Raw genomic sequence first — 55,425 nt, forward strand, 5'->3', positions numbered from 1 at the left:
ACAAGGGGTCCTGGACGGAAATCGTCTATTACCGGCTGCTGGCCTCGGAATTGCTGCCCGACTGCGACAAGGCGATCTATTCCGACGTGGACGTGCTGTTCCTGAAGGACATGGGCGAGGTCTTCGCGACGGATCTAAGCCAGCATGAACTGGCCGCGGTCGAGGCCGAGGGCAATAGTCCCGACAACATCATGCACCGGCATTTCCCGGAAAACCCCAAGGACCGGATCTGGTTTTCCGGGTTCCTGGTGATGAACCTTGACCTGATGCGCCGCAACAATGCGGTGGCGCGTTATTTCGAGGTGATCGAGACCTGCCGCGACCGGCTGAAGTTCTTCGATCTGGATGTGCTGAACATCGCGACGCCGTCCATCGCCTCGGTGCCGTTCGACTATGTCGTGCTGGAGGACATCTACGAGATGCCCGAGGTGACGGAGTCCAAGGACTACGCCTATCTCCGCTCGGTCTACACGGCAAAGGCGCTGGACGCCGCGCGGCAGGATCCGGCGATCCTGCATTACGCGGGGCGGCGGGGGAAGCCCTGGCACCGGCGGAAGATCCCGGGGTATTATGCGGATGTGATGGCGCGTCTGCCTGCCCGGTTGCGGCGTCCGACCCTGCGGGATCTGCGCAAGCGCTGGCTGTCGCGGAAGGGACGCCGGCAATTTCCGTCACGGTTTGCCGACGTCTGAAGGGCGGCGTTACTTTCCGCGGTAGCGGAAGACGCCGGTCGAGCGCGCGGCGACGTTGCCCAGCTCGTCTCGGATCACCGCCTCGGAGAAGTAGGTCTTGCGACCGCCGCCGGTGCGGCGGCCTTCGGCGATGATCATCTTGCCTTTCAGCGGCCCGACGTAGTTCACGTTCAGGTTCAGCGTCATGGCCAGCTGGCGGTTTTCCGGGTCGCCGGTATAGCAGCCCGCAAAGCCCATTACCGTATCGGCCAGGACCGCATGCACCCCGCCGTGCGGAATGCCGTAGCGGTTCATCAGGAAGTCTTCCAACGGCATCTCGAAACGGGCGTGGCCGTCGCTCCACTGGGTCAGGTAGAAGCCCAGGTGCTTCTGCAGGGCATAGGGTTCTTCCACCAGCAGGGGATCGATCGTCGTCTCGTCTTGCATTTCGTCTTTCATCTTCCTCAGACCGTCTTGGCTGCGTTCAGGCCGGCTTCGGCGAATTTCGGCACCGCCGCGCCCATCTGCTTGGCGCGCTCCGGGTTCGAGGCATTGCCGTCCAGCGCCCGTTTGTAGACGCCCTGGATGATGCCTGCCATGCGGAAGAAGGTGAAGGCCAGGTAGAAGCCAAAGCGGTCGATGCCGGGGATTCCGGCACGGCGGCAGTAGCTTTCGAGGAATTCTTCATCGGTCATCAGCCCTTCGGCCTTTCGGTCGATCCCGGCCAGCCCACGGCTGTTGGCATCGCCCGGCATGGACCACTGCATGATCACGGCGGCCACGTCGGCATAGGGGTGCCCGGTGGTCGACAGTTCCCAGTCCAGCACGGCGGCAACGCGGGGGGCGTCCTTTTCGAACAGCATGTTGTCGATGCGGTAATCGCCGTGGGCCAGGGTGCGCAGCCCGTCGTCTTCGGGGATGCTGTTCGCCAGCCAGTCGATCAGCTCATCCATGGCGGGGATCTTGTCGGTCTCGGACGCGCGGTATTGCTTGGTCCAGCGGCCGATCTGGCGTTCATAGTAATTGCCCGTGGGGCCGTAGTCCGACAGGCCCGTCGCCTCCAGGTCGACGCCGTGGATGGCGGCCAGCACGCGCGACATCTCGTCATGGATGGCGTATCTGTCCTCTTTCGCCAGCTCCGGCAGCGCGGGCAGGTTGAAGTGACGGCCCTGAACCTCGTCCATGATGTAGAACATGGATCCGATGACATCGTCATCTTCGCACAGAAGATGCACCTTGGTCACCGGGACGTCGGTTTCATACAGCGCCTTCTGCACGCGGAATTCCCGGTCGACCGCATGGGCGGACTTCAGAAGCACGCCCGGCGGCTTGCGGCGCAGGACATAGTTCTGGCGCGGCGTGATCAGCCGGAAGGTGGGGTTGGACTGGCCAACATTGAACTTCTCGGCGCGAAGGGGGCCTTCGAAGCCGGGAAGGTTGGCGGCGAGGTATGCCTCGACCGCTTGGGTGTCCAGTTTGGTCGGATCCTGCTTGCTCATCGTTACCCTCCCTCAAGCGTAGGTCAGCAGACGGTCGGCATTGGCCGCCGTGATATGCGGGGTTTCGTTGAACCCGTGGAAATAGGTGGCACGCGGCGTCCAGATGAACCGCGTGACGGCAGTGTTCTTCATCTGAAGCTGCATCTTGGTCTGGTGCACGCCGGGCGTTTCCAGCAGCGCCGAGACGGCCTGCGAAATCGCCCCGCCCGAGGACACGGCAAAGACCGTATCGACCCCGTCGCGCATCAGCGCGCGGCATGCGGTGTCGACGCGGTCTGCGAAGGCCCCCCAGGTTTCGGGCGGGTTCGGGATCTCGTCCCGCTGCCATTCGGCGACCGTGGTGCGCAGCGTGCGAAAGTGGCTTTTGTGATCGGTCATCATGCCTTCGGGTTCACCGCCGGCGGCGTATTTCGCCTGCAGCAGGGCGCCGAAGTCGTATTCGTCCAGGCCGGGATGCTCCTCGGGCTGGCGGTCGATTTTCATACCGTCGAGAATGCCCGCCAGCGTTTCCTTCTGCCGCCGCAGGGTGCCGTGGGCGACAAGATCGGGGGTGATGCCCTCTTGGGCGAACCATGCGCCAAGTGCGCGGGCCTGTTCATGTCCGATCGGAGAGAGAACGTCGTAGTCGTCGGCCCCGAAAGAGGCCTGACCGTGGCGGATAAGATAGAGTGTGGGCATTCTGAACCGTATGGTGGGCCCCCGCGCGGTGGGGTTTGATGCGCGGGGGCCGGGTCGTGGAAGGGTGGGGTGGCTTACAGCACTTCAAAGAGGCCGGCGGCCCCCATGCCACCGCCCACACACATGGTGCAGACGACGTATTTCGCGCCGCGGCGTTTGCCTTCGATCAGGGCGTGGCCGACCATGCGGGCCCCGGACATGCCATAGGGGTGACCGATCGAGATCGCGCCGCCGTTGACGTTCAGGATCTCGTCCGGGATGCCCAGCACGCGCTGCGACTGAAGGACCTGGGAAGCGAAGGCTTCGTTCAGTTCCCACAGGCCGATGTCATCCATCTTCAGTCCATGGGCTTCCAGCAGCTTCGGCACGGCGTAGATCGGGCCGATGCCCATCTCTTCCGGGCCAAGACCTGCGGCCATCACGCCGACGTAGCGGCCAAGCGGCTGCAGGCCGCGCTGTTCGGCAACCTTGGCTTCCATGATGACCGAGGCAGAGGCACCGTCGGACAGCTGGGATGCGTTGCCGGCGGTGATGTACTTGCCTTCCTTGATCTGCTGGCCATCCTTGAAGACCGGGGACAGGCCTTGCAGGTTTTCCAGCGTGGTCGAGGGGCGGTTGCCTTCGTCCTTCTCAAGGGTGACTTCCTTGAAGGAAATTTCCTTGGTCTCCTTGTCCATGACGCCCATGGTCGAGGTCAGCGGCACGATTTCGTCGTCGAACTTGCCGGCCTGCTGGGCGGCGGCGGTGCGCTGTTGCGACCGCAGGGCGTATTCGTCCTGGTCTTCGCGCGACACGTTGTACCGCTCGGCCACGATTTCCGCGGTTTCCAGCATGGACATGTAAAGCTCGGGCTTGTGTTCCTTGATCCAGGGATCGCCCGCGCGGTCGGTGCGCATGTTCTGGTTCTGAACCAGCGAGATGGATTCCACGCCGCCGCCGATGCAGATGTCCATGCCGTCATGGATGACCTGCTTGGCGGCGGTGGCGATGGCCATCATGCCGGACGCACACTGGCGGTCCATCGACATGCCGGCGATGGTCACGGGCAGACCCGCGCGGATCACGGCCTGGCGGCCGATGTTGCCCCCGGTCGAACCCTGCTGAAGCGCGGCACCAACAAGGCAGTCCGAGATCTCGGAGCCGTCGAGGCCGGCGCGATCCACGGCGTGCTTCACGGCGTGGCCGATCAGTTCCTGGGCTTGTGTGTTGTTGAATGCACCGCGAAAGGCCTTGCCGATCGGGGTACGGGCGGTTGAGACGATGACTGCGTCACGCATTGGATTTCCTCCCTAGGGGTCTCAGGTTTTGGGCAGTTCGATGCCGCGCTTCTCGGCGGCCATCGAGGCGTACTTGCGGGTCTGGGCGAAGGCGCCGGGCATGATCTGCTGGTTGTCCTCGGACCGGATGTCGTCCATGCGGGCGGCAATCGTGTCGGGGTCCAGTTCATCATCGCCAAAGGCCACGCCTTCGGTTTCATAGATGCGGCATTCGGCGAAACAGCCGCCGCCTGCGCCCATGATCATCCGGTTCGGCGCATCCTCGGCCACCAGCGTCAGCATGCCGGGGGTGATCGTTTCGGGCTTGAGCAGGTCCAGGACCTGTTCCGGCAGCAGGCCTTCGGTCATCCGGGTGGCCGCCGTGGGGGCCAGGATGTTGGCCTTGATGTTGTACTTCTGCCCTTCCTGGACCAGCACGTTCATCAGGCCGACCATGGCGGCCTTGGCGGCACCATAGTTCGACTGGCCGAAGTTGCCGTAAAGACCCGAGGCCGAAGTCGTATAGACGATGCGGCCATATTCGTTCTCGCGGAAGTGGTCCCACAGCGCCTTGGTCGGCACGACGGACCCCATCAGGTGCACGTCGACGACCTTGGCGAAATCCTCCAGCTCCATCTTGGCGAAGGTCTTGTCGCGCAGGATGCCGGCGTTGCAGACAAGGATGTCGACCTTGCCCCACTTGGCGATGGCCTGGTCGACCATGTCCTTGACCTGGGCCGCATCGGTGACGTTGGCACCATGGGCCATGGCTTCGCCGCCCATGGCCTCGATCTCTTTCACGACGGCCTCGGCCTGTGCGCTGGACGATCCGGTGCCGTCGGTGGCGACGCCCAGGTCGTTGACCACGACCTTCGCGCCCAGTTTCGCCAGGCCCAGGGCGTGGGACCGGCCCAGGCCGACGCCCGCGCCGGTTACGATGGCCACACGGCCGTCAAAACGAATGCTCATTTATTCTCCTCCTCAGAATTCGGGGCAAAATATCTGCGGCCCAGCCACTCGGCCACGAGCGCGGGCTTGTCCTTGCCTTCGATCTCGACCGTGACGGTCGTGGTGGTCTGGATTTCGCCGGGGCGGATTTCGTCGACCGCGTCCAGCACGAAGCGGCCGCGGATCTTCGACCCCACGGGCACCGGCGAGACGAAGCGCATCTTGTTCATGCCGTAGTTGACGCCCATCACGACGCCTTCGACCGAGGGCATCTGGTAGACCATGGCCGACAGCATCGAGAGGGTCAGGAACCCATGCGCGATGGTCGTGCCAAAGGGGGTCTTGGCCGCCGCTTCGGGATCGACGTGGATGAACTGCCAGTCCTCGGTGCAATCGGCGAAGGTGTTGATCCTTTCTTGCGTGATCTCGAACCAGTCCGAGACACCGATTTCGGTGCCCACCATGGCCTCGTATTCTTCGCGGGTGACGGTCTTGGTCATCCTCAATCCTCTTGTGCTGATGCTGATTTTGCGGCGACGGCGGCGTTCAGGCCGCCCGCCACGGGAATGGTGTGCCCCGAGACATAGGCCCCGGCGCGCGAACACAGGTACAGGACCACACCTGCGATATCCTCGGGCGTGCCCACGCGGCCCAGGGGGATGTTCTTGCCCGCCTCGTCGCGCTGTTCCTCGGTTCCGATGGCAAAGGCCATCATCTTGGACAGGAAGGGGCCGGGGGCCATGGCGTTGACGGTGATGTGCTGCGGGGCCAGTTCCGACGACAGAAGCGTCGTCATGTGGTGCACCGCGCCCTTGGACACGCCATAGGAATAGGCGGTGCCGCCGCGCGGCTGGATGCCCACGATCGACCCGGTATTCAGAACCCGTGCCGGATCCTCGGGGGTGGCGGCGCGGCGCAGCAGGGGCAGCAGTTTCTGGGTCAGAAAGAACATGCCCGTGACGTTCACATCCAGAACGCGGGACCAGGCTTCATAGGGGAACTCCTCGATCGAGGGGGCCCCCCAGGTCTTGCCCGCGTTGTTCAGCAGGATGGGCAGGGCGTCGGTGCGTTTTTCCACTCCGGACACCAGGTCCAGCACGCCCTGTTCGCTGCCGACGTCGCCGGCAAAGCCCTCGGCCCGGCCCCGAAGGCCCATGGCGTTCAGCTGATCCGCCGCCGCTTCGCAGGCATGCGCCTTGCGCGAGGCGATCATGACATCGCACCCGGCCCCCATCAGCGCCTCGGCGGCCATCAGGCCGATGCCTGACGCGCCGCCGGTGATCAGCGCCGTCTTGCCCGTCAGGTCAAAGAGTTTCGAGGCCAGGAGATCCGACATCAAAAGCCCCGGGCGGCGGCGACGCGGGCGGCGTGGAAGCCATAGTCGCCCAGCCATTCCGCCCCGACGCGGGCGCGCTTCATGAAGAAGCCCATGTCGAATTCGTCGGTCATGCCGATCCCGCCGTGCATCTGCACGCCTTCGCTGACCGCCAGTTTCGCGGTCTTGGTGGCGCGGGCCTTGGCGATGGACACGGCGATGTCGGCGTTATCGGGGTCTTCGTCCAGCACGCGGCCCGCGTTGGCGATGGCGCTTGCCGTGATCTCGATTTCCGCAAACAGGTGCGCGGCGCGGTGCTGCAGGGCCTGGAAGGACCCGATGGTGCGGCCGAACTGTTTGCGTTCCTTCAGGTAGGCGGTGGTCATGCCGAAGGCCCCCGCCGACACGCCCAGAAGTTCGGCCGAAAGCGCGGCGCGACCGGCGTTCAGCGCGGTGGCGACGGCGGCCAGGCCATTGTCGACCTCGCCCACCACGTCGTCCCCGGTGGCTTCGACGGCGTCAAAGTCCAGCTGCGCGTGGTCACGTTCGTCGACGGTGCGCTTGGCGCTGCGGGTCAGACCGGCGCGGGCGGCGTCGATATCGAACAGGGTCAGGCCCTGGGCCTCACCTTCGGTGCCGGCGGTGCGGGCCAAGACCAGCACGCGGTTGGCGGCAGACCCGTCGGCCACAAAGACCTTGCGGCCCGTCAGGCGGAAGGCATTGCCGGATTTCTCGGCCTGCATGCCGGTGCGGGCGGGGTTGTGTTTCGACCCTTCGTCCAGCGCCAGCGCATAGATCGCGTCGCCGCTGGCGATGCCGGCCAGCCGGTCGTTTGCCGCGCCCTTCAGCGCGGTTGCGGCCATGACGGCGGTCGAGATGAAGGGCGATGCGGCCAGCACCTCGCCCATTTCCTCGGCCAGGATCCCGGCGGCACGGTGGCCCATGTCGGACCCGCCCGCCTCTTCGGGCAGCAGGACACCGGTCCAGCCCATCTGCGCCATTTCCTTCCACAGCGCCGGATCATGGGTCCGGCCTGCGTCGCGGTTGGCCCGGAAGGCGGTGACAGGAGAGGATTCCGACAGGAACCCGCGGGCTGCATCGCGCAGCATGACTTCGTCCTCGGTCGGGACAAGAGAAGCAACCATAGTCTTATTCCTTTACGAGGCTTATGCGGACGGCAGTTCGAGGACGCGCTTGGACAGGATGTCGAGCATCACTTCGCTCGTCCCGCCCTCGATCGAGTTCGCCTTGGTGCGCAGCCATTCGGGCGCAAGCGTCCCGTGTTCGCCGTCCCATTCGACGCCTTCCGACCCGGTGATGGACATCAGGATCTCGTACCGGCGCTTGTTCAGCTCGGTTCCGGAATACTTCAGCATGGCCGAGGCGTGGCCGACGCCACCCTGTTTCGCCATGTCCTTGTAGCGTTCCATCGTCATGCCCATGGCAAGCGTGTCGATTTCAAGCTCCATGGTTTCGGCCCGGATGACCGGATCTTCCATCAGCGTATCGTCCAGCGTGTCGATGAAGGCGCCCAGGCTGCGACCGCCCAGGATGCCGCCTGCGGCACCGGACCCGCCGCCGCCGATCATTTCGCGTTCGTGGGTCAGCAGGTGCTTGGCCACGTCCCAGCCGCGGTTCAGCTCGCCCACGATGCGGGAATTGCCCTCATCGTCGGTCTTGGGAACGGTGACATCGTCAAAGAAGGTTTCGCAGAAGGGCGAAGAGCCCGAGATCAGCTTGATCGGCTTGGTCGATACGCCGTCGGCCTCCATGTCGATGAGCATGAAGGAAATGCCCTTGTGCTTGGGCGCGTCGCGGTCGGTGCGGATCAGGGCAAAGATCCAGTCGGCCTTGTCGGCATAAGAGGTCCAGATCTTCTGGCCGTTGACGATCCAATGATCGCCCTTGTCATCGGCCTTGGTCTGCACGTTCGCCAGATCCGATCCCGCACCGGGTTCGGAATAGCCCTGGCACCAGCGAATCCGTCCGTTGGTGATGTCGGGCAAGTATTTCAGCTTCTGTTCATGGGTGCCAAAGGCCAGCAAAGCGGGCCCGAGCATCCACAATCCGAAACTTTCGAGAGGTGACGGTGCGTCACTTTTTGCCATTTCTTCCCGGAAGACCTTTTCCTGGGCCCGGGAAAGCCCCGCTCCGCCGTATTCGACGGGCCATCTGGGGGCCGTCAGACCGACTTTTGCGGCCTCTTCCATCCAGATTCGCTGCTCGTCGCAAGAAAAGTTGAAACGCTTGCCGCCCCAACATATCGTACGGTCACTGGCCGGCATATCTTTCAGTTTTTGCGGGCATTTTTCGGCGATAAAGCCTGCGACCTCGACCCTGAATTGGTCCAGGTCGTCCGAAAAAAACGACATATCCGCTCCTCCCAAACGCGTCATGTTTTGCAGTGCAGAATAGAATTTCACACTTTGCTTGACAAGCGGGGTCGGAAACCTTTTGATCGTTCTCAGAAACGTACCGGAAGCATACCGGACTTTCTTAACGGGAGGAAATCAATGTCCATTAAAACTGCCGCTTTTGCGGCTGCTGTTTCTGTTGTCGCGGTGACCGCCGCGCAGGCTGACATCAAAATGGCCTTTATCGATCCGCTGTCGGGCCCCTTCGGTCCCTCGGGCGAGGCGGCCTATACCAGCTTCATCCTGGAAGCCGAGAAGATCAACGCGGCTGGCGGTGTGAACGGCGAGATGATCGAAGTCACCGGCTACGACAACAAGATCAACCCGAAGGAATCGCTGGTGCAGTTCCAGAAGGCGATCGACGACGGCGCGCGCTACATCTTCCAGGGCAACGGCTCTTCGGTGGCAGCGGCCCTGATCGAAGCCGTGAACAAGCACAACAAGCGTAACCCGGGCGATGAAGTTGTCTTCTTCAACTACGCTGCGGTGACGCCGGCCTTCACCAACGAGGCCTGCTCGTTCTACCACTTCCGTTTCGACGCCCACGTCGACATGAAGATGGCGGCCATCACCGACTACATCAAAGGCCAGGAAGGCATCAAAAAGGTCTACCTGATCGGCCAGGACTACGTCTTTGGTCAGGCCGTTGCGGCCGCAGCCGAGTCGATGATCAAGGAAAAGCGTCCCGACATCGAAATCGTTGGCAACGAACTGCACCCGCTGGGCAAGGTGAAGGACTTCACCCCCTACATTCAGAAGATCATTTCTTCGGGCGCAGATGCCGTGATCACCGGCAACTGGGGTGCGGACATGCAGCTGCTGATGAAGGCGGCCGCGGAATCCGGCTCTGACATTCCGTACCTGACCTTCTACGGCGGGTCCAAAGGTGCGGTTGCCGCGCTGGCCGACGGGGCCATCGATCGCCTGTACCAGGTGACCGAAGCGATCACCAACCTCGAGACCTCGGACGAGCAGAACGCCCTGGTTGAAGAGTACAAGGAGCGCTTCCCGGACTACGACTACTACTACCACCGTGCGTTCAACGCGATGCGCATGTTCAAGGCTGCCGCCGAGAAGGCCGGTTCGGTTGACCCGATCCCGGTTGCCAAGGCGCTGGAAGGTCTGACGATCGACGAAGCCTATGGTGGCCAGGTCACCATGCGCGCCGAAGACCACCAGGCACAGCAGAACCTGTACATCTCGACCGTTGCCAAGGTCGGTGACGGCGTCACCTACGGCGTGGACAACGTGGACTACGGCTGGAAGCTGGTTGAAGGCGGTTCGATCGACGCAGCAAGCGCCGAGCAGCCCACCACCTGCGAGATGGAACGCCCGGAATAATCCCCAGGCGTTGAAATCTTGATGCATCGGGGCGCCGTGCGGTCGCGCGCGGCGCCCTTTTTACACCTAACGAGGTCATCATGGAAACGATCGTATTCGCGCTGCTGAATGGCGTGATCTACGGGCTTCTGCTATTCATGCTGTCGTCCGGCCTGACCCTCATCTTCTCGATGATGGGCGTGCTGAACTTTGCGCATGCCAGCTTCTACATGCTGGGCGCTTATTTCGCTTATACTATCATGGGGGCCACCAGTTTCTGGCTAGCCCTGTTCATCGCACCGATCCTTGTCGGTCTGGTCGGCGCGGTGGTTGAACGCTACGGGCTCCGCAAGGTCCATGCCAATGGACACGTCGCCGAGCTGCTGTTCACCTTTGGCCTCGCCTATCTGATCGAAGAGATCGTCAAGATCGTCTACGGTAAGACCGCCGTGGATTACAAAATTCCCTCGCTGCTGGATTTCCCGGCCTTCACGATCTACGGCGCGTCCTTCCCGGCCTACCGGATGTTCATGCTGTTCATCGCCATCGGGATGCTGGTCGGTCTGTGGTTCCTGCTGAAGAAGACCCGCGCGGGTCTGATCATCCAGGCCGCGCTGACCCATCCGCACATGGTGGGTCACCTGGGCCACAACGTGCCGCTGATCTTCATGACCGTCTTCGGCATCGGCTGTGCGCTGGCCGGTCTGGCGGGCGTGATCGCCGGCAACATCTTCGTGACGGACCCGGCCATGGCCGTTCTCATGGGGCCGATCGTCTTCGTGGTGGTCGTCGTCGGCGGCATCGGATCGCTGGAGGGGGCCTTCCTGGCGTCTATCCTGATCGGGCTGCTGCAGAACTTCGCCGTGGGTATCAGTGCGTCCTTCGCGGACATCTTCTGGTTCACCGGCCTCAGCCCGACGTCTGAGATCGGCGATATCACCGTGTCCTCGCTGGCACCGGTGCTGCCGTTCCTGCTGCTGGTTCTGATGCTGATCTTCCGGCCCCGCGGCCTGATGGGGGAGCAAGAGCTATGAGCGACGTTTCGCAAACTCACGCAAGCCTGGCCCCGTCCAGTGCTCAGAAGTTCCGTCAGCGGTTCCTGCCGTTCCTGGTCTTCGGTGCGATCCTGCTGCTGATCCCGATGACGGATCCGTCGCGGACCATGTATGCGCTGATGCACCAGATGGCGATCTACATCGTCTTCGCGCTGGCCTATAACATGCTGCTGGGCAAGGGGGGCATGCTGTCCTTCGGTCACGCGGTCTACTTCGGCTTCGGCGGCTATCTGTGCATGCACGCAATGAACTGGATCGACGACGGTGGCGTCTGGGGGGCTTTCCCGACCTTCTTCCTGCCGGTTCTGGGCTTTGTCGGTGGCGCGGTTTCGGCCGTGGTGATCGGGTCCTTCTCGACCAAGCGGTCGGGCACGACCTTCGCCATGATCTCGCTTGGCGTGGCCGAGCTGATCTTTGCCGGTGCCTTCATGTTCGACAGCCTCTTTGGCGGGGAACAGGGCATTTCCGGTGACCGGATGAACGGCCCCGAGGTCTTCGGCCTGTCGATGGGTCCGCAGTCGGACATCTATTGGTTCATGGCCTTCTGGACGATCCTGTCGGTCATCGCGATGTACGCTTTCACCCGCACGCCGCTTGGCCGTCTGTCCGAAGCGGTGCGCGACAACCCGCAGCGGGTCGAGTTCATCGGTTACAACCCGCAGCGCGTGCGCTGGCTGGTGTTCTCGATCTCGGGCGGTTTTGCCGGGCTGGCGGGCGGCATGTCCGCGGTCAACTACGAGATCTTCACACCGGAAGCGCTGTCGCTGATCCCGTCGGGCTTTGTCCTGATCATGGCCTACGTGGGTGGCATCACCTATTTCGCCGGCCCGATCATGGGCGCGGTCCTGCTGACCTACATGTCCTCGATGATGTCGGACTTCACCGAAGCCTGGCTGCTGTATCTGGGCCTGATGTTCGTGCTGATCGTGATGTATGCCCCGCGTGGCATCGCCGGGATCGTGTTCGGCTTCTGGGACGGTATCCGGGGGGCAAACTCGGCCGAGCTGCTGCGCAAGTGGTCGGTTCAGCTTCTGGGCTGCCTGCTGATGCTGATCGGTCTGATCATCCTGGTCGAAGTCTCGGTGCGCTGGTCCAATGGCTGGGGTGAGGCGTTCGAACCCTTCGGGCTGCACTTTACCCATGCCGATATCGTGACCTGGATTGCCATCTTCGTGCCGATCGTGGCGGGGGGCTATGTCCTCCGCCTGGCGACCCGCGAGAAAGAGGAGATGCCGGCATGACGACGCCTGCCCTTTCGCTCAAGAACCTGTGCAAAAGCTTCGGACCCGCGAAGATCATCAACGACGTGACCCTGGATGTTGCCAAGGGTGAACGTCACGCGATCATCGGCCCGAACGGTGCAGGCAAGTCGACGCTGTTCAACCTGATCTCGGGGCTCTACACCCCGACATCCGGCACGGTGTCGCTGAATGGCACGCTGATCTCGGGGGTTGCCCCGTACGAGATCAACCGGATGGGCCTGTCGCGGTCCTTCCAGGTGTCGAACATCTTCTCCAACATGACCGTGCGGGAAAACGTGCGCTGTGGCGTGCTGCATTCGCTTGGTCAGGGCTATTCCTTCTGGAAAAGCGTCACCTCGTCCAAAGAGGTGCAGGAGAAGACCTGGGAAGTGCTGGAACATTGTTCGCTTCTGGACAAGGCCAACACCCCCGCGGCGCTTCTGCCTTATGCCGACCAGCGTGCGCTGGAGATCGCGATCACCATCGCGGGCGGCGCCGAGGTCATCCTGCTGGACGAACCGACCGCCGGGATGAGCCATTCGGAAACCGACCGCGCGGTAGAGCTGATCCGCAAGTCGACCGAAGGCAAGACGCTGCTGATCGTGGAACACGACATGGGCGTGATCTTCGACCTGGCCGACCGGATTTCGGTGCTGGTCTACGGCGAAATCATCGCCTCGGCCCCGCCGTCGGAAATCCGCGGCGATCCGAAGGTCCGTGAAGCTTACCTTGGCGACGAAGCCCTGCCGGAGGAAACCGCATGACCCAGCCAATGCTCGAAGTCAAAGACCTCAACGCGTTCTACGGGAAATCCCACGTGCTGCGCGGCGTGAACATGGAGATCATGCCGGGCGAGGTGATCGCGCTTCTGGGGCGGAACGGCGTTGGCCGGTCCACCACCGCGAAGGCGATCATGGGAGAGGTCGCGCCCAAGGGCGAGATCATCTTCAAGGGCAAGCCGATCGCGGGGCTGGAAAGCCACAAGATCAGCCGCCTGGGCCTGGGATACGTGCCGGAAAGCCGGGACATCTTTCCCACGATGACCGTGCGCCAGAACCTGGTGCTGGGCATCAAGGACATGAAGAACCCCGGCAAGTACACGGTCGATGACATGCTCGACATGTTCCCCAACCTGCGCAACCGGGCAGACAATGCCGCGGGCGTGCTGTCGGGCGGGGAAAAGCAGATGCTGACAATGTGCCGGACGCTGATGGGCGATCCCGAACTGATCATCATCGACGAGCCGACCGAAGGCCTTGCCCCGAAGATCGTGCAGCAGATCGGTGACACCATCGCCGAGATCGCCAAGACCGGCGTGTCGATCCTTTTGGTCGAACAGAAGCTGTCGATCGCCCTGCGCATCGCCAACCGGGTCTATGTGATGGGCCATGGGGAAATCGTCTATGGCGGCACCCCGGCCGACTTCGCGACCCGCGACGATGTTCGCAAGGAATGGCTCGAGGTGTGATGCCCGGCGTCAGGACCCTTCGGGGGGCGGCACAGATCAGACAGTGAAGAAAGGGGCCCGCGCGGGCCCCTTTTTGCGTGGGCGCTATCGGCCCCGCTGTGCCAGGCGCAGCCCGGCCAGCCCCGAGGTCAGGATGACTGCGAGGCCCAGAAGCGCCAGGCCGTCGGGCCATTCGCCAAAGATGAACAGCCCCATCAGCATCGCCCAGAGGATCTGGCTGTAGACCAGCGGGGCGACGATATTCGCCGGCAGATGGCGGCTGGCGATCAGCAGCAGGTAGTTTCCGACCGCCGATCCCAGGGCCGACAGAAGGAAGGCGATAGTGAAACCGCCCGACCAGGTCTCGGGCCAGTTCAGAAGCGCCAGGGGCGTCAGCACCAGCGCGCCCAGGACCAGCTGCGACAGCAGAAGAAGGCGGGGGCGGTAGTCACCGGCGATCATGCGGGTGGCCACCAGATAGCTGCCGTAGAACAGGCCCGCCAGAAGGGCAAAACCCATGCCGGGCGACATGCCGAAGCCGGGTTTCACCACCAGAAGTACGCCCGCGAAGCCGATCAGAAGCAGCAGGGCACGCAGGGCGGTGATCCGTTCCCGCAGCAGCAGGGCCGAGCCAAAGTAGGCCACGACCGGACCGACAAAGAAGGCCCCGAAGACATTGGCGATCGGTTCGGTGCGCAGCGCGGTCAGAATGGCGCTGATACCGCAGACGATCAGCGCGGCCCGGACCAGCACGCGGCGGTCGGCAAAGACCGGCAGCTCTGCCCGCCGCAATCCGGCAAAGGGAAACAGCGCAAGCGCGGCAATGGCAAAGCGGCCCCAGGCGGTGAAATAGGGGCTGATGCCGCCGCTGGTCAGGATCTTGCCCGCGGTGTCACCCAGGACGATGCAGGCCATCGCGGCCAGCACCATCAGCGCAAAGGGAAGGGTCTGGCCGGGCATGCAACCTCCTGTCGTGCAGGGCGATTATGTCATGCGCCCCCGCGGGGGTCCATGCCCGCGGGGGTCGCCTCCGACGCTCAGGTCGGAGTGACGGCACTGCGCAAACGGGAGTGGCGCAGCGCCAAGGCCAGAAGGATGCCAAGCAGGGCGACGCCCATGCCGGCGGTGCTGACGAAGGGAAGGCCCATGGCCCCCAGCATCATCCCGCCCAGCATCACGCCAACGCCCTGGCCCAGGTAGACCATGGATCCGTTCAGCGCGAAGGCCAGTGTCGCGGCGGGGCCGGCGGCATCGGCCATGCGGGACTGCACGATCGGAGCCGTCCCGAACAGCGAGGTCGAGCCAACCAGCATGCCGATCACCACGGCGGTCAGCCCGGCACTGCCGCTCCACCCCTGGATAAGAGCGATGGCGAAGATCCCCTGGGACAGCAGGATCGTGGCAAAGAGAATGACCAGCGGCCCCTGCGCCTGGCGTTCGACCAGCCGCGCGCCAAGGGTCAGGCCCAGGAAGCTGCCGACACCGGACAGCATCTGGATCACGCCGACGCCATGGCCGGTCAGACCGGTCAGCGAGGTGACCACCGGCCCGATATAGCCGATCGAGGCAAAGATCGCGGCAAAGGCGCATAGCGTCACCAGAAGGTAGCCCGTCGTCGGCCAGCGCATCACGGCGGCAAAGGCCCCCTTGGGCGGGGCGGGCGGCGTGGCGACCCGGGGCACGAAGGCCAGCACCATGACAAAGCTCAGCGCCGAAAGACCCGCCGCCAGCCAGAAGCTGGCCTGCCATCCAAAGGCCGCCCCCACGGTCGAGCCAAGCGGGACGCCCGTCAGGAAGGCCAGCGACACCCCGGCATAGACCAGCGCCAGGGCGCGGGCGCGCCGTTCCGGGCCGACCAGCATGATCGCGATGGTCGAGGCCATGGGCAGCGCCAGCGACCCGGCCGCCCCGGTCAGGAACCGCAGCACGGCCAGCGCGGGAAAGGCGGTCATCATCGCGGTGGCGGCGTTCAGCAGGGCCAGCGCGCCCAGGGTCGTGGCCAGGATCGCCTTGCGGTCCAGCCGCTGCGTCGCCACCGCCAGAACCGGGCCGAACAGGGCGCAGGCGACGGTGAAGATGGATTGCAGCTGACCGGCCACGCCGACGCTGACGCCCAGATCCTCGGCCATCGGGCCAAGCACCCCGGCGAAGACGAAGACGCAGGTGGTCATGCACAGCGGGGCCAGCATCAGGGCAAAGAACTTCATGGCTTTCAGGTCCCTTTACGATCCGGCGTCCGGGGACATCGGCTGAATGAAGCACGAAGAGGTGCCAGAGGCGAGGATGCGGCCCTTCTGATCCTCGATCACCGCTTCGGCGGTGGCGATGCGACGTCCGCGCGATTGCACCCTTCCGATACAGCGGACCTGGCCGGTTTCGGCCGTGATCGCGCGGATGAACCGGACCGAGGTGTCGAGAGAGACATACATCTCTCCCTTCGCCATGGTGGTGTGCACCGCGCAGCCAAGCGCGCTGTCCAGAAGGGTCATGGCCCAGCCGCCGTGCACGATCCCCATGGGGTTCAGCACCGCCGCCGAGGGTTCGCCGCGAAACTCGGCCTCGCCTTCAGCGACGCGTTCGATCCACTGGGTCATGGTCTGGGCCATCGAGGGCGCGGGGAAGTCGCCCGAGAGAATCGCCTGCATCTGTTCCAGCCCGGTGCGGGCCGCAACCTGCGGAATGTCAGCGATTCCAACGTTGTATTCGGGGATTGGCGCGGCATCGAACATCGGGTACTCCTGAGATATATGCATATGCAGCTAAATCCATGCATATGCATAGGTCAAGTGTGTTGTGAACGGAGACGCAAGATGGAGAGAGTGCCGGCGGAAACACCCGCCCTTGCAGAATTGCTGACCGGGTCCTGCTATTGCCTGGCGACGCGGCGGGCCTCGCGGCGGCTGGTGCGGATCTATGATGCGGCGCTGGATCCGCATGGGCTGACCATTTCGCAGCTGTCGACGCTGGCCTGGATCCGGTTCCTGCGAAAACCGACGGTGCAGCGGATTGCGGATCTTCTGGAAATGGATCAATCCGCCCTGTCGCGCGGTCTTGCGCCGCTGGAACGGCAGGGGCTGGTCAGCTCGGCCCCGGATGACAAGGACAAGCGCAAGAAGGTGCTAAGCCTGACAGATGCCGGGCGCGACCGGCTGATCGCGGCGGCCGAAGACTGGAAGACCGCGCAGGAAGAGGTCGAGCGTCAGCAGGCCCGGATGGGCGCGGACCTGAAGCGGCTGATGGCGGGGATCAACGATCTGGCCGTTGCCGAAGAGGACGCGGAGTAGGCATAAGACGCCTGAGACAAACGAAAAAGGCGGGCCCCGAAGGACCCGCCTTTTGCTGTTCGGGGATGCCGCGATCAGGCGGCTTTCTTGCGGCGCGACACGGCAGCCATGGCACCCAGGCCGCCGATCAGCAGCAGGCCAGCCGCGGGCAGGGGGACGGCCGGGGTTTCCGGCAGGTCGCCGGTGAAGGTGCCGCGCACCTCGGTCCGCTGGTTGATCGTGCTGCCGACAACGAAGGTGTCGGTGCCGCCGCCGTTCAGGTTCAGCTCGGCCCAGGGGGCGAGGATGCCGAAGCCGAAGGTGCTGTTCACGGTGATCTGGGTCGCTTCGTAGAAGTTGAAGATCACGTTCGAATCGTCCTGGTTGAAGTTCGCTCCGATGGTGATGTTCGACCCGCCGATGTTCACGATGAAGGTGCCGGCAGTGTTGCTGAAGGATTTCAGCGTGCCGTTCTGCAGGAAGACACCGCTGCCCAGGTTCAGCACGGCAAAGCCGTCCAGGCCCGCGCCGCTGGTCAGCGACAGCTGGTTCTGATCCGAGAAATCATAGCTTGCGCCGGTGTCGGTCATCGCGGCCAGATCGCGCGACAGGTCCTCCATCGCGGTGCGGACGGCTGCGGCGGGGACCGACGCGCCGGTGGTGACGGTGTTGTTGCCGCCGTTGATGTTGCCGCTGATCGTGCCGGCCAGGACGGTGCTGTTGTTCAGCGTGGGCGTGCCCGAGATGTCACCGGCCACGACGACGGTGCCGCTGATGCCGGGGGCGACGGTGCCTTCGCCATTGCCGGGGGCCTGGACCGCGTGGCTGCCCGAGAAGTTGCCACCGACATAGATCGGGGCCGCCGTATGCGAGCTGAGGGTGTAATCGCCAAGGCTGATCGTGCCGAAGGTCGACAGGATGGTGCCGGCGTCGATCGAGGTCGCCTGGGCGGTGCCGGCGGTCGACAGGAAAAGGGTTGCGGCCAGAACCTGGCCAGTACGGAAGAACGACATTTTATCCTCGGGAGAGCAGGAAATAAGGGCGATATTGCTGCGCCAGATATGCCTGTTTCCGAGTCCATCCAAGACATTTGACGCGGGCAAAGTCCCGATCTGTGGAAAACGCAGCGTCATGGAAACAATCCGCCAGCCATGGGCGGGATTGTTGCGGTGTCTTTGGCTGTGGGGGAAGGCGGGATGGGCCTGCGGGCGCACGATTGCGCGCCCGCAGGCAGGGGATCAGGCGGTTTCCCGAAGCTCCGGGTGGGTGTAGTCAGCCAGAAGCTTGCGCAGGTTCAGTTTCGAGAACTTGCCGGTCGCGGTCAGCGGGATCGCATCGACCCAGACCACGTCATCGGGCAGCTGCCACTTGGCGAATTCGCTGGACAGGTGATCGCGCACCTCGTCAAGCGAGGGGGCTTCCGCCCCTTCGGCCAGGACGGCAACCAGGATCGGGCGTTCATCCCATCTGGGATGTTTGACGCCAATCGCGGCGGCCTGGGCAATGGCGGGATGCGCCATGGCCATGTTTTCCAGGTCGATGGACGAAATCCATTCGCCGCCCGATTTGATCAGGTCCTTGGCGCGGTCCTGGATGGTCATGAAGCCATCGGTGTCGATCGAGGCCACGTCGCCGGTGCCAAACCAGCCCTCGGCGTCCAGCGCCTTGGCGGTGGCTTCCTCGTTGCGGAAATAGCCCGAGACGATGGTGTTGCCGCGCACGAACAATTCGCCCACGGCCTTGCCGTCATGGGGCTGGCGGTTGCCGTCCTCGTCAACGATCTTCAGTTCCACACCAAAGCAGCGGCGGCCCTGTTTCGACTTGTAGTCGATGCGGGTGTCGAAGGGTTCGTCGTCCATCCACTTGGGCATGATGCCATGGGTGCCAACGGGGGACATTTCGGTCATGCCCCAGGCGTGGCCCACGCAGACGTCCATCTTTTCAAATGCTTCGATCATGGAGCGCGGCGCGGCGGATCCGCCGATGACGACGTCTCCGAAGCCCTCGGGCTTGCGGCCCTGCTTCTTGATCTCGCCCAGAAGGCCCTGCCAGATGGTCGGAACGCCCCAGGCCGAGAAGACCTTTTCCTGGTCCATCAGCTTGAAAAGGCTGGGGCCGTCCATCGCCGGCCCGGGCATCACCATGTTCATGCCGACCAGCAGCGAGGCATAGGGCAGGCCCCAGGCGTTGACGTGGAACAGCGGCACGACCGGCAGGACAGACCGGCCTTCGCCGAAAGTCGTGGACTGCATCACCGCCATCATCATCGCATGCAGCGTGGTCGAGCGGTGCGTGTACAGAGCACCCTTGGGATTGCCGGTGGTGCCCGAGGTGTAGCAAAGCCCGCAGGCGGTATCTTCCGCGAACTGGGGCCATTCGATCTCGGTCGGCTGGCCTTCCAGCAGCTCTTCGTAGCAGAGCGCGCCGAAGGAATTGTCGGGCATATGCGCCCGGTCGGTCATGATGACGTAAGCCAGGTCTTTCGGCAGGTGATCCTTCACCGCCTCGATGATCGGAACAAAGCTGGTGTCGAGGAACAGGACCTTATCCTCGGCATGGTTCACGATATAGATGAACTGTTCGGCCGACAGGCGCGGGTTGATCGTGTGGCAGACGGCCCCGATCCCCGAAATGGCGTAGTACAGCTCCATGTGGCGGTAGCCGTTCCAGGCCAGCGTCGCGACCCGGTCGCCCAGTTCCACGCCCAGTTTCGATTGCAGGGCATGGGCCAGCTGCACCGTGCGGTCGCGAAATTCGACATAGGTTTCGCGGTGAATGTCACCCTCGGTTCGGACCGAGACGATTTCGGCACGCGGATAAGCGCCCGCGCCGAATTCCAATATTTCCGACACCAGCAAAGGCTGGTGCATCATCATGCCTTTCATGGCAATTCCTCCCGTTTTATGGCACGAACTTAACGAGCAAGCCGCGTTGGTGGAAGGAAATTCCGCGAGAGAAACGTTGCGTCCTTCCGTCCTGCGGAATGCCATTTTTCGCATCGCGGAACGCCGCCGGGGCAGGGGCGAAAAATCTGTGAAACCAGCTTGAATTCAATGGTATAGCGCCGAGAGCTTGGTACAAGAAAAGCAAGGCTGCGCCATGTCGGCACAGCATCAGGGAGGTTGAGATGAAAGCAATTGTCTGTGAGGAATTCGGACCGCTGGAGGAGCTGCAGTTCAAGGAGGTCGCGGACCCCACGCCGGGCAAGGGCCAGGTGCTGATCCGCACCCAGGCGGCCGGGGTAAACTACCCCGACGGGCTGACCGTCCAGGGCCTGTACCAGGTGAAACCGGAGCGTCCCTTTACACCGGGCAGCGAAGTCGCGGGCGAGATCGTGGCCCTGGGCGAAGGCGTCAACCGGTTCAGCGTTGGTGACCGGGTCGTGACCTATTGCTCGGGCGGGTATGCCGAACTGGCCGTGGCGAGCGAGGCGACCTGCTTTGCCCTGCCCGAGGGCATGGACGCGGCGGATGCCTGCGCGATGATCATCGCCTGGGGGACCTCTCATCACGCGCTGAAGCAGCGGGCCAACATCCAGCCGGGCGAGACGCTGGTCGTTTTCGGTGCGGCGGGGGCAACGGGCACGGCGGCTATCCAGATCGGCAAGGTCATGGGCGCAACCGTCATCGCGGTCTGTTCCTCGGACGCGAAGAAGCAGATCGCGAAAGAGCAGGGGGCGGATCACGTCATCGGCTATGACAACCTCAAGGACGAGGTGAAGGCCCTGACCGGCGGCAAGGGCGCGGATGTGGTTTACGATTCCGTGGGCGGCGATGCCTTCAAGGCGGCATCGCGTTTCATGGCCCCGGACGGGCGGCTGCTGATCATCGGTTTCGCCAGCGGTGAGATCCCGCAGCTGCCGGTGAACCTGACGCTGGTGAAGGAATATTCGGTCGTGGGCGTTTTCTGGGGCAACTGGACCCGGCGCGATCCGGCCGCCTACCTGGCGAACATGAAGGAACTGTTCGGCTGGTACACCGACGGCAAGATCAAGCCGCTGATCGAGGGACGCTATCCGCTGGCGGATGCGGCGAAGGTGCTGGACCGGGTGATGAACCGCGGTGCGGTTGGCAAGATCGCCCTGGTGCCCTGATCTGAGATTTCGCGGGGGCGCTTGTCGCGCCCTCGCGTGCGCGCCTCGCCTGTCGGGGCGGCGCGAACCGGTCGGGCGTCAATAGCCGACGCGGTTCACCATATGCACCAGTTCCACAAGCTGCGGACCAAGGTCGTCTTCCAGCCGTTCCTTGGGCAGGGCAAAGCTGTAGCCGCCCAGGTTGAAGGCCAGCATCGGCGTGTCGGGCTGCTGGCTGCGATAGGGCACGGCCACCGCGTTCACATCGCGCTGCCAGCCGCCAACCATGGTGTAGAAGCCCTTTTTCAGGACCTGTTCACGGGCATCGTCCAGACCGTCGAGGATTTCGTTCAACTTGTCGGGGTCATAGCGGGTGCGGATGCGGTCGATGATTTCGCTGCGCTCGGCCTCATCCGTGCCGGCGATATAGGCCTGACCGATCGCCGAGCGGGCCAGCGAGATCCGCGAACCAACCGAAAGCTGGAGGGAGATCACGCCCTTGGACCGGGCCGCCGCGAGGTAGGTCAACGACATGTCGTCGCGGCCGCCCAGGGCAACCAGCACGCCGTCGCCGGCCTTGTCGGCCAGTTCCTGCATGTAGACCTGCGCGGTTTCGCGGACCTGCATGCCGGCCAGGCAGGCATAGCCAAGCGACAGAACGGGCACACCCATACGGTAGCGTCCGGTGCCGTCGTCATAGACCAGGTAGCCGGATTTCAGCAGGGTGAAGGTCAGGCGGGAGACCGTGGAATTGGGCAGGCCGGTGCGGTCGGCCAGCTCGGAATTGCCCAGGCCGGCCTTGTCGGATGGTCGGAAGGCCCGCAGGATTTCAAGCCCCCGATGCAGGGCGGTTACGAATTGGCGATCGCTGTCGGGCTTGTCTGCCACGTCGACCGCATTGTCCGTCGTTCTCTTGCGCACCATAAATCTCCGCCTTCGAAACTTACACTTCCGCTATGCGAAATTTGTTCCGCAGTGCCAACCCCTACGTTCAGGTAAGTTGCGCTGCGTGATCTTTTTCCCGCTCTGCCAGTTCCTTCCACATTACCTTGCCCGAACCCGATTTCGGAAGCGTGTCCACGAAGACCACGCTGCGAGGGCATTTGTAGGCCGCCATCGTGTCATGGCACCAGGCGATCACATCGGCCTCGGTCGGGGTCGCGCCCGCGCGGGGCACCACGTAGGCCTTGACCGTTTCGCCGCGGCGCGGATCGGGGGCCCCGATCACGCAGGCCTCGACGATATCGGGGTGGCGGTGCATCAGCGCTTCGACCTCGGCCGGCCAGACCTTGAAACCGCTGGCGTTGATCATCCGCTTCACCCGGTCGGTCATGAAGAAATACCCGCCGTCGTCATAATAGCCGATATCGCCGGTGCGGAAGAACCGCTTGCCTTCGATCTCGATAAAGACGGCGTCGGTGGCGTCCTGGTTGCGCCAGTAGCCGTCGAAGATCTGCGGCCCGTGGGTCACGATTTCACCGGCTTCGTTCGGGCCCAGTTCGGCCCCGGTTTCCAGGTCGAGGATCCGGCAGTCCACGTCGAAGATCGGAATGCCGAGGCATTGCATCTTGGGCGCATCCGGCGGGTTGATATGGGTCGCGGCCATGGCTTCGGACAGGCCGTAGCCTTCGATAAACTCAAGCCCGGTGACCTGTTTCAGCTTGTCGGCCACGGCTTCGGGCATGGCGGCCCCGCCGCCGCCCATGGAGGTCAGCGAGGACAGGTCGTAGCTGGCGAAATTGGGCGCGTTCAGGATGTCGATCACCATGGTGGTGATGGACCGGAACATGGTCACCCTGTGGCGTTCGATCAGGCGGGCGGCGGTGTCGCGGTCCCATCTGGTCATCAGCACGATGCTGGTGCCCGCGGCCAGCGGCGCGTTCATCGAATTCTGCATGCCGGTGACATGGAAGAAGGGCAGCACCGCCAGAAGGGTTTCGTCCTCGGTGAAGGTGCTCCAGTGGATATAGGCCTGGATCGTCGCCTGGACCGAGCGGTGGCGATGCGTGCAGCCCTTGGGATTGCCCGTGGTGCCGGACGAATAGGGAATCACCGCCAGGTCGTCGGACCCGGCCAGATGCGGCCCGGGCGCGGGGGCCTCGGTCAGGGCGTCGCGCCAGCGGGTCACGCCCGCGCCACCGACGCCCGCGCCACCGACGCCCGCGCCACCAACGTCGGTGTCCGACAGGGTGGCCAGGGCCTCGGGCAGGCGGATGTCGCTGCCGGGGTCGGCCATGTCGGCATAGGCCCCGGCCAGGATGTGATCCAGGTGGCCCGATCCGATCAGCGGCTGGATATGGTCGACCAGTTCCGATCCCGTGATGGCGACGCGGGCGTCGGTATCGGTCGCCAGATGCTCAAGCTCGGCCTCGCGGTTCATCGGGTTCACGGGGATCACGGCGGCATCGGCGCGCAGGATGGCGTAATAGCCGATGATCCACTGCGGAGAGTTCTGCAGATACAGCAGGACCCGGTCGCCGCGTGTCACGCCGCGGGACTGAAGCCAACCCGCGACGCGTTCGACCTGATCCAGAAGCTGGCCATAGGTGATCTGCGCCCCGTAGTAGTGCAGCGCCACCTTGTCAGGCAGGCGCGTGGCGGTGTCGATCAGGTTCTGAGCCACGGATTGCGCCGGCACCTCAAGGTGATGGGGCAATCCATGGGGCCAGTTCTGGTAGTGCAGGGTCGTCATTCGGAGGTCAGACTTTCATTCCGGGTAGGTTCAGAGAGGCGGTGTTGCCGCCGTCGACGGGCAGCGCCTGCCCGGTGATATAAGAGGCGTCGTCGGAGGCGAGGAAGCAGATCGCCGCGGCAATCTCCTCGGGGCGGCCATAGCGGCGCAATTCGCAGCGAGAGCCAAGCTTCTCTTCCTTGCCCTTGTCGCGGGCGATGTCGAAGATCGGCTTGGTCATGCCTGTCTCGATCAGGCCGGGACAGACCGCGTTGACGCGGACGTTGAAACCGCCCAGGTCACAGGCCGCCGTCTGGGTCAGGTTGATGACTCCGGCCTTCGACGCGGAATAGGCGTTGCCGCCCGCGCCCGACCGGATGCCGGCAACGGACGCGGTGTTGACGATGGCGCCGCTGCCCTGGTCGCACATGACCCGGCCCGCGTGCTTGATGAAGTTCGCCACGCCGATCAGGTTCACGCCCAGCACCTTGGGCCAGACCGCCATGTCGTTATCCATGATCGCCTCTTTGGTGCAGGCGATCCCGGCGTTGTTGGCGACCGCATCGATGCGGCCCCACTTGTCCATGACCGCCTTGACCACGCCTTCGACCTGCGTCTCGTCCGAGACATCGCAGGTCAGGATCATGTGATCGCCCTCGGGCAGGCTGCCCTGCAACCCGTCCTCGTTCACGTCAACAAGGCAGACACGTGCCCCTTCTGATGCAAACCGGTTGGCGGTGGCACGTCCGATGCCACTGCCGGCCCCGGTCACGATAGCGACCTTGCCTTCAAATCTCACTATATGTCCTCCCATTTCCGGAAACGATTACACAGGCGGGCGCGGCAAGCAACTTCTTTGGAATACGTTTCCGCAATGCGGACTATGCGTCCTGCTTGGCCCAGTAGGGTTCGCGCAGCTCCCGCTTGAGGATCTTGCCGATCTCGGACCGGGGCAGCTCGTCCCGGACCTCTACGGCCGACAGGCGCTGCGTCTTGCCCAGCTGGTCGTTGGTCCACTGGCGGATCGCCTCGGGGTCGGCATCCTTGCGGTTCACGACCACCAGGCCCAGGGGCGTTTCACCCCAGTCGCGCGACGGGATGGCGATCACGGCCACGTCAGAGACGTCGGGGTGCTTGCGCAGCACGGCCTCCAGATCGGCGGCATAGATGTTGAACCCGCCCGAGATGATCATGTCCTTCTTGCGGTCCAGCAGGTGCAGGAAGCCGTCATCGTCGAACCGCCCCATGTCCCCGGTGCGCACGAAGTGGTCGCCATCGGCCGACACCCAGGTCGCTTCGCGGGTCTTCTCGGGGTTGTTGTGATAGCCCGGCATCATCGAGCCCGAGCGGCCGACGACCTCGCCAAAGCTGCCGGCGGGCAGTTCATTGCCGTCCTCGTCAATGACGCGCATGTCGGCGCCGGGCTGGGGTTTGCCGACGGTGTCCCACTTGTCGGGATAGGCGGCGCAATCCAGCACGGTGGCCGGTCCGCCTTCGGTCATGCCATAGAATTCCATGACGTTGCCGGGCCAGCGCTTCATGACCTGTTCGATCACGATGCCGGGCAGCGGGGCCGAGGTCGACATCTTGTTCTGATAGGAGGACAGGTCGAATTCGTCGAAGCGCGGTTCGTCCATCAGGCGGGTGTATTGCACGGGCACCAGCATGGCATGGGTCGCGCGGTGCTTTTCGCTGAGTTCAAGGAACTTGACCGTGTTGAAGCGCGACATGCTGACGATGGTCGCGCCGCGCACCAGGCCCGCGATGGCGGCCACCAGGGTGGTGTTGGAATACAGCGGGGTTGAGATCATCAGCACGCCGTCTTCTTCCAGGCCATACGACGCCGTCCGCGAAAACTGGCGCGCGCGGAAGCGGTGGTCATGCACGATCCCCTTGGGCGACCCGGTGGTGCCGCTGGAATAGATCATGTCGAACAGGTCGTCCTGCTGGATCTCGACAGGGTCGATCGCGGGGGCGTCGCCGATCCAGGCCTCGATCTCGGCCAGGTCGACAATCGTCTCGGCCCCCAGTTTCTCGGCGGTTTCGCGGAACTTCTCGTTGGTGAACAGCAGGGTCGCGCCACAGTCGGCCCGTTCCTTGATCAACGCAGGCTCGGTGGCCGAGAAGGGCAGGGGCACCATGCAGGCCCCGGCGTAGACGACGCCGGCATACATCGCGACATTGTTGGCCGAGTTTTCGGCCAGCGAGGCAACCATGGATCCGCGACCGATTCCCATGGATTGAAGCTTGCCGGCGATCCGCGCGACCAGGTTGCCGAAGTCGGCCCAGGTCAGGGTGCCGGTCTCGTCGATGACGCAGGGCTTGTCCCCGAAACGCTTGGCATTTTCGATCATGCGCGGGCCGAACGCCACCAGCTCTTCGCCTTCGATAACCTTGGGGGTAAGGCGGTCTACACCGGTCAGCTCTGCCTTGCTCATGATCGTCTCCTCTGTACTCGATCCGTAGTTGCGCGCATCTTACCGCTCGGAAAGTTGCGGTCAATATTCCGCTTTACGGAATGTTGTTCCGCATGTTGACATGCCCGTGAAAGCGGTGTCCATTACCGCCAACGTGGAGGAGGATAATTCAATGTATGACCATTTTCCGATTTCGGATCGCGCCAAGAAGATGCGCGAAACGCTGCTGAAATTCATGGACGATCACGTCTACCCGGCGGAAAAGACCTATTACGAACAGGTGGCCGAGGGCGACCGCTGGCAGCCCGTTCCGATCATGGAAGAGCTGAAGGCCAAGGGGCGCGAGTCGGGCCTGTGGAACATGTTCCTGACCCATGAGGCCGGTGGCTACAAGGGCGCGGGCCTGACCCAGCTGGAATATGGTACCATGTGCGAAATCATGGGCCGGTCCTCGATCGGGTCGGAACCCTTCAACTGTTCCGCCCCCGATACCGGCAACATGGAAACGATCTTCATGTACGGTACGGACGATCACAAGGCCAAGTGGCTGCAGCCGCTGCTGGATGGTGAAATCCGCTCCTGCTTTGCGATGACCGAACCGGCCGTTGCCTCCTCTGACGCGACGAACATCGAAACCCGGATCGTGCGTGAAGGCGACGAATACGTGATCAACGGCACCAAGTGGTGGTCCTCGGGCGCGATGGACCCGCGCTGCAAGATCGCGATCCTGATGGGCAAGACCGACCCGGACGCCGAGACCCACAAGCAGCAGTCGATGATCCTGGTGCCCTTCGACACCCCCGGCGTCGAGGTGATCCGCCCGCTGTCCGTGATCGGCTACGACCACGCGCCGCACGGCCATGCCGAGGTGAAATACACCAACGTGCGCGTGCCGGTGTCCAACATCCTGCTGGGCGAAGGCCGCGGTTTCGAAATCGCGCAAGGCCGCCTCGGGCCGGGCCGCATCCACCACGCCATGCGCTCGGTTGGCCAGGCGGAACGTGCGCTGCAGATGATGTGCGAACGCGGCATGGCCCGCACGGCCTTTGGCAAACGGATCGCCGACATGGGCGTGACCAAGCACTGGATCGCCGAAAGCCGGATGGAAATCGAACAGGCCCGCCTGCTGGTTCTGCACGCCGCCTATATGATGGACACCGTCGGCAACAAGGTCGCCCGCCGCGAGATCGCGATGATCAAGGTGGTCGCCGCCAACCTGTCGCAGCGCGTCATCGACCGCGCCATGCAGGTGCACGGGGCCCAGGGCGTCAGCCAGGACACCACGCTGGCCGCGTCCTTTGCCAATGCGCGGACCATGCGCCTGGTGGACGGCCCCGACGAGGTGCACCGCGAAACCATCGCCAAGCTGGAACTCAAGCAGTACCGGAACTGAGCCAATGACCGACCTGCTCGATCTCAAGGGCAAGGTCGTTCTCATCACCGGGTCATCGCGCGGCATTGGTCGCGCGATGGCGGAAATGTTCGCAGAGGCGGGCGCGCGCGTCGTCGTCTCCTCGCGCAAACGCGAGGCCTGCGAACCGGTGGCCGAGGCGATCCGCGCCAAGGGCGGGGAGGCGCTGGTCGTCCCCTGTCACATCGGCAATGCCGATGACCTGCAAAACCTTGTCGACACCACGATCCGCGAATGGGGCCGCATCGACGTGCTGGTGCCCAATGCCGCGATCAACCCCGTCTACGGTCCGATGCAGGACCTTGATGACGCGGTCTTCGACAAGATGCTGGTGACCAACGTCCGCACCATCAACACCATGTGCAAGATGGTGCTGCCCGGCATGGCCGAAAACGGCGGCGGCTCGGTCGTCATCATTTCTTCCGTGGCGGCGATCAAGGGCTCCGTGACGCTTGGTGCCTATGGGGTGACCAAGGCGGCGGATGCCGCCATAGCCCGGGCGCTTGCGCTGGAATGGGGCCCGAAGAACATCCGCGTCAACGCCATCGGGCCGGGGCTGATCAAGACCGACTTCGCCCGCGCCCTCTGGGAAGACCCCGAGAGGATCGAGAAGATCAACTCGGCCAACCCGCTGCGCCGCATGGGCACGGTTGAGGAAATCGCCGGCACCGCGCTCTGGCTGGCCTCGCCCATGTCGGGCTACGTCAACGGCCAGCTGATCATCGCGGACGGTGGCCAGTCGCTCGCCTGATCCTCTTTGGTTTTTGAAAATATCCTTGGGGGGCAGCCGGGCCTGCCCCGCAGGGCCGGCGCAGGGGGGCAAACAGCCCCCCTTTTTTCCACCTATCCCGCCCTACGCTCCGGCGGGATGCCGCAGCTGCGGAATCCGGTTTTGCCGGGGGGCGGAATGGGGCATAACCGGGCCGACCACAGCCGGAGTCTGCCATGACCACCATTGATCCCGCCCGTATTCCCGAAAACCTGCGCCCCGTGATCGAGGCGATGTGCGCCACCGGGGCCCAGCTGTCGCGGGTGATCGCGCGCGGCCCGCTGGCAGGCAAGCTTGGGGCCGGGGTCGGGGAAAACAGCGACGGCGACCAGCAGAAGGCGCTCGACGTGATGGCGGACGAGATGTTCGAGGCTGCGCTGCGCGGCACCGGCGTCAAATACTACGCCTCCGAAGAACAGGAAGACGTGCTGACCCTGGACGAAGGCGGCACCTTCGCCCTGGCGACCGATCCGCTGGACGGGTCGTCGAACATCGACGTGAACGTCACCATCGGCACGATCTTCTCGATCTTTCCCGTGGCCGACAGCGCGACGGCCAGCTTCCTGCGCCCCGCCCGCGATCAGATCTGCGCCGGTTACATCGCCTACGGCCCCCAGACCCTGCTGGCCGTGACCTTCGGCGCGGGCACCGTGCTTTTTGTGCTCGACCCCGAAACCGGGCGGTTTGAACTGGCGGAAGAAAAGATGGACCTGCCCGTCGCGGCCAAGGAATTCTCGATCAACGCCTCCAACCGCCGCCACTGGGGTCAGGCGGTCCTGGCCTATGTCGAGGAAAACGAACGCGGCAAGGACGGCCCCAAGGGCAAGGACATGAACTTCCGCTGGGTCGGGTCGCTGGTGGCGGAAACGCACCGGATCCTGACGCGCGGCGGCACCTTCCTCTATCCGTCTGACAGCCGGAAGGGCTATGAAAACGGACGGCTGCGCATGGTCTACGAAGTGGCTCCCATGGCCTATCTCGTGGAACAGGCGGGCGGCAAGGCGACCGACGGGGTCACGCCGATCATGGATCTCACTGCGGAACAGCTGCACGAACGCCGGCCCTTCGTCTTCGGTTCGGCGGAAGAGGTCGACCGCATCACCGCGCTGCACTGTTAAGACGCGCGCCGCGCACGTCAGGGCGCGGCAAGCAGGCCGGACACATAGGTCAGAACGCGGGGGCACGGCCCCTGCCCAGATAGGGGGCCGACATGGCTTTTGACAGAAACCTCAAGATTGCACCCTCGATCCTCGCCGCCGATTTCGCGAATTTCGGTGCCGAGATCGAGGCGGTCGAGGCGCAGGGCGCCGACTGGATCCACGTTGACGTGATGGACGGGCATTTCGTGCCGAACCTCACCTTCGGCCCGCCGCTGGTCAAGGCGATCCGCAAGCACATCACGACCGTCATGGACGTGCATCTGATGATCGCGCCGGTCGATCCCTATATCGATGCCTTCGCCGATGCCGGGGCCGACATCCTGACCGCCCATGTCGAGGCCGGGCCGCATATCCACCGCACGCTTCAGGCGATCCGCGGCGCGGGCATGAAGGCCGGCGTGGCGCTGAACCCGGGCACCCCGGCCAGCGCCGTGGAAGAGATCCTGGATCTGGTCGATCTGGTCTGCGTGATGACCGTGAACCCCGGCTTCGGCGGGCAGAAGTACATCGACATGACCGGCAAGGTGCGCAAACTGCGCAGCATGATCGGCGACCGCCCCGTGCATATCGAGATCGACGGCGGCATGGACCCCAAGACCGCGCCCGAGATGTGGGCCGCCGGTGCGGATGTGCTGGTTGCCGGATCCGCCGTGTTCCGGGGCGGCTCGGTCAGCGATCCCGCGCCCTATGGCGACAATATCCGCGCGATCCGCACCGCCTGCGATACACTGGTCTGACGGGGGCCTCGCAGGTCCACGGGGTCTGATCATGGCATGATCGAACGAAAAAGGCCGGTCCCCGCTAGGGCACCGGCCTTTTGTTTGGGGCCTTTTAACCTGTCTGATCGCGCGGGATCAGTCGCCCTCGTCCAGCTTGATCTCGACCGGCATCTCGATCGTGATCGAAGTGCCCCCAGGCCCGCCCGTCATCTCGGCGTGGCCGCCAAGCTGCTGGGCCGAGGCCTCGATGATCCGCAGACCCAGACCCGAGGCCGCCGGCGCCTTGTCGGGCATGCCCACGCCATCGTCCTTGCAGATCAGCTGCACGCGGTCCTCGCCCAATGCGGTCAGCGCAAGGGTGACGCGCCCCTGCCGTCCGTCGGGATAGGCGTGTTTGGCCACATTGGCGGCAAATTCGTTGATGATCACCCCGACCGCCGCCGCGCGCGTGGCCGACAGCCACAGGTCGTCGACCTGTGTTTCGATCCGGATGTGATCGGGCATCGAGCCCTGCAGCAGCTGCGCGACCCGCGGCAGGAAGGCACGCATGTCGACACGTCCGGCGTTGTGCGCGGCATAAAGTTGCTGGTGCAGAAGGGCGACAGTTTCGATCCGGCGGCGGGTCAGGTCCAGGGCCTCGCGCGCCTCGGGCGAGGTGACGGACCGCGCCTGCATCCGCGTCAGCGCCGACACCGACTGGAGAGAGTTCTTGACCCGGTGGTCGACCTCCTGGCGCAGCAGCTCGGCCTCTTTCAGGGCGCGGCGCAGTTCCATCTGGCTCATCACCTGGCGGGCGAGGACGCGCAGGGTTTCCCGTTGCAGGGCGTTCAGCGCATTGGGCTTGTTGTCCAGAACACACAGCGTGCCGACCGGATTGCCCCGGCGGCTGCGCAGCACGGCCCCGGCGTAAAAGCGCAGGTTCTCGTCGCCCGTGACCAGGGGGTTGTCGGCGGTGCGCGGGTCGGTGCGGGTGTCGCGGATTTCCAGGAAGTCGTCTTCCAGGATCGCATGGGCGCAGATCGCCTGTTCGATCGGGGTCTCGGCAGCCTCCATCCCGACCGAGGACTTGAACCACTGCCGGTCATCGCTGACGAGGGAGATAAGGGAAATCGGCATGCCGCAGATCTTCGATGCCAGGTTGACGACATCGTCGAATTTCTCTTCCGGATCGGTGTCCAGAATATTCAGGTCCTGCAGATCCTTCAGCCGATCTTTCTGATCCGAAGGTGTGCGTGCGATCATCCCCGCCTCCTTTGTCCGAAGAGCGAGGTATGCACGAATTCACCGTTGAAACAATATCTTCCGTTTACCTTTACGTGCGATCATCCCGGCATCGTGACTATGGGTGAGCCGTGCTTGATCCAGGGCGGCCCGGGAAGGGCGGCAATTGGCGGATATGCGCCGAAAACGCTTGAAAATTGGGCAGTGGGTCTAGAAGGCCGGGCCGGCCAGCCGGGCCAGAAGTTCTGCCGCATTGCGCACTTTGAACCGTTTCAGCAGCCGTGCCCGCACGTCTTCGACGGTGCGCGGCGACAGGTTCAGATCGCGGGCGATTTCCTTGCTGGTCTGGCCGCGCGTCAGCCCGGCCACCACCGTACGTTCGCGCGGGGTCAGGATCGGCTTGGGCGCGTCACCGGTCAGGGGATTGGCCAGTGGCGTAAAGCTCATCACCAGGTTGGCCAGGGGATCGTCGGGCGTCAGGGTGTGGGCATGGAACCGCACAAGGATCGCGCGCCCGGTGGCGTGGCGCAGAAGCCGTTCGTCGGAATAGGTCTGACCGTCCCGCAGCGGTTGCAACCCGATGTCGCGCGTATCCCGGAAGGCCCGGTCGCTGTCATAGAACATCCGGAAACTTTGCCCCTGAAGGGTGGCGGGCTCGTGGCCGGTCATCTGCGCGAAGCTGTGGTTGGCGGCGCGGATCACCCGGGACGAGGTCAGCACGATCCCGACGGGCGCATGAAGAAAGGCAAGGGCATCAATGCCTTCGGCGGGTGTCGGCGGGGGTGTCTGATCCGGGGTCTGCATGGGGGCCTGCCATTCGGGGATTCCCGTATAACTACGGTATTGATACCGTAACCGGCTTTTCGCAAGCTGTCGTCATGGAACTGACACAACCCCTGACCGACATGCAGACACGCCTCGCCGCCGAGATCGACGCGCGCCGTGATGACCTGACCCTGCTGACGCAGGAGCTGATCCGCATTCCGACCCTGAACCCGCCCGGAGAGAACTATCGCGATATCTGCGATTTCCTGGACCGGCGGCTGTCGAAGGTCGGCTTCCAAACCGAACTGGTGCGCGCCCATTGGGCCCCCGGCGACTGCGAAGCCTATCCGCGCTGGAACATCGTCGCCCGCCGCGAAGGCAACCGCCCCGGTGAATGCGTGCATTTCAATTCGCATATCGACGTTGTGGACGTGGGCAAGGGCTGGACCACCGATCCCTTCGGAGGAGAGCTGAAGGACGGCAAGGTCTATGGCCGCGGGGCCTGTGACATGAAAGGCGGGCTTGCCGCGTCGATCGTCGCGGCCGAGGCCTTCCTGGCCGTGGTTCCCGACTGGCAGGGCGCGATCGAGATCTCGGGCACGGCGGACGAGGAATCCGGCGGCTTCGGCGGCGTCGCCTACCTGGCCGAGAAGGGCTATTTCAAACGGGTCGATCACGTGATCATTCCCGAACCGCTGAACGTCGACCGGATCTGCCTGGGCCATCGTGGCGTCTGGTGGGCCGAGATCGAGACCCATGGCGAGATCGCCCATGGCTCCATGCCGTTCCTCGGCGATTGTGCGGTGCGCCACATGGGTGCGGTCCTGCACGAGATGGAGCAGACGCTGTTCCCCGCGCTGGCCCAGAAACGCACCGACATGCCGGTGGTGCCCGAGGGGGCGAAGCAATCCACGCTCAACATCAACTCGCTTCACGGCGGCCAGGAAGAGATCCCGCGCGACAGCACCGGGCTGCCCAGCCCCTGCGTGCCCGACAGCGCCCGCATGGTCATCGATCGCCGCTTCCTGATCGAAGAAAACATCGACGAGGTCCAGGCCGAGATCACCGGCGTTCTGGAGCGCGTGAAGGCCGGCCGCGAAGGCTTTTCCTATGACATCCGGGAAATGCACCGGGTGCTTCCGACGATGACCGACAAATCCGCACCGGTGGTGACGACCGTCAGCCAGGCGATTCGCGAAACCCTTGGGAAAGACCCCGATTATGTCGTTTCCCCAGGCACTTACGACCAGAAGCACATCGACCGTATCGGAAAGTTGAAAAATTGCGTGGCTTATGGTCCGGGAATTCTGGACCTTGCGCATAAACCGGATGAATATGTCGGCGTGGATGACATGGTGGCCTCGGCCAAGGTCATGGCTTTCAGCCTGCTGACGTTGCTTGGGCCGCCCCAAACCCCGTGAAAAAGGGGAACAGGGAGATAACGATGACCAACAGATTTACGACAGTCGGCCTGGCCGGGGGGCTGATCTTCGGCGCCTCCGTCGCCTTCGCCCAGCAGGCTGATATCACCATCGGTCAGCAGCTGGAGCCGCCGCACCTGGATCCGACTTCGGCCGCGGCCGGGGCGATCGACCAGGTGGTCTATTCGAACATCTTCGAAGGCCTCACCCGCTTTGGTCCCGACGGGTCCGTCGGCCCGGGCCTGGCGCGCAGCTGGGACGTGTCCGAGGACGGCCTGACCTATACCTTCCACCTGGCCGAAGGCGTTAAGTTCCACGATGGCACCACCATGGATGCCGAGGATGTGGTCTTTTCGCTGAACCGCGCCCGGGCTGAAGACAGCGCCAACGCGCAGAAGGCGCTGTTTGCCGGCATCACCGATGTCGTGGCGACCGATGCGGCGACCGTGACCGTGACGCTGTCGAACCCCGACGGGGCCTTCCCCTTCAAGATGGCCTGGGGCGACGCCGTGATCGTCGCACCGGAAAGCATCGACGGCATCAAGACGACGCCGATCGGCACCGGGGCCTTCATGTTCGACAACTGGGTCGAAGGCGACCGGATCGAGCTGAAGAAGAACCCCGAGTACTGGGGGGAGCCGGCGATGCTGGACGCGGTGACCTTCAAGTTCATCAGCGATCCGACCGCCGCCTTTGCCTCGATGATGGCCGAGGACGTGGACGTCTTTGCCGCCTTCCCCGCGCCCGAGAACCTGCCGCAGTTCGACGCCGATCCGCGTTTCAAGGTGCTTGTCGGCTCGACCGAGGGTGAAACGATCCTGGCGATCAACAACAAGCAGGCCCCCTTCGACAACGTGAAGGTGCGCGAAGCTGTCGCCCATGCGATCAACCGTCAGGAAATCATCGACGGCGCGCAGTTCGGATATGGCACGCCGATCGGCACCCATTTCGCACCGCACAACCCCGATTACGTCGATCTGACCGGGCAGTCCGGCTATGACCCGGAAAAGGCCAAGATGCTGCTGGAAGAGGCCGGGGTGACCCTGCCGCTGAAGGTCAAGATGACCCTGCCGCCGCCGTCCTACGCCCGTCGTGGCGGGGAAATCATCGCCGCCCAGCTGCGCCAGGTCGGCATCGAGGCCCAGATCGAAAATGTCGAATGGGCGCAGTGGCTTGAAGGTACCTTCCGAGGCAAGGACTACGCTCTGACCATCGTCAGCCACACCGAACCGATGGACATCAACATCTACGCCCGGCCGGATTACTACTTCCAGTATGACAACGCCGATTTCCAGGCGCTGATTGCCAAGATCGACGTGGAAAGCGATCCCGCAGCACGGTCCGAGATGTTCAAGCAGGCGCAGCAGGTCATCGCCGATGACTACGTGAACGCCTACCTGTTCCAGCTGCCGCTGATCACCGTCGCCAAGGCGGGTGTCGAGGGCCTGTGGGAAAATGCGCCGACGCAGGCTGCGGACATGACCGCAGTGCACTGGGCCGAATGACCTTCGGGGTGCCGGATACCTGTCCGCCGCATGTCGGCCGGACCTTCGGCACCCCTGCCACGCGCCGGGGTGGGATTCCCCATGCCGCGCGCCTCGGGGCCGTCATTTTGGCAGCAACCGTCTGGGGTGATCCCGACTGATGCTGCGCTACACCCTGACACGACTTCTATCGCTGGCGGTCAGCCTTGCCGTGGCCTCGGTCGTCATCTTCATGGCGGTCGAGATCCTGCCCGGTGACCCCGCGACGCTGATGCTGGGCGTCAACGCCCAGGAGGACACGCTGGCCGCGCTGCGCGAACAGCTGGGCCTGAACGGATCCCTCTGGTCGCGGTACCTGTCCTGGGTGGGCGGCATGCTGACCGGGGATTTCGGCACCTCTTATACCTATCGCACCCCTGTGGCCGAGATGGTCGGCGAACGGCTGTGGATCTCTCTTCCGCTGGCGATCTATGCGCTGACGCTGTCGACGCTGATCGCCTTTCCCGCCGGGATCTGGGCCGCGTCGAAACGCGGATCGGCGGCGGATGTGGGCGTCATGGGCGTGACCCAGCTGGGCGTTGCGATCCCGAACTTCTGGTTCGCCATGCTGATGGTGGTGGTCTTTGCCATCAACCTGCGCTGGTTCTCGGCCGGGGGCTTCCCGGGATGGGACAAGGGGTTCTGGCTGTCCATGAAATCCCTGACCCTGCCGGCCATCGCATTGGCACTGCCGCAGGCCTCGATCCTTGCACGGGTCATGCGGTCATCGCTTCTGGACACGCTGAGCGAGGATTTCGTGCGCACCGCCCGCGCCAAGGGCCTGTCCAAACGGCAGGCGCTGTGGCGGCATGCGCTGCGCAATGCGCTGATCCCGGTGCTGACCATCATCGGGCTGCAGTTCTCCTTTCTGCTGGCCGGCGGCATCATCATCGAAAACGTCTTCTACCTGCCCGGCCTGGGGCGGATGATCTTTCAGGCGGTGTCCGCGCGCGATCTGATCGTGGTGGAATCCGTTGTCATGCTGCTGGTCTTCGCCGTGATCGCGGTGAATTTCCTGGTCGAGATTTCCTATGCCCTGGTCGATCCCAGGCTGCGGCATGGACGGTAAGGGGGCGCTATGACCGATCTTCGGGCTGACCACCTGCCCCCTTCGGGCGCGCCTGTCCGGCTGTGGGGCCGGGCGCTGAAGTCGCGCAGTCTTGTTCTGGGCGCGGCGCTGACGCTGATCTTCGTGCTGGCGGCGCTGGTGTCCTTCCTGTGGACGCCCTTCGACGTGACCGGCATCGACATCGCCAACAAGATCAAGGGCCCGTCCGCGCGCAATCCGCTTGGCACTGATCATTTCGGGCGGGACATCCTGTCGATGATCATGGTGGGCGCGCGGGTGTCCATCGCCGTGGCCTTCGTGGCGGTCGGCATCGGCATGGCCTTCGGGGTGCCGCTTGGGCTTTGGGCGGCAGCGCGCAAGGGATCGCTTCTGGACGAGGTCATCATGCGCGGCAACGACCTGGTCTTTGCCTTCCCCTCGCTCGTCATCGCGATCCTGATCACCGCGATCTTCGGGCCCTCGGCGGTGAATGCCATCGTGGCCATCGGCATCTTCAACATTCCCGTCTTCGCGCGTCTGACCCGGTCCGGCGCGCTGACGCTGTGGCAGAAGGATTACGTTCTGGCTGCGCGGGTGGCGGGCAAGGGCGCGGCGCGGATTTCCGTCGAACACATCCTGCCCAATGTCACCAACCTGCTGATCGTGCAGGGCACGATCCAGTTCTCGCTTGGTATCCTGGCCGAGGCCGGGCTGTCCTATGTGGGTCTTGGGGCGCAGCCGCCGACACCGTCCTGGGGGCGGATGCTGGCGGAAAGCCAGACGATGATTTCCTTTGCGCCGCATATGGCGCTGTTCCCGGGCCTTGCGATCCTGCTGACCGTGCTGGGGCTGAACCTGATGGGCGACGGGCTGCGGGACCTGTTCGATCCCAAGCTGCGGGGCCGGTCATGAGCCTGTTGCGGATCGAAAAGCTGGACCTGGACATCGGCAAACGGCCGATCCTGCGCGACGTGTCGCTGTCGGTCGATCCCGGCCAGATCGTTGGCGTGATCGGTGAATCCGGGTCCGGAAAGTCGATGACGGCCTTCACCGTGATGCAACTGCTGCCCGAGGGCGCGGTGGCGCGCGGCTCCGTCACGCTGGACGGCCACGACATCCTGACCCTGAGCGAGCCCGAGCTTTGCGCCCTGCGCGGCAATAAGGTCGGCATGGTCTTCCAGGAACCGATGACGGCACTGAACCCGATCCGCAGCATCGGCGACCAGGTGGCCGAGACGATCCTGATCCACGAACGGGTGTCCAAGACCGAGGCGCTGAACCGCGCGCGTGAGGCGCTGGCGCGGGTCGAGCTGCCCGAGGACCGTTTCCCGCTGACCCGCTACCCGCACGAGCTTTCGGGTGGGCAGCGGCAGCGCGTAGTGATCGCCATGGCCATCGCGCTGCGGCCTAAGCTGCTGATCGCGGATGAACCGACGACCGCGCTGGACGTAACGACCCAGGCGCAGATCCTCAAGCTGCTGGAACGGCTGGTGCGAGAGGACGGCATGGGCATGCTTATGATCTCTCACGATCTGGCGGTGGTGTCGGATCTGGCAGATGAGATTGTCATCATGCGCTCGGGCGAGGTGGTGGAGCGCGGCCCCTGTCCGGTGATCTTCAGCGCGCTGCAGCACCCCTATTCGATCTCGCTTCTGGCGGCGTCCACGCATGCACCGGACCGATCGGTCCAGGTCGAGGATACGCCCCTGCTGCGTGTCAGCGAGGTACGGCGCAGCTATCGCACCCCGCGCAAGACACTGTTCGGCAAACCGGGGGCGTTCGAGGCCGTCAAAGGCGTGTCCTTTGATCTTAAGAAGGGCGAAAGCCTTGGTCTTGTTGGTGAATCCGGTTGCGGAAAGTCGACGCTGACCCGCGCGATCCTGGGTCTGGAAGAGGTCCAGGGAGGAGAGATCCTTCTGGCCGGAGAACCGGTATTCACAGGCCACAGCCCGAACCGCGATGTGCGCCGCAAGATGCAGGTGGTGTTTCAGGATCCCTATGGGTCCTTCAACCCGCGTCACCGGGTGGACCGATTGGTCTGTGAGCCGTTTCACCTGCTGGACACCCCGCCCACAGGCAAGGCCCGCGACCGCGCCATCGAAGAGGCGCTGACCTCGGTCGGGCTGACGGCGGCGGACCGCTACAAGTACATTCACGAATTCTCGGGCGGGCAGCGTCAGCGCATCGCCATCGCCCGCGCGCTGATCATCAAACCCGAACTGATCCTGCTGGACGAAGCCGTTTCCGCGCTGGACGTGCAAGTGCGGGCGCAGATCCTTGATTTGCTTGCCGATCTCTCGGACCAGTTCGGGCTGAGCTACCTGTTCATCAGCCATGACCTGAGCGTGGTGCGGGTGATCACCGACCGCTGCCTTGTCATGAAGGCGGGCGAGATCGTCGAACAGGGGCCGACCGAACAGGTCTTTTCGAACCCGCAGCACCCCTATACCCGCGAATTGATCGCCGCCGCCCCGGACCTGCCGGAACTGGCCTAAGAGCCCTTCGGGGGTGGCCCGGTACGGTGCTTTGCGCCCCGGGGCCAAAGCCCTGCACTTTCCATATTGCGGAAATCGCCGCTGCGGGCGCTGGACTTTGCCCGGCCTGCAGGGTCTTTTGCCCCGGTTGGCTGGCGTCGGACAGTGATCCGTCCCGCCTGCAAGCCTTTGGGAGGAGGCCCATGCGTATCGATCTGTTCCTGCTGGTGATTGCCTATGTGCTCAGCCAGTTCTTCCGGTCTTTCCTGCCGGTCCTGACCAATGTTCTCGAGACGGACATCGGCGCGGATGCGGCCGACCTGTCGCTGGCTTCGGGCATGTGGTTTCTGGTCTTTGCCGCCATGCAGATCCCCGTGGGCTGGGCGCTGGATCAGCTGGGGCCGCGACGGACGTCTGGCTGGCTTCTTCTGATCGGCGGGGGCGGGGGCGCGGCCCTCTTCGCCCTGGCGCAGGCCCCCTGGCAGATCGTCGTCGCCATGGGGCTGATCGGAGTCGGCTGTTCGCCGGTGCTGATGGCGTCCTACTACATCCTGGCACGGGTCTATCCGGCGGCGATGTTCGCCACTTTCGCGGCGCTGATCATCGCCTTCGGACAGGCGGGCAACCTGGCGGGATCGCTGCCGCTTGCCCTGGCGGTCGAGCTTCTGGGATGGCGTCTGTCGCTTGGGGTGCTGGCGCTGGCCTCGGTCCTGGTGGCGCTTCTGCTGCTGCGGCTGGTGATCGACCCGCCGCCGGTCCAGGACGCGCCGCGCGGCAGCCTGCTGGATGTGCTGAAGATCCGCGGGCTGTGGCTGATCCTGCCGCTGACCATGGTGAACTACGCCCCCGCCGCCGGCATGCGCGGCATGTGGGCGGGGCCCTTCTTTGCGGAAACCTATGGCGCGGATGCCCGGCTGATCGGCTATGCCACGCTGATCATGGCGACCGCGATGATCCTGGGCACATTCGTCTATGGCCCGCTGGACCGGATCTTCGGCACGCGGAAGTGGATCAACGTGACGGGGGCCACGATCTCGGTCGGGCTGGTGTGCTGGCTGGCCGTCGCGCCGCCTTCGGGGCTGTGGTATGCTGCCGCGCTTTTTGCCGTGATCGGCATGGTGCTTAGCAATTATCCCATGCTGATGGCCCATGGCCGCGCCTTCCTGCCGCCGCATCTGGTCGGGCGGGGGGTGACGCTGATGAACCTGTTCTCGATCGGCGGGGCAGGGCTGGCGCAGGTCATCACCGGGCCGATCTATGCCGGCGGCGGGTTTGTTCCGGTCTTCCTGTTCTACGCAGGGGCCCAAAGCATCGGGTTGCTGATCTACCTGATGTCGCGCGACCGGATGGATTGATCCAATGGGGCGGTGCCGGTGCGGCCCATGCCAGGGGCCCATGCCTGGGGGCCGTGACAGCCGCGCCGCATCCGCGCCCTTGATATAAGGTATCACCGCATTACGCTTTGCACCGGGCCGTGGCTGCGGTATAGCCGCGCGACCCAATGTGAAAGGAGCTTTTCTAATGGGCTATAAAGTCGTCGTCGCGGGTGCCACGGGTAACGTGGGTCGCGAAATGCTGAACATCCTCGCGGAACGCCAGTTCCCGGTGGACGAGATCGCCGCGCTGGCGTCGCGCCGGTCCCTTGGGACCGAAGTCAGCTTTGGCGACAAGACCCTGAAGACCCAGGACCTGGATACCTTCGATTTCTCGGGCTGGGACATTGCCCTGTTTGCCGTCGGCTCGGGTCCGACGAAGGAATATGCGCCCAAGGCCGCGGCCGCGGGCTGTGTCGTGATCGACAACTCCTCGCTCTATCGCTACGACCCGGACGTGCCGCTGGTGGTGCCCGAGTGCAACCCCGAGGCGGTCGAGGGCTATGCCAAGAAGAACATCATCGCCAACCCCAACTGCTCGACCGCGCAGATGGTCGTGGCGCTGAAGCCGCTGCATGACCGCGCCAAGATCAAGCGCGTCGTGGTCTCGACCTACCAGTCCGTCTCGGGCTCGGGGAAAGAGGCGATCGACGAGCTCTGGGATCAGACCAAGGCGATTTACAACCCGACCGATGACCGCGAACCTAAGGTCTATACCAAGCAGATCGCCTTCAACGTGATTCCGCACATCGACGTCTTCATGGAAGACGGGTCGACCAAGGAAGAATGGAAGATGGTCGTCGAGACCAAGAAGATCATCGACCCCGCGATCAAGGTTTCGGCAACCTGCGTGCGCGTGCCGGTCTTCGTCGGCCATTCGGAATCGATCAACATCGAATTCGAAGACCACCTGGACGAGGAAGAGGCCCGCGACATCCTGCGTGAAGCGCCGGGGATCATGGTGATCGACAAGCGCGAAGACGGCGGCTACGTCACCCCGATCGAATGCGTCGGCGACTACGCCACCTTCATCTCGCGCATCCGTCAGGACAGCACGATCGACAACGGTCTGAACCTGTGGTGCGTGTCGGACAACCTGCGCAAGGGCGCGGCGCTGAACGCGGTTCAGATTGCCGAGACCCTAGGCAAGCGGGTGCTGAAGAAGGGCTAATCGTCCTCGATCAGAACGGGATCTTCATGGGGCGGGCCTTCGGGTCCGCCCTTTTGCGTCAGGATGCGGTCGGCCACCCAGCTATGGGCATGACCGGGAAACCCGGCGCGGAACCGCTGAACCAGCCGGGCGTAGGAATACCCCAGCTCGGACGCCTTGCAGAGCCTGTCACCCCCGGGAAAGCGGTGAAGTGTAAGGCCGCCACCGGCGGGGCGGAACTCGACGCCCTGCGCCCGCAGGCGGGTCTGCAGGTCGCGCCAACTGCCGGCATGGGCGAGGTCCCGGGCGAGGCGCGCGCGCAAGGGCGCGAGGAGCTGCTCATCCGCCCTGACAGGCGTCTTCGCGCGTTGCGTTTCATAGCGGATGCCATCGGCGATCATCTGGCGCACGATCTGACCGGCGGTCACGTCGCGCCGCCGCGCCAGGTCATCGACCACGCGCAGCATGTCGGGGGGCAGTTTCAGGTGCAGGGCGATCATCTCCATCCCGTCAGCTTGCGGGTTCAAGGTTAACATTCCCCTAGCATCCGCTGCGGCCACTTCCCGCCCATGCCGGGATTGCCCCTTGGCCTTCCGCTGCGCTTTGGCGACAGTCGCGCGGAAGACTTGATCCAGGAGGTCGCCATGCGCCTGTCGCCACTTGCTTTTTCCCTTGCCCTGATGCCCGGCCTTGCGCTGGCCGATGATTTTGCCGTGGACAGCCGCATCGCCAGCGCGACGGTCTTTCCCCAAGGGGCCAGCCTGACCCGCGTGGCCCGGGTGCAGCTGCCCGAGGGGCGGCACCGTCTGCTTTTGTCGGACATGCCAGCGATTGATCCCTCGGGGCTGCGGCTGACGGCCTCGGGCCTGACCCTTGGCGCTGTCAGCTATCGCGATGATCTTGTTCCCCCGCGCAATGCCGAGGAGACCGCCCAGATCGAAGCCGCCCGCAACGAGGTCGAGGCCCGCGAGGCGGCGCTGCTTGAGGCGCAGGATGCCTTGGCGGCGATCCGGGATGAGGTCGAAGCGGCAAAAGCGCGGATCACCTTTCTGGAAGGCCTGGGGCAGTCGAGCGGTGTCGCCCAATCCTCGCCCGAGCAGCTGCGCGCCCTGCTGGAGCTGATCGGAGAAGAAGGGCTGGCCGCACGCCGCGCCGTTCAGGCCGCCGAAACCCGCGCCCGCCCCGCCAAAGACGCGGTGAGCGAGGCCAAGAAGGATCTGGCGGATGCCGAACAGGCGCTAGCCGCCCTGCTGACCGCCAATGACGACCGCGCCTATCTGGTGGTCGAGGTCGACGCCGCCGCCCCCTTCGACGGAGAGCTGGAGTTGCAATACACGACCGAGGCGGCCTCGTGGCAGCCGGCTTATGACCTGCGCCTGACCACCGGGGACGCCCCCGGCCTGACGATGCAGCGCGGGGCCTTCGTGCGGCAGGCGACGGGCGAGGATTGGGATGATGTTGCGCTGACGCTCTCGACCCTGCGCCCCGCGGATCAGGCCGCCCCGGGCGAGGTCTGGCCCTGGCTGCGCCGCATCCTTGACCCCGATCAGATGCCGCGCCCGGTGCCCCTGGCGCAGCGCAGCTTCAAGGCCGAGGCCGACACGCTGGCCGACACCATGGTCGCCGAACCGGTGATGGAGGAAGCCGCCGGGGCCAGTTTCGACGGTATCTCGGTCACTTACGACTATGCCCAGCCGGTCGACATCGCCAACGGGGCCGACGCCCTGCGCATTGCCCTGGGCGAGGTCACCTTCGCCCCAGAGGTCTTTGCCCGTGCCACCCCGCTAAGCGACGCCACCGCCTTTGTCGCCGCCGAATTCACCAACGACAGCAAAGAGCTGATCCTGGGCTCTGGCGATGCGCGGTTCTATCTGGACGGCACCTTCGTCGGGCAGCGGTACCTTGACCTGATCGCCGAGGGCGACAAGGCCGAGCTGTCCTTTGGCCCGATCGAAGGTCTGCGCCTGGAACGGATCGTGCAGGACCGTCAGGAAGGCGATCGCGGCGTGATCTCGCGCTCGAACGAACAGGTCGAGGCGGTCGAGATCACCCTGCGCAACCTGACCGACCGTGCCTGGGACGTCCGCCTGCGCGACCGGGTGCCCTATTCGGAACAGGAGGATCTGCAGATCACCTGGGAGGCCACCCCGGCCCCGAGCGAAGAGGCCGTGGACGGGCGGCGCGGCGTGCTGGAATGGCGCTTTGCCATGGACCCCCGGTCCGAGCAGGTCATCACCCTGAACCACCGTCTGCGCTGGCCCGAGGGGCAGGTGCTGCGCTGAGCGCAGCACGCCAGCCACCCCGCAACAAAAGAAGGCCCGGGAGGAGATCCCGGGCCTTTTCCTGTTCTTGAAGCCAATAAGCCGAATTCCGGGGGTCAGACCGCCTGAAAGGTGCCGGTTTCGGGCATGAACTGCTCCAGCCCGCCGTCACCGATGTCGTTCCACAGCCCGTGCAGCGACAGCTTGCCGCTTTTGACCGCCTCTTCGACGTAGGGGAAGGTCATCAGGTTATCCAGCGACACCAGGATGGCCTGTTTTTCCAGGGCGCGGGCGCGCTCGGTCTCGCCTTCGATGTCCTTGATGCGCTCGTATCCCGGGCGCAGCAGGTCCATCCAGCGGCCGACAAAGCTGGTCTTTTCCTCAAGCTCGGGCGCATGGCCGGAGCACATGTCCAGGCAGCCCTTCACGCCGCCACAGTTGGAATGGCCGACGATCACGATATGGGCGACCTTCAGCGCGGTCACCGCGTATTCGATCGCGGCCGAGGTGCCGTGCTGGTTGCCATCGGGCTCGTAGGGGGGAACCAGGTTGGCGATATTGCGGTGGATGAAGAATTCCCCCTGGTCGGCCCCGAAGATCGCGGTGACATGCACGCGGGAATCGCAGCACGAGATGACCATGGCACGGGGGCGCTGGCCTTCGTCGGCCAGGCGGCGGTACCAGGCCTTGTTTTCCGAAAAGGTCGTCGCTTTCCAGCCGTGGAACCGTTGCACCAGATAGGCCGGCAGAGGTTTGGCAAGCTTCATGATCTTTCCTTTCATCGCACTGGGTAAGGCGCCATGGCGCCCGGGCTAGGCGGGGTTATAGCGCGAACCGGATCGGTTTGAAGTGAATTTGATGCATTTTTCCTGCGGAAAGGCCTTTGCAGGAAAGGATTTGGGAAGGGTCAGCCGCGATTATCCCGGGCTGTGGGAAAGAAAAACGAGGGTGAGAACCGTGATAGAGGTGCGTGTATTGTCGCAGGATGAAACCGTGCGGCTTGATCCGGACCGGCTGCAGGCGCTGTATGATCAGCTGGGCGAAGCCGGGGCCGAAGATGTGGTCTGCCGCGCGATGGAAGAACTGGCCGTCCGATTGTCGATGACCGAACGGTTCTTCCGCCAGGATCGCCTGGACGACATGCGCAAGGCCGCGCGATCCCTGACCGGCATCGCCGAACAGATCGGCATGAATTGCCTGGCGCGGGTGGCGGGCGACGTGACCGCCTGTATCGATTGCCGCGATGCCGTGGCGCTTTCGGCGACGCTGTCGCGGCTGCTGCGGATCGGGGAACGGTCCCTGACCGAGATCTGGGATATGCAGAACGTGCAGGTGTGATCCGGCGGGGTGGGTCAGCCCCGGTCGACAGGCAGGCGTAGGGCCGGGGGTGCCCATGCCCCGAAGGGTTTGCGCAGTTGCAGCGAAAGCCCTTGCAGCGGCGGGGCCACGGGCTAGGCTCTGCCGCAACTGCCAGGAGTACCCCCATGCCGATGCGTTTCGCTGCCGCTGATGATGCGGCCCTTCCCCTTCACCTTGTCGATGCCGCTGCGCTGGATGGCTGGCTTTCGGATCAGGGCGGGGCTGTTGCCACCTGGCTGAAGGCCCTGGGGTTCAGCGCCGGGATCGGATCGGCGGTGGTGGTGCCCGATGGCAATGGCGCTCCGATGATGGCCGTGGCGGGCCATGGCACGGCGGATCAGCGCGCCCGGGGCCGGTTTGCCCTGGCCGCCGCCGCAGCCGCACTGCCTGCCGGAACCTATCGCCTGATCACCGACCTGACCGGCCCGGCGCTCGAGCAAGAGGCGCTTGGCTGGCTGCTGGCCGGCTACAGTTTCGACCGCTACCGCGACCAACCTGGCGCGTCCGCGCAGCTGGTCGCGCCCGAGGGTGTGAACGCCGCGCGGATTGAGGCGATCGCAGAGGGCGAGGCGCTGACCCGCGATCTGATCAACACCCCCGCCGGTGACATGGGCCCGCAGGAGCTTGCCGATGCGGCCACCGGGCTGGCCACCGAATTCGGGGCCGAGATCGAGGTGATCGAGGGCGATGACTTGCTGACCCGCAACTTCCCTATGATCCACGCGGTTGGCCGCGCCTCGACCGGGGCGCCGCGCCTGATCGACATGCACTGGGGCGATACGGGCCCCAAACTGACGCTTGTCGGCAAGGGGGTCTGTTTTGACACCGGCGGGCTGAACATCAAGCCGGGCGCCTCGATGGGCCTGATGAAGAAGGACATGGGCGGGTCGGCCACGGTGCTGGGGCTGGCGCGGATGATCATGGCGCTGGATCTTCCGCTGCGCCTGCGGGTGCTGATCCCGGCGGTGGAAAATTCGATCTCGGGCAATGCCTTCCGGCCGCAGGACATCCTGACCGCGCGCAACGGGCTGACGGTCGAGATCAACAATACCGATGCCGAAGGGCGGCTGGTCCTGGCCGATGCGCTGGCCTATGGGGCCGAGGATGCGCCCGACCTGATGCTGTCGATGGCGACGCTGACGGGGGCTGCGCGGGTGGCCGTGGGGCCGGATCTTGCGCCCTTCTATTCGGATGATGCGGATATCGTCGCCGCGCTGACCCGTGCGGGCGATACGGTGGCGGATCCGGTCTGGCGGATGCCCTTCCACGCGCCCTACGAGGCGATGATCGAACCGGGGATTGCGGATCTGGATAATGCGCCCAAGGGTGGTTTTGCCGGGTCGATCACCGCCGCGCTGTTCCTGCGCCGTTTCGCGGGCGAGGGCACGCGCTATACCCATTTCGACATCTACGGTTGGCAGCCCGCCGCCGCGCCCGCCCGCCCCAAGGGTGGCGTCGGTCAGGGCGCGCGGGCGCTGCTGGATGCGCTGCCCGAGATTCTGGGGCTCTGACCTGTGGTGGACCGCCGGGTGCTGAAGTCGAACGGGCGGGTCGCGGACCTGTCCCTGCGCGGACAGGTCGAGGCCGAGCGGTTCACCGCCCCCCTGCGTCACCGGGTCGTGCGCCCGGTGACCCGGATCCTGTCGCGCCCCGATGCGACGCTTCCGCGGGAGAGGGAACTGGCCTTTGGTGAGGCCTTCGAGGTGCTTGAGACCCAGGACGGCTTTGCCTTCGGCTATGCCGCGCGCGACGGCTATGTCGGCTATGTGCCCTTGCCGGATCTGTCCGACGATCCTGTCACCCCGACGCATCGGGTGATCGCCAACAGCTATTGCGCGGCAGAGCCTGCGTTGAAGCGCCCCGATCCGGCGGATCCGATGCCGATCGGCAGCCTGGTCCGCGTGACGGGCACGCAATTCGACAATTGCGACTGGGCGGCCTTTCCCCATGCGGGGGCGGTGCGGCATATGCCCTTGCCACATCTGGCCCCGATCGCTGCTGTGGATCCGCCCACGGATCCGGTGGCAGAAGGCGCGCGTTATCTGGGTGTGCCCTACCTCTGGGGCGGAAATTCGGGCTTGGGCATCGACTGTTCGGGTCTGGTGCAGGCGGGCTGCCTGGCCTGCGGGATCGCCTGTCCCGGCGACAGCGATCAGCAGGCGGCCGGCCTGGGTGATCCGCTGCCCGACGATGCCGCATTGCAACGGGGTGATCTGATCTTCTGGAAGGGTCATGTGGCCATGGTCGTCGGCGACGGGAGGATCCTGCACGCCAATGCCCATCACATGCAGGTGGTCTACGAGGACATGCAGGGCGCCATCGCGCGGATCGCCGCCAAGGACGGCGCGGTGACGGGCCGGCGGCGGCTTCCTCGGCCCTGAACAGGCCTCCTCAGCCGCGGCCCCCCTGAAGGACCGTTGCCTTAGTCCACCGCGCGGATCAACTTGCGCTCCAACACCCGCAGCACCGTCTTCAGGTCATGCCCGCGTTTGAGGATCTGGCCATCCATGCCGACCACCGCATACATGCCCTGGCGATTGCGCAGCGCGGGGCGCTTTTCGATGCGGTACAGCGGATGTTCCGCAGTGCGCCGGAAAACCGAAAACACCGCCACTTCCGACAGCGAGGAAATCCCGTAGTCCCGCCATTCCCCAGCCGCGACCATGCGCCCATACAGCGACAGAATCACGGCCAGTTCCGTCCGGTGAAATGCCACGCATTCCTTGGTCATTTTCGGGAAGGGCGTCGGTGGTTGAACCGTCATGACCTCAGACTTGCGCCGAACGCTCCGGAAATCAAGAGAGTTCCCGGTTTTTCGCATCCGCCATGCGGAAGCTTCTTCCACATCTCTTGACCGCGCGGTCAGTTCCGCGCAGTTTGCCGCAAAACCACTATCAGAGGATCCGACATGACCGAAGCTTTCCTGTGCGATGGCCTGAGAACCCCGATCGGACGCTACGGCGGGGCCCTGTCCTCGGTGCGTCCCGATGACATGCTGGCCCAGGTGATGCGCGACCTGGCCGCGCGCAACCCCGGCATCAAGGTCGACGAGGTCATGATGGGCTGCGCCAACCAGGCGGGCGAGGACAACCGCAACGTCGCGCGCATGGCCGCACTTCTGTCGGGGATCGGCGAAGACGTGCCGGGCATGACGATCAACCGTCTCTGCGGCTCGGGCCTGGATGCCGTGGGCACCGCCGCGCGCGCCGTGAAGGCGGGCGAGGTCGAGCTGGTGATCGCGGGCGGTGTGGAATCCATGTCGCGCGCGCCGCTGGTGATGCCCAAGGCGGACAGCGCCTTTTCCCGCAAGGCCGAGATCTACGACACCACCATCGGCTGGCGCTTCGTGAACAAGGCAATGCACAAGCATTTCGGCACCCATTCCATGCCCGAGACGGCGGAAAACGTGGCCGAGGATTTCAACATCGACCGCGCCTCCCAGGATGCCTTCGCCCTGCGCTCGCAGGAACGCGCCGCGGCTGCCATCGCTTCGGGCCGTCTGGCAGAAGAAATCACGCCGGTGACCATCCCGCAGCGCAAGGGCGATGCGATCGTGGTCGACACCGACGAACACCCCCGCGCCACCACGCTGGAAAAGCTCGGGAAACTGCCGACGCCCTTCCGTGAAAACGGTACGGTGACGGCGGGCAATGCCTCGGGCGTGAACGACGGCGCCTGCGCGGTCATCGTCGCCTCGGCCGAAGCGGTGAAGAAATACGGCCTGACCCCGCGCGCGCGGATCACGGCCATGGCCACCGCCGGCGTGCCGCCGCGCATCATGGGCATCGGCCCGGCCCCGGCGACGGAAAAGCTGCTGGCGATGACCGGCACCACCATCGGCGACATCGACCTGATCGAGCTGAACGAAGCCTTTGCCGCCCAAGGCCTCGCCGTCACCCGCCAACTTGGTCTGCCCGATGATGCGGCACATGTGAACCCGAACGGCGGCGCGATTGCCCTGGGTCACCCTCTTGGCATGTCCGGTGCGCGCCTGGCGCTGACCGCGGGCCTGTCGATGGGCCACATGGGCGCAAAACGCGCCATCTGTACCATGTGCATCGGCGTCGGCCAGGGCATCGCCCTGATGCTCGAAGCGGTCTGATCCGGCCCTTCGACATCGACTCCTCACAACACGCGCGCGGCCGGGCGACCCGTCCCCCCGGCCGCCGCACTCACCACTCCCCAAATAAAGAAAACCCGCCACCATCCTCTTGCCGAAAATATCCCGGGGGTGCGGGGGCTGGCCCCCGCTACCTGCTACGTGCGGGGGCTGGCCCCCGCTGCCGGCCCTGCGCGAAACGAACCGCCCAGGGCCAGTGTCACGCCGCTCGCAAACCACCTCACAGACGACCCAATCCACACAAAAAAACCGGGCGCGCCCTCGCGTCGCCCGGGTTTTGCACGGCCCATCGGCCGCAGATCAGGAATAGGTCGGGTGGAACATATCCCCGGGCGAAAGGGTGAAAATCTCCACCCCGTCTGCCGTCACGCCGACCGAATGTTCGAACTGTGCCGACAGGGATTTGTCCCGGGTCACTGCCGTCCAGTCGTCGGCCAGCACCTTGGTTTCCGGCCGGCCAAGGTTCACCATCGGCTCGATCGTGAAGAACATGCCTTCCTCCAGCACCGGACCGGTGCCGGGGCGGCCATAATGCAGCACGTTCGGCGGGGCGTGGAAAACACGGCCCAGCCCGTGGCCGCAGAAGTCGCGCACGACGGACATGCGGTTCGCCTCGACATAGGTCTGGATGGCGTGGCCGATGTCGCCAAAGGTGGCGCCGGGGCGCACGGCCTCGATCCCCTTCATCAGGCTGTCGTGGGTCACCTGGATCAGCCGCTCGGATTTGCGCGACAGCTTGCCCGCCACGTACATCCGGCTGGTGTCGCCGTACCAGCCATCGACGATCACGGTGACGTCGATGTTCAGGATGTCGCCATCCTTCAGCTTCTTGTCGCCGGGGATGCCATGGCAGACCACGTGGTTGATCGAGATGCACGAGGCATGCTGATACCCCTTGTAGCCGATCGTGGCCGAGGTCGCGCCGGCGGCATTCACCTTCTCTTCGATGATGCGGTCCAGCTCTCCGGTGGTCTGGCCGGGCACGACGTGTTCGGCGATCTCGTCCAGGATGCGGGCGGCCAGGGCTCCGGCCTTGTGCATGCCGGGGAAGTCCACCTCTTGATAGATGCGGATGCCGTCGCGGGTGATATGGCTTTTCTCGTCCAAGGGGGCCTCGTTCATGTCTTGTCTTCCAGATAAGCGATTTCCGGCCTGCCTACAATGTCGGCCCGCTGCGGGCGCGGCTTTGCCGCAAGTCCCGGGGTCGTCCGGCGTAAGATCTGCCTGCAGAGTGACCGCGACAGGTAACAACCCGGTTGCAGGGGCGGTCGGTGCCGGGGCGGATCCGGCTTGATTTGCGGCCGACCTACAGTCGATCGGGGGGCGGGATCAGGCGTCGGGCAGGGCGAAGGGCAGGGTGGTGCCCACGGTGATACCCCGGGGCGAGATTTCGGCCCCCATGGCAATGATCTCGACCCCCCGGGCCTGGGCGTCGCGCAGGGCGGTGGCATAGGCCGGGTCGATGTCGGCGGCTACGGTGACCCGCGTGGCATCGCTGCGCTGCACCAGATACAGCAGGACGGCGCGGTGCCCTTCGGCGCGCATCTGGGCCAGATCCGCCATGTGGCGCGCGCCGCGGGCGGTGACGCTGTCGGGGAATTCCGCAAGGCCCGGCTGGCGCGACAGGGTGACCGATTTCACCTCGACATAGGCGTCGGGCAGGTCGGGGCCGCGCAGCAGGAAATCGATCCGGCTTTTCTCGGCGTATTTCTGTTCCGGCAGCACTTGGTCATAGCCCTCGAACCCGGCGATCTGACCAGCGATCAGCGCGTCTTTCACCGCGCGGTTGGCGGTGCCGGTGTCGACGCAGGTGAAACCGCCGTCCTCATGTTCGACCAGCCGCCAGCCGTACTTCAGCTTTTTCTTCGGATCGTCATTGGGTTCGACCCAGATCCGGCTGTCCGGTTCCGCCAGGCCCAGCATCGATCCGGGGTTGGCGCAGTGGGCCGTCACCTCGGTGCCGTCCTCAAGCCTGATATCGGCAAGGAAGCGTTTGTAGCGACACAGCAGGCGGGCGGGGACGAGAGGGGTTTGAAAGCGCATGAGCCGGGCCTATACCCTTATCAAACCAGAAAACAAAGCACCGGAGGTTTCATGTCCAACCCTACTGCCGCCATGCTGGTCATCGGGGATGAAATCCTCTCGGGCCGGACACGGGACGCCAATATGCACCATCTCGCACAAGAGCTGGTGAAGGTCGGGATCGACCTGAAAGAGGTGCGCGTGGTCTCGGATGATGCGCCAGCGATCGTGGCGGCGGTGCGCGCCCTGTCCGAAGGGTTCGACCAGGTCTTCACCTCGGGCGGGATCGGGCCGACCCATGACGACATCACCGCCGATTGCATCGCCGAGGCCTTCGGTCGCAACATCGACGTGCGCGACGACGCCCGCGCCCTGCTGGCCAAAGCCTATGGCGCGCGCGGGGTCGAGCTGACCGAGGCGCGGCTGCGCATGGCGCGTATCCCGGATGGCGCGGCGCTGATCGACAACCCGGTCTCGACCGCGCCGGGGTTCACGGTGGAAAACGTGCATGTGATGGCCGGTGTGCCAAGCGTCTTTCAGGCCATGGTCGCTTCGGTCCTGCCGCAGCTGACCGGGGGCACCCCGCTTCTTAGCCAGGCACTGCGCGTGATGCGCCCCGAAAGCGAAATCGCCGGTCCCCTGCGGGATCTGGCGGGTGTCTATGACGATCTGTCCTTCGGGTCCTATCCCTTCCAGGCCAATGGGGTCTACGGCGCGCAGCTGGTCGTGCGCGGCACCGACGGCGCGCGCATCGACGCGGCCATGATCGCCCTGCAAGAGGCTTTTCCCGATGCCTGAGACCACGCCCGACATGACCCAAGACCTTGCCCGCCATTTCACCTGCGCCGATGTCACCTGGCCCGCCGCGCAGAAAACCGACTGTGGCCCCTTCGTGCTGCGATCCTCGCCCGGGGGCGGCAAGCGGGTCACGGCGGCCACGGCCAATGGTCCGGTGACCTCGGACGACGTGATGGTGGCGGAACGCCGGATGCGCGACATGGGGCAGAAGCCCTTGTTTTCGCTGCGACCGGGGGATGAGGACCTGGATTCGATCCTGGCCGCGCGTGGCTACGCGGTGGTCGATGAGACGCGCATTCTGACGATCCCTGTCGCGGCGCTGATCGGGGAAGACACCGATGTGGAACAGGCCAGTCTGGCCGTCTGGGAACCGCTGGCCATCCAGCTGGAGTTCTGGGCCGCAGGCGGCATTGGCCCCGACCGGATCGCGGTCATGGAACGGGCGGCCTGCCCCAAGACCGCGCTGATCGGGCGGCATGACAATTCGCCGGGCGGCACCTGCTATGTCGGCGTCTCGGAAGGGATCGGCATGATGCATGCGCTTGAGATCATTCCCGCCGCCCGCCGGTCGGGCATGGGCCGCGCGATGAGCATCCACGCCGCGCAATGGGCGGCCCGCCAGGGTGCGACGGACTTCGCGGTGCTCTGCGTGGCGTCGAACATCCCCGCGAACCGGCTGTATGAAAAGCTGGGCATGCGCCAGATCGGCCAGTACCATTACCGCATCAAGGAGAGCTGAGATGCCGTCCAAGGACCAGCCCACGGCGCTGGATCTGCCCATGGTGGATCCGCTGCCCGAGAAGACGCAGAAGTATTTCGACATCTGCCAGGACAAGCTGGGGATGGTGCCGAACGTGCTGAAGGCCCATGCCTTCGACATCGACAAGCTGAACGCCTTTACCGCGCTGTACAACGACCTGATGCTGGGCGACAGCGGGCTGACCAAGCTTGAGCGTGAGCTGATCGCGGTCGTCGTGTCCTCGATCAACGGGTGCTATTATTGTCTGACGGCGCATGGCGCGGCGGTGCGAGAGCTGTCGGGCGATCCGAAGCTGGGCGAGATGATGGTGATGAACTACCGCGTCGCCGATCTGGATCCGAAGCAGCGCGTGATGCTGGATTTCGCCGCCAAGGTGACCGAGGGCTCGCGCAAGATCGAAGAGGCCGACCGCCAGCTGCTGCGCGACCATGGCTGGAGCGACCGGGACAGCTGGGACATCATCAACGTCGCCGCCTTCTTCAACATGACCAACCGCGTGGCCAGCGCCACCGACATGCGTCCGAATGACGATTACCACGCCCAGGCGCGCTAGGTCGCGGGTCTTTGCCGGGGCCTGGCTTGGGTTCGGGCTTGGGGTCGGGCTGGCGGCCTGCATCCTGCCGGGCGCGGGCCTGGCCTTCGATCCGGTCAGCCTGCCCGAGGCCGCGCGGCGGACCTTTGACGACACCGCCGCCACGGCCTCGATCCGGATCCCGGTGGCCCGGCTGGGCGAGACGGGCATGCTGAAAGAGGTCGAGGGCAGTCTGCGCCGCCGCGCCTGGGCGATCCCCTCGCCGACGCTGCCGACGCTGCGGGTGCTTCAGGGCTTGCGGCAGGACATGGAGGATGCCGGGTATCAGGTCGTGCTGGATTGCGCGTCCGAGGCCTGTGGCGGGTTCGACTTCCGCTTTGCCTTGCCGGTGCTGCCCGCGCCGGAAATGAACGTCGACATCTTCGACTACCGCGTGCTGGTCGGGCGCAGGGGCGATGCGGGGCGCGAGGAACATGTCTATGTCCTGGTCAGCAAGGGCCGCGCCAACCGCTTCGTGCAGATCTACGAGGTCGCCCGCCGCGACGCGGCCCCCCCGTCGACCCAGGCCCCCCCGTCGACCGAGTCCTCGCCTTCGACCCAGGCCCCATTGGCCGCCCCCGCCACGCCGTCCCCTGCCGATCCGGGCGACACCGACCTGATCAACCGCCTGAAGGCGCGTGGCCACGTGGTGCTGCGCGATCTGGATTTCGCATCCGGTGCCGGCGCACTGAGCGAAAAGGATTACCCCTCGCTCGCGGCGCTGGCGGCCTATCTGTCGGAAAAGCCCGAACGCCGGGTCGTGCTGGTCGGCCATACGGACGCGGTCGGGTCTTTGGCGTCGAACACCGCGCTGTCGCAGACCCGGGCGGATTCGGTGCGCGATCAGCTGGTGTCGGTCTTCGGTGTCACAGGGTCACAGATCACCGCGCGCGGCGTCGGGTACCTGTCGCCTATCGCCACCAACCTGACCCCGGAGGGGCGCGACATGAACCGCCGGGTCGAGGTGGTGCTGCTGGTCGACTAGATCAGACCTGTGAAGACGAAAATGCCCGGCGGATCGCCGGGCGAGTGGCCTGATGACAGGCGGGGGGAAGGGGATGCGCCCGGGGTGCCGGGCGCGAAACCTTGGGGCGCTTACCAGTGTTTACCAGGCGTCGGGGCCTTTTTCCGCGAAGGCGCGCACCAGGAAGTCGATGAAGGCGCGGACCTTGGGCTGGGTGAACCGGCCCGGCGGGTAGACGGCATAGATGCCCTGGGTTTCGACCGGAAGATCGGGGATCGCGTCCTCGACCAGGCCCTGCTGCATCGCTTCGGCATACAGGAAGGACGGCAGGTAGGCGATGCCAAGACCGGCGATGGCGGCATTCAGCAGCGATTGCCCGTCGTTCACCGACAGCCAGCCGGCGGTGCGCACCTGGCGTTTCTCGCCCGAGGGGGCGGTCAGTTTCCAGACGTTGCCCGAGGCCTGCGACGAATAATGCAGAAGCTTGTGTTCATTCAGATCGTCGATCTTCTGCGGCCGGCCGTATTTCTGGAAATAGCCCGGCGCGGCGATCATGCGTTTCGACGTATCGGTCAGCTTGCGGGCCCGCAGGGTGCTGTCTTCCAGTTCGCCGATGCGGATGGCCATGTCGAAGCCTTCTGAGATCAGTTCGACGTAGCGGTTGTTCAGCACCATGTTGACCGTGATGTCGGGGAATTCGGACAGGAATTCACCCAGAACCGGCGACAGGTGATTGACGCCGAAATCGGTCGCGACGCTGATCCGCAGAAGACCCGAGGGCGCGGATTGCATGGAGGTGACCAGTGCGTCGGCCTCGCCTGCGTCGTTCAGGACGCGGCGGGCACGGTCGTAATAGGCCAAGCCGATCTCGGTCGGTGACACGCGACGGGTTGTCCGGTTGAGAAGACGTGCGCCCAGACGCGCCTCGAGAGAGGACACGTGTTTGGACACGGCGGATTTCGAGATCCCCATCTTCTTGGCCGCGTCGGTGAAACCACCTTGATCCACGACCGTCGCGAATGCTTCCATTTCTGTCAGACGGTCCATTCCTTAACCTTTCTGCCTGCAAGTTACGTTCTGCCTTGGCAAAAGGTTTCACAGGGAAATCGGGCACAATCCGGGCGCGCCATCGTCAATACAGGGGTAATGTCGGGATCGTTTATGGGCTGGAAACAGGGAAACGGGTCGTTTCCGGCCTTATTTCGCCAGATTCAGGCGGTTTCGACGCAATGTCGCCGGAAAGCGCGCTTTAACAGGTCCAGTTCTTCC

The 55,425-nt window shown here is 64.6% G+C and carries 55 protein-coding genes (2 of these 55 cut by a window edge); 28 read left to right on the forward strand and 27 right to left on the reverse strand.

The features are described 5' to 3' along the window. Positions 1-692, forward strand: partial view of a glycosyltransferase family 8 protein gene (locus tag BMX99_RS07930; RefSeq protein ID WP_093449774.1) — the 3' portion only. 235 nt of this gene lie to the left of the window's left edge; only the last 692 of its 927 coding nucleotides appear in the window; the start codon falls outside the window, past its left edge; the stop codon is at positions 690-692. A gap of 9 nt (positions 693-701) precedes the next feature. On the opposite strand, the gene BMX99_RS07935 is transcribed toward BMX99_RS07930, so the two are convergent. The 9 genes from BMX99_RS07935 to BMX99_RS07975 form a co-directional block, all read right to left on the reverse strand. After that, positions 702-1,118, reverse strand: a complete 417-nt coding sequence (locus tag BMX99_RS07935; RefSeq protein ID WP_093451220.1) for a PaaI family thioesterase — start codon at positions 1,116-1,118, stop codon at positions 702-704. A gap of 17 nt (positions 1,119-1,135) precedes the next feature. Beyond that, positions 1,136-2,170: a phosphotransferase gene (locus tag BMX99_RS07940; protein WP_093449777.1), complete on the reverse strand. Its 1,035-nt coding sequence runs from the start codon at positions 2,168-2,170 to the stop codon at positions 1,136-1,138. A 12-nt stretch (positions 2,171-2,182) separates the two neighbouring features. Then, a complete protein-coding gene (locus BMX99_RS07945; RefSeq protein WP_093449780.1) occupies positions 2,183-2,848 on the reverse strand; it encodes a histidine phosphatase family protein in 666 nt (221 codons plus the stop codon). A 74-nt stretch (positions 2,849-2,922) separates the two neighbouring features. Next, entirely contained in the window at positions 2,923-4,125 is a 1,203-nt protein-coding gene (locus BMX99_RS07950; protein ID WP_093449783.1) for an acetyl-CoA C-acyltransferase, read from the reverse strand. 21 nt (positions 4,126-4,146) lie between these two features. After that, positions 4,147-5,073 (reverse strand): SDR family NAD(P)-dependent oxidoreductase, encoded by a 927-nt coding sequence (locus BMX99_RS07955; protein WP_093449786.1) that lies wholly within the window; start codon positions 5,071-5,073, stop codon positions 4,147-4,149. Beyond that, positions 5,070-5,552: a MaoC family dehydratase gene (locus tag BMX99_RS07960; protein WP_093449788.1), complete on the reverse strand. Its 483-nt coding sequence runs from the start codon at positions 5,550-5,552 to the stop codon at positions 5,070-5,072. Before BMX99_RS07960 ends, BMX99_RS07955 begins: the two co-directional genes overlap by 4 nt. Before the next feature lie 2 nt (positions 5,553-5,554). Further along, on the reverse strand, positions 5,555-6,388 hold the full coding sequence (locus tag BMX99_RS07965; protein WP_093449791.1) for an SDR family oxidoreductase: 834 nt from the start codon (positions 6,386-6,388) through the stop codon (positions 5,555-5,557). Further along, on the reverse strand, positions 6,388-7,512 hold the full coding sequence (locus tag BMX99_RS07970) for an acyl-CoA dehydrogenase family protein (protein WP_170848680.1): 1,125 nt from the start codon (positions 7,510-7,512) through the stop codon (positions 6,388-6,390). Before BMX99_RS07970 ends, BMX99_RS07965 begins: the two co-directional genes overlap by 1 nt. Before the next feature lie 21 nt (positions 7,513-7,533). Further along, a complete protein-coding gene (locus tag BMX99_RS07975) occupies positions 7,534-8,739 on the reverse strand; it encodes an acyl-CoA dehydrogenase family protein (RefSeq protein WP_093449794.1) in 1,206 nt (401 codons plus the stop codon). A gap of 141 nt (positions 8,740-8,880) precedes the next feature. On the opposite strand from BMX99_RS07975, the gene BMX99_RS07980 reads away from it, so the two are divergent. The 5 genes from BMX99_RS07980 to BMX99_RS08000 all read left to right on the forward strand — a co-directional run bounded on the left by BMX99_RS07980 (position 8,881) and on the right by BMX99_RS08000 (position 13,865). Next, complete coding sequence (locus BMX99_RS07980) at positions 8,881-10,122, forward strand: branched-chain amino acid ABC transporter substrate-binding protein (protein ID WP_093449796.1); 1,242 nt, start codon at positions 8,881-8,883, stop codon at positions 10,120-10,122. Between the two features lie 80 nt (positions 10,123-10,202). Further along, positions 10,203-11,135 carry a branched-chain amino acid ABC transporter permease gene (locus tag BMX99_RS07985; protein WP_093449800.1) on the forward strand — a complete coding sequence of 311 codons (933 nt, stop codon included), beginning with the start codon at positions 10,203-10,205 and terminating at the stop codon, positions 11,133-11,135. Beyond that, entirely contained in the window at positions 11,132-12,397 is a 1,266-nt protein-coding gene (locus tag BMX99_RS07990; RefSeq protein ID WP_093449803.1) for a branched-chain amino acid ABC transporter permease, read from the forward strand. The genes BMX99_RS07985 and BMX99_RS07990 overlap by 4 nt, the downstream gene beginning before the upstream one ends. After that, positions 12,394-13,161 (forward strand): ABC transporter ATP-binding protein, encoded by a 768-nt coding sequence (locus BMX99_RS07995; protein WP_093449806.1) that lies wholly within the window; start codon positions 12,394-12,396, stop codon positions 13,159-13,161. Before BMX99_RS07990 ends, BMX99_RS07995 begins: the two co-directional genes overlap by 4 nt. Next, a complete protein-coding gene (locus BMX99_RS08000) occupies positions 13,158-13,865 on the forward strand; it encodes an ABC transporter ATP-binding protein (RefSeq protein ID WP_244525496.1) in 708 nt (235 codons plus the stop codon). The genes BMX99_RS07995 and BMX99_RS08000 overlap by 4 nt, the downstream gene beginning before the upstream one ends. A gap of 84 nt (positions 13,866-13,949) precedes the next feature. On the opposite strand, the gene BMX99_RS08005 is transcribed toward BMX99_RS08000, so the two are convergent. The 3 genes from BMX99_RS08005 to BMX99_RS08015 all read right to left on the reverse strand — a co-directional run bounded on the left by BMX99_RS08005 (position 13,950) and on the right by BMX99_RS08015 (position 16,597). Beyond that, the gene (locus BMX99_RS08005) at positions 13,950-14,804 is read right to left on the reverse strand and encodes a DMT family transporter (protein ID WP_093449812.1); all 855 of its coding nucleotides are present in this window, start codon (positions 14,802-14,804) and stop codon (positions 13,950-13,952) included. Between the two features lie 77 nt (positions 14,805-14,881). After that, a complete protein-coding gene (locus tag BMX99_RS08010) occupies positions 14,882-16,051 on the reverse strand; it encodes an MFS transporter (RefSeq protein WP_093449814.1) in 1,170 nt (389 codons plus the stop codon). Between the two features lie 15 nt (positions 16,052-16,066). Then, positions 16,067-16,597: a PaaI family thioesterase gene (locus tag BMX99_RS08015; RefSeq protein ID WP_254771995.1), complete on the reverse strand. Its 531-nt coding sequence runs from the start codon at positions 16,595-16,597 to the stop codon at positions 16,067-16,069. A gap of 57 nt (positions 16,598-16,654) precedes the next feature. On the opposite strand from BMX99_RS08015, the gene BMX99_RS08020 reads away from it, so the two are divergent. Beyond that, on the forward strand, positions 16,655-17,128 hold the full coding sequence (locus tag BMX99_RS08020; RefSeq protein ID WP_093449819.1) for a MarR family winged helix-turn-helix transcriptional regulator: 474 nt from the start codon (positions 16,655-16,657) through the stop codon (positions 17,126-17,128). A gap of 74 nt (positions 17,129-17,202) precedes the next feature. Here BMX99_RS08020 and BMX99_RS08025 read toward each other — a convergent pair whose 3' ends face one another. Both BMX99_RS08025 and BMX99_RS08030 read right to left on the reverse strand, forming a co-directional pair. Then, positions 17,203-18,120 (reverse strand): collagen-binding domain-containing protein, encoded by a 918-nt coding sequence (locus BMX99_RS08025; protein WP_170848681.1) that lies wholly within the window; start codon positions 18,118-18,120, stop codon positions 17,203-17,205. A 225-nt stretch (positions 18,121-18,345) separates the two neighbouring features. Beyond that, positions 18,346-19,992: a long-chain fatty acid--CoA ligase gene (locus tag BMX99_RS08030; protein WP_093449821.1), complete on the reverse strand. Its 1,647-nt coding sequence runs from the start codon at positions 19,990-19,992 to the stop codon at positions 18,346-18,348. 242 nt (positions 19,993-20,234) lie between these two features. Between BMX99_RS08030 and BMX99_RS08035 the strand changes: the two genes are divergently transcribed. Then, a complete protein-coding gene (locus BMX99_RS08035; protein WP_093449824.1) occupies positions 20,235-21,200 on the forward strand; it encodes an NADPH:quinone oxidoreductase family protein in 966 nt (321 codons plus the stop codon). A gap of 78 nt (positions 21,201-21,278) precedes the next feature. Here the strand turns inward: BMX99_RS08035 and BMX99_RS08040 are convergent, their stop codons facing one another. The 4 genes from BMX99_RS08040 to BMX99_RS08055 all read right to left on the reverse strand — a co-directional run bounded on the left by BMX99_RS08040 (position 21,279) and on the right by BMX99_RS08055 (position 26,288). After that, positions 21,279-22,100 (reverse strand): IclR family transcriptional regulator, encoded by an 822-nt coding sequence (locus BMX99_RS08040; RefSeq protein WP_212632857.1) that lies wholly within the window; start codon positions 22,098-22,100, stop codon positions 21,279-21,281. Positions 22,101-22,170: 70 nt separating this feature from the next. Further along, on the reverse strand, positions 22,171-23,871 hold the full coding sequence (locus tag BMX99_RS08045; protein ID WP_093449829.1) for a long-chain-fatty-acid--CoA ligase: 1,701 nt from the start codon (positions 23,869-23,871) through the stop codon (positions 22,171-22,173). A 7-nt stretch (positions 23,872-23,878) separates the two neighbouring features. After that, entirely contained in the window at positions 23,879-24,649 is a 771-nt protein-coding gene (locus BMX99_RS08050; RefSeq protein ID WP_212632858.1) for an SDR family NAD(P)-dependent oxidoreductase, read from the reverse strand. A gap of 82 nt (positions 24,650-24,731) precedes the next feature. Continuing rightward, positions 24,732-26,288, reverse strand: a complete 1,557-nt coding sequence (locus BMX99_RS08055) for a class I adenylate-forming enzyme family protein (RefSeq protein WP_093449831.1) — start codon at positions 26,286-26,288, stop codon at positions 24,732-24,734. Positions 26,289-26,439: 151 nt separating this feature from the next. Between BMX99_RS08055 and BMX99_RS08060 the strand changes: the two genes are divergently transcribed. The 4 genes from BMX99_RS08060 (at position 26,440) to rpe (ending at position 30,344) form a co-directional block, all read left to right on the forward strand. Next, positions 26,440-27,660 (forward strand): acyl-CoA dehydrogenase family protein, encoded by a 1,221-nt coding sequence (locus BMX99_RS08060; RefSeq protein WP_093449833.1) that lies wholly within the window; start codon positions 26,440-26,442, stop codon positions 27,658-27,660. A gap of 4 nt (positions 27,661-27,664) precedes the next feature. Next, on the forward strand, positions 27,665-28,429 hold the full coding sequence (locus BMX99_RS08065) for an SDR family NAD(P)-dependent oxidoreductase (RefSeq protein WP_093449835.1): 765 nt from the start codon (positions 27,665-27,667) through the stop codon (positions 28,427-28,429). Positions 28,430-28,623: 194 nt separating this feature from the next. Next, entirely contained in the window at positions 28,624-29,565 is a 942-nt protein-coding gene (locus BMX99_RS08070; RefSeq protein ID WP_093449838.1) for a class 1 fructose-bisphosphatase, read from the forward strand. Between the two features lie 92 nt (positions 29,566-29,657). Then, positions 29,658-30,344 (forward strand): ribulose-phosphate 3-epimerase, encoded by a 687-nt coding sequence (gene rpe / locus BMX99_RS08075; RefSeq protein WP_093449841.1) that lies wholly within the window; start codon positions 29,658-29,660, stop codon positions 30,342-30,344. Positions 30,345-30,461: 117 nt separating this feature from the next. On the opposite strand, the gene BMX99_RS08080 is transcribed toward rpe, so the two are convergent. Together BMX99_RS08080 and BMX99_RS08085 are read right to left on the reverse strand one after the other, a co-directional pair. Next, positions 30,462-31,568 carry a sensor histidine kinase gene (locus BMX99_RS08080; RefSeq protein ID WP_093449844.1) on the reverse strand — a complete coding sequence of 369 codons (1,107 nt, stop codon included), beginning with the start codon at positions 31,566-31,568 and terminating at the stop codon, positions 30,462-30,464. Between the two features lie 189 nt (positions 31,569-31,757). Further along, positions 31,758-32,351: a LuxR C-terminal-related transcriptional regulator gene (locus tag BMX99_RS08085; protein ID WP_093449847.1), complete on the reverse strand. Its 594-nt coding sequence runs from the start codon at positions 32,349-32,351 to the stop codon at positions 31,758-31,760. 74 nt (positions 32,352-32,425) lie between these two features. Between BMX99_RS08085 and BMX99_RS08090 the strand changes: the two genes are divergently transcribed. The 7 genes from BMX99_RS08090 (at position 32,426) to BMX99_RS08120 (ending at position 41,322) form a co-directional block, all read left to right on the forward strand. After that, the gene (locus BMX99_RS08090; RefSeq protein ID WP_244525497.1) at positions 32,426-33,733 is read left to right on the forward strand and encodes an acetylornithine deacetylase/succinyl-diaminopimelate desuccinylase family protein; all 1,308 of its coding nucleotides are present in this window, start codon (positions 32,426-32,428) and stop codon (positions 33,731-33,733) included. Positions 33,734-33,756: 23 nt separating this feature from the next. Further along, entirely contained in the window at positions 33,757-35,238 is a 1,482-nt protein-coding gene (locus BMX99_RS08095; RefSeq protein WP_093449850.1) for an ABC transporter substrate-binding protein, read from the forward strand. Between the two features lie 139 nt (positions 35,239-35,377). Beyond that, on the forward strand, positions 35,378-36,325 hold the full coding sequence (locus BMX99_RS08100; protein WP_093449853.1) for an ABC transporter permease: 948 nt from the start codon (positions 35,378-35,380) through the stop codon (positions 36,323-36,325). 9 nt (positions 36,326-36,334) lie between these two features. Next, positions 36,335-37,216: an ABC transporter permease gene (locus tag BMX99_RS08105; protein WP_244525498.1), complete on the forward strand. Its 882-nt coding sequence runs from the start codon at positions 36,335-36,337 to the stop codon at positions 37,214-37,216. Continuing rightward, positions 37,213-38,799: an ABC transporter ATP-binding protein gene (locus BMX99_RS08110; RefSeq protein WP_093449856.1), complete on the forward strand. Its 1,587-nt coding sequence runs from the start codon at positions 37,213-37,215 to the stop codon at positions 38,797-38,799. Before BMX99_RS08105 ends, BMX99_RS08110 begins: the two co-directional genes overlap by 4 nt. Before the next feature lie 182 nt (positions 38,800-38,981). Further along, a complete protein-coding gene (locus BMX99_RS08115; RefSeq protein ID WP_093449859.1) occupies positions 38,982-40,133 on the forward strand; it encodes an MFS transporter in 1,152 nt (383 codons plus the stop codon). Positions 40,134-40,299: 166 nt separating this feature from the next. Further along, a complete protein-coding gene (locus BMX99_RS08120) occupies positions 40,300-41,322 on the forward strand; it encodes an aspartate-semialdehyde dehydrogenase (protein ID WP_093449861.1) in 1,023 nt (340 codons plus the stop codon). Here the strand turns inward: BMX99_RS08120 and BMX99_RS08125 are convergent. Then, positions 41,319-41,828, reverse strand: coding sequence for a relaxase/mobilization nuclease domain-containing protein (locus BMX99_RS08125; RefSeq protein WP_254771996.1), 510 nt, complete (start codon positions 41,826-41,828; stop codon positions 41,319-41,321). The genes BMX99_RS08120 and BMX99_RS08125 overlap by 4 nt on opposite strands. Before the next feature lie 42 nt (positions 41,829-41,870). Here BMX99_RS08125 and BMX99_RS08130 point away from each other — a divergent pair, with 42 nt between their 5' ends. Beyond that, the gene (locus BMX99_RS08130) at positions 41,871-43,583 is read left to right on the forward strand and encodes a mucoidy inhibitor MuiA family protein (RefSeq protein WP_244525499.1); all 1,713 of its coding nucleotides are present in this window, start codon (positions 41,871-41,873) and stop codon (positions 43,581-43,583) included. Between the two features lie 95 nt (positions 43,584-43,678). Here the strand turns inward: BMX99_RS08130 and BMX99_RS08135 are convergent, their stop codons facing one another. Next, the gene (locus BMX99_RS08135; RefSeq protein ID WP_093449866.1) at positions 43,679-44,329 is read right to left on the reverse strand and encodes a carbonic anhydrase; all 651 of its coding nucleotides are present in this window, start codon (positions 44,327-44,329) and stop codon (positions 43,679-43,681) included. A gap of 181 nt (positions 44,330-44,510) precedes the next feature. Between BMX99_RS08135 and BMX99_RS08140 the strand changes: the two genes are divergently transcribed. The 3 genes from BMX99_RS08140 (at position 44,511) to BMX99_RS08150 (ending at position 47,302) form a co-directional block, all read left to right on the forward strand. After that, positions 44,511-44,900 (forward strand): hypothetical protein, encoded by a 390-nt coding sequence (locus BMX99_RS08140; RefSeq protein WP_093449868.1) that lies wholly within the window; start codon positions 44,511-44,513, stop codon positions 44,898-44,900. 146 nt (positions 44,901-45,046) lie between these two features. After that, positions 45,047-46,432 (forward strand): leucyl aminopeptidase family protein, encoded by a 1,386-nt coding sequence (locus BMX99_RS08145; protein WP_093449871.1) that lies wholly within the window; start codon positions 45,047-45,049, stop codon positions 46,430-46,432. Positions 46,433-46,438: 6 nt separating this feature from the next. Next, positions 46,439-47,302 (forward strand): C40 family peptidase, encoded by an 864-nt coding sequence (locus tag BMX99_RS08150; RefSeq protein WP_254771997.1) that lies wholly within the window; start codon positions 46,439-46,441, stop codon positions 47,300-47,302. A gap of 41 nt (positions 47,303-47,343) precedes the next feature. Here BMX99_RS08150 and BMX99_RS08155 read toward each other — a convergent pair whose 3' ends face one another. After that, positions 47,344-47,685 (reverse strand): DUF2794 domain-containing protein, encoded by a 342-nt coding sequence (locus BMX99_RS08155; RefSeq protein WP_093449877.1) that lies wholly within the window; start codon positions 47,683-47,685, stop codon positions 47,344-47,346. 144 nt (positions 47,686-47,829) lie between these two features. On the opposite strand from BMX99_RS08155, the gene pcaF reads away from it, so the two are divergent. After that, entirely contained in the window at positions 47,830-49,023 is a 1,194-nt protein-coding gene (pcaF, locus tag BMX99_RS08160; RefSeq protein WP_093449880.1) for a 3-oxoadipyl-CoA thiolase, read from the forward strand. 318 nt (positions 49,024-49,341) lie between these two features. Here the strand turns inward: pcaF and map are convergent, their stop codons facing one another. Further along, the gene (gene map / locus BMX99_RS08165; protein WP_093449883.1) at positions 49,342-50,163 is read right to left on the reverse strand and encodes a type I methionyl aminopeptidase; all 822 of its coding nucleotides are present in this window, start codon (positions 50,161-50,163) and stop codon (positions 49,342-49,344) included. A gap of 207 nt (positions 50,164-50,370) precedes the next feature. Then, positions 50,371-51,084, reverse strand: coding sequence for a DNA/RNA nuclease SfsA (sfsA, locus tag BMX99_RS08170; RefSeq protein WP_093449886.1), 714 nt, complete (start codon positions 51,082-51,084; stop codon positions 50,371-50,373). A gap of 51 nt (positions 51,085-51,135) precedes the next feature. Between sfsA and BMX99_RS08175 the strand changes: the two genes are divergently transcribed. From BMX99_RS08175 to BMX99_RS08190, 4 genes are read left to right on the forward strand one after another with little or no spacing between them, the layout of a single operon-like run. Beyond that, a complete protein-coding gene (locus BMX99_RS08175; RefSeq protein WP_093449889.1) occupies positions 51,136-51,861 on the forward strand; it encodes a competence/damage-inducible protein A in 726 nt (241 codons plus the stop codon). Next, positions 51,854-52,600: a GNAT family N-acetyltransferase gene (locus tag BMX99_RS08180; RefSeq protein WP_244525501.1), complete on the forward strand. Its 747-nt coding sequence runs from the start codon at positions 51,854-51,856 to the stop codon at positions 52,598-52,600. The genes BMX99_RS08175 and BMX99_RS08180 overlap by 8 nt, the downstream gene beginning before the upstream one ends. A 1-nt stretch (position 52,601) precedes the next feature. Next, positions 52,602-53,174, forward strand: coding sequence for a peroxidase-related enzyme (locus BMX99_RS08185; protein ID WP_093449892.1), 573 nt, complete (start codon positions 52,602-52,604; stop codon positions 53,172-53,174). Continuing rightward, positions 53,146-54,177, forward strand: coding sequence for an OmpA family protein (locus BMX99_RS08190; protein ID WP_093449895.1), 1,032 nt, complete (start codon positions 53,146-53,148; stop codon positions 54,175-54,177). Before BMX99_RS08185 ends, BMX99_RS08190 begins: the two co-directional genes overlap by 29 nt. Before the next feature lie 120 nt (positions 54,178-54,297). Here BMX99_RS08190 and BMX99_RS08195 read toward each other — a convergent pair whose 3' ends face one another. Both BMX99_RS08195 and BMX99_RS08200 read right to left on the reverse strand, forming a co-directional pair. Further along, positions 54,298-55,203, reverse strand: a complete 906-nt coding sequence (locus tag BMX99_RS08195; protein WP_093449898.1) for a LysR family transcriptional regulator — start codon at positions 55,201-55,203, stop codon at positions 54,298-54,300. Positions 55,204-55,367: 164 nt separating this feature from the next. After that, positions 55,368-55,425 carry the 3' end of a hypothetical protein gene (locus BMX99_RS08200; RefSeq protein WP_093449900.1) on the reverse strand. The gene runs 314 nt beyond the window's last position, so the window shows 58 of its 372 coding nt (coding positions 315-372); the start codon falls outside the window, past its right edge — the gene reads right to left on this strand; its stop codon occupies positions 55,368-55,370.

The sequence above is a fragment of the Pseudooceanicola nitratireducens genome, from assembly GCF_900109195.1.
GTDB classification, from domain to species: domain Bacteria; phylum Pseudomonadota; class Alphaproteobacteria; order Rhodobacterales; family Rhodobacteraceae; genus Pseudooceanicola; species Pseudooceanicola nitratireducens.

What these genes read in the sequence shown, in the direction of transcription:
- BMX99_RS07940 (WP_093449777.1), bottom strand. Translation starts at nt 2,170, where the DNA reads ATGAGCAAGCAGGATCCGACCAAACTGGACACCCAAGCGGTCGAGGCA.
- BMX99_RS08035 (WP_093449824.1), top strand. Translation starts at nt 20,235, where the DNA reads ATGAAAGCAATTGTCTGTGAGGAATTCGGACCGCTGGAGGAGCTGCAG.
- BMX99_RS08155 (WP_093449877.1), bottom strand. Translation starts at nt 47,685, where the DNA reads ATGACGGTTCAACCACCGACGCCCTTCCCGAAAATGACCAAGGAATGC.
- BMX99_RS08025 (WP_170848681.1), bottom strand. Translation starts at nt 18,120, where the DNA reads ATGTCGTTCTTCCGTACTGGCCAGGTTCTGGCCGCAACCCTTTTCCTG.
- pcaF (WP_093449880.1), top strand. Translation starts at nt 47,830, where the DNA reads ATGACCGAAGCTTTCCTGTGCGATGGCCTGAGAACCCCGATCGGACGC.
- map (WP_093449883.1), bottom strand. Translation starts at nt 50,163, where the DNA reads ATGAACGAGGCCCCCTTGGACGAGAAAAGCCATATCACCCGCGACGGC.
- rpe (WP_093449841.1), top strand. Translation starts at nt 29,658, where the DNA reads ATGGCTTTTGACAGAAACCTCAAGATTGCACCCTCGATCCTCGCCGCC.
- BMX99_RS08015 (WP_254771995.1), bottom strand. Translation starts at nt 16,597, where the DNA reads ATGCATATATCTCAGGAGTACCCGATGTTCGATGCCGCGCCAATCCCC.
- BMX99_RS07960 (WP_093449788.1), bottom strand. Translation starts at nt 5,552, where the DNA reads ATGACCAAGACCGTCACCCGCGAAGAATACGAGGCCATGGTGGGCACC.
- BMX99_RS08135 (WP_093449866.1), bottom strand. Translation starts at nt 44,329, where the DNA reads ATGAAGCTTGCCAAACCTCTGCCGGCCTATCTGGTGCAACGGTTCCAC.
- BMX99_RS07995 (WP_093449806.1), top strand. Translation starts at nt 12,394, where the DNA reads ATGACGACGCCTGCCCTTTCGCTCAAGAACCTGTGCAAAAGCTTCGGA.
- BMX99_RS08120 (WP_093449861.1), top strand. Translation starts at nt 40,300, where the DNA reads ATGGGCTATAAAGTCGTCGTCGCGGGTGCCACGGGTAACGTGGGTCGC.
- BMX99_RS07990 (WP_093449803.1), top strand. Translation starts at nt 11,132, where the DNA reads ATGAGCGACGTTTCGCAAACTCACGCAAGCCTGGCCCCGTCCAGTGCT.
- BMX99_RS08000 (WP_244525496.1), top strand. Translation starts at nt 13,158, where the DNA reads ATGACCCAGCCAATGCTCGAAGTCAAAGACCTCAACGCGTTCTACGGG.
- BMX99_RS08030 (WP_093449821.1), bottom strand. Translation starts at nt 19,992, where the DNA reads ATGAAAGGCATGATGATGCACCAGCCTTTGCTGGTGTCGGAAATATTG.
- sfsA (WP_093449886.1), bottom strand. Translation starts at nt 51,084, where the DNA reads ATGCGCTTTCAAACCCCTCTCGTCCCCGCCCGCCTGCTGTGTCGCTAC.
- BMX99_RS08195 (WP_093449898.1), bottom strand. Translation starts at nt 55,203, where the DNA reads ATGGACCGTCTGACAGAAATGGAAGCATTCGCGACGGTCGTGGATCAA.
- BMX99_RS07950 (WP_093449783.1), bottom strand. Translation starts at nt 4,125, where the DNA reads ATGCGTGACGCAGTCATCGTCTCAACCGCCCGTACCCCGATCGGCAAG.
- BMX99_RS08060 (WP_093449833.1), top strand. Translation starts at nt 26,440, where the DNA reads ATGTATGACCATTTTCCGATTTCGGATCGCGCCAAGAAGATGCGCGAA.
- BMX99_RS07970 (WP_170848680.1), bottom strand. Translation starts at nt 7,512, where the DNA reads ATGGTTGCTTCTCTTGTCCCGACCGAGGACGAAGTCATGCTGCGCGAT.
- BMX99_RS07945 (WP_093449780.1), bottom strand. Translation starts at nt 2,848, where the DNA reads ATGCCCACACTCTATCTTATCCGCCACGGTCAGGCCTCTTTCGGGGCC.
- BMX99_RS08090 (WP_244525497.1), top strand. Translation starts at nt 32,426, where the DNA reads ATGGAACTGACACAACCCCTGACCGACATGCAGACACGCCTCGCCGCC.
- BMX99_RS08065 (WP_093449835.1), top strand. Translation starts at nt 27,665, where the DNA reads ATGACCGACCTGCTCGATCTCAAGGGCAAGGTCGTTCTCATCACCGGG.
- BMX99_RS08190 (WP_093449895.1), top strand. Translation starts at nt 53,146, where the DNA reads ATGACGATTACCACGCCCAGGCGCGCTAGGTCGCGGGTCTTTGCCGGG.
- BMX99_RS08010 (WP_093449814.1), bottom strand. Translation starts at nt 16,051, where the DNA reads ATGAAGTTCTTTGCCCTGATGCTGGCCCCGCTGTGCATGACCACCTGC.
- BMX99_RS07955 (WP_093449786.1), bottom strand. Translation starts at nt 5,073, where the DNA reads ATGAGCATTCGTTTTGACGGCCGTGTGGCCATCGTAACCGGCGCGGGC.
- BMX99_RS08005 (WP_093449812.1), bottom strand. Translation starts at nt 14,804, where the DNA reads ATGCCCGGCCAGACCCTTCCCTTTGCGCTGATGGTGCTGGCCGCGATG.
- BMX99_RS08145 (WP_093449871.1), top strand. Translation starts at nt 45,047, where the DNA reads ATGCCGATGCGTTTCGCTGCCGCTGATGATGCGGCCCTTCCCCTTCAC.
- BMX99_RS08110 (WP_093449856.1), top strand. Translation starts at nt 37,213, where the DNA reads ATGAGCCTGTTGCGGATCGAAAAGCTGGACCTGGACATCGGCAAACGG.
- BMX99_RS08175 (WP_093449889.1), top strand. Translation starts at nt 51,136, where the DNA reads ATGTCCAACCCTACTGCCGCCATGCTGGTCATCGGGGATGAAATCCTC.
- BMX99_RS08070 (WP_093449838.1), top strand. Translation starts at nt 28,624, where the DNA reads ATGACCACCATTGATCCCGCCCGTATTCCCGAAAACCTGCGCCCCGTG.
- BMX99_RS07935 (WP_093451220.1), bottom strand. Translation starts at nt 1,118, where the DNA reads ATGCAAGACGAGACGACGATCGATCCCCTGCTGGTGGAAGAACCCTAT.
- BMX99_RS08045 (WP_093449829.1), bottom strand. Translation starts at nt 23,871, where the DNA reads ATGACGACCCTGCACTACCAGAACTGGCCCCATGGATTGCCCCATCAC.
- BMX99_RS08130 (WP_244525499.1), top strand. Translation starts at nt 41,871, where the DNA reads ATGCCGGGATTGCCCCTTGGCCTTCCGCTGCGCTTTGGCGACAGTCGC.
- BMX99_RS07965 (WP_093449791.1), bottom strand. Translation starts at nt 6,388, where the DNA reads ATGTCGGATCTCCTGGCCTCGAAACTCTTTGACCTGACGGGCAAGACG.
- BMX99_RS08115 (WP_093449859.1), top strand. Translation starts at nt 38,982, where the DNA reads ATGCGTATCGATCTGTTCCTGCTGGTGATTGCCTATGTGCTCAGCCAG.
- BMX99_RS07985 (WP_093449800.1), top strand. Translation starts at nt 10,203, where the DNA reads ATGGAAACGATCGTATTCGCGCTGCTGAATGGCGTGATCTACGGGCTT.
- BMX99_RS07980 (WP_093449796.1), top strand. Translation starts at nt 8,881, where the DNA reads ATGTCCATTAAAACTGCCGCTTTTGCGGCTGCTGTTTCTGTTGTCGCG.
- BMX99_RS08055 (WP_093449831.1), bottom strand. Translation starts at nt 26,288, where the DNA reads ATGAGCAAGGCAGAGCTGACCGGTGTAGACCGCCTTACCCCCAAGGTT.
- BMX99_RS08020 (WP_093449819.1), top strand. Translation starts at nt 16,655, where the DNA reads ATGGAGAGAGTGCCGGCGGAAACACCCGCCCTTGCAGAATTGCTGACC.
- BMX99_RS08105 (WP_244525498.1), top strand. Translation starts at nt 36,335, where the DNA reads ATGACCGATCTTCGGGCTGACCACCTGCCCCCTTCGGGCGCGCCTGTC.
- BMX99_RS08180 (WP_244525501.1), top strand. Translation starts at nt 51,854, where the DNA reads ATGCCTGAGACCACGCCCGACATGACCCAAGACCTTGCCCGCCATTTC.
- BMX99_RS08085 (WP_093449847.1), bottom strand. Translation starts at nt 32,351, where the DNA reads ATGCAGACCCCGGATCAGACACCCCCGCCGACACCCGCCGAAGGCATT.
- BMX99_RS08185 (WP_093449892.1), top strand. Translation starts at nt 52,602, where the DNA reads ATGCCGTCCAAGGACCAGCCCACGGCGCTGGATCTGCCCATGGTGGAT.
- BMX99_RS08100 (WP_093449853.1), top strand. Translation starts at nt 35,378, where the DNA reads ATGCTGCGCTACACCCTGACACGACTTCTATCGCTGGCGGTCAGCCTT.
- BMX99_RS08080 (WP_093449844.1), bottom strand. Translation starts at nt 31,568, where the DNA reads ATGATCGCACGCACACCTTCGGATCAGAAAGATCGGCTGAAGGATCTG.
- BMX99_RS07975 (WP_093449794.1), bottom strand. Translation starts at nt 8,739, where the DNA reads ATGTCGTTTTTTTCGGACGACCTGGACCAATTCAGGGTCGAGGTCGCA.
- BMX99_RS08095 (WP_093449850.1), top strand. Translation starts at nt 33,757, where the DNA reads ATGACCAACAGATTTACGACAGTCGGCCTGGCCGGGGGGCTGATCTTC.